Genomic DNA, 53,618 nt, shown 5'->3' on the forward strand with positions numbered 1-53,618 from the left:
ATGATACCCATACCCAGGCCCCGGATGATGCCGGCTGCGCTAGGAGATGCAGACTTCACGATAGCGAAAATGCCGATTGCGATCAGCGCTACCGCTGCGATTACCTCCATGTACTTCAGGTATGCAAGCCCTGCTGGGAGCTCCTGAGCAATGTTAGAGATGAACTGCAAGAAACCACGAATAATTGCGATAATACCGCCGGCCAGAACCAGGCCGCTACGCTTTACTTGATTAGTCATACAAAGAAGCATAGCACACAATTTGTGTTTCAAACCAGAAAAACCCTCGAACTTCCGCAGAAATTCAAGGGTTTTCGGTGGGGAGTGTGGGGCTTGAACCCACGACCGGCGGATTATGAGTCCGCTGCTCTAACCGACTGAGCTAACCCCCCCGTGTGAGCCAGTAAAGCCGCAGCTAAACTGTGCACCAAAAAAAGTTTAGCGTATCTAAGTGATCTCGAGGGAGTTTTTACCCACTTGTGGATGGAATTTAGAAATTGTAAGCACCCCAAACAGTGCTACTGCACCGGAAATCACAAACATCACAAACGCCCACCACGGTGCACTGCTGGCCTCTCCGAGCACCAAAATACCAATCAGCACCGCCACCAGCGGATCAATTACTGTTAAACCCGCAATCACTAAATCAGGAGGCCCACACGAATGTGCATTTTGAACATAAATCATGCCAAGCGCCGCACCTAAAATCAGGCAAGCTACCGCAATCCAGGTGAGAACTTCAACATCTCCTTGTTGGAAACGAGAAATCACAGTTTTAGCGAGAGTTGCGACAAAAGCGTATAGGATGCCTGCACCAATAACATAGACAAGTGGATTTGGTTTTTTACGAAGCAAAGAAATTGCCGCGATCAAAAGCAAAACACTGCCCGCGAAAATAGCCAGAATCGTGATTAACTGCTGATCTTTTACTCGCACGTCACGCGCGGTGAACGCCGCAACCGTCACAAACACCACAACCCCGATAACGCACAACAGAATCGCGCTACGCACCCGCTTTGGCAGTCTTATACCAGACATTTTCGCGTTCAAAACCGCGGTTACAACCAGCGCCACCACGCCCAACGGCTGCACCACAACCAGCGGTGCTAAACTCAACGCTACAATCTGCAGACACACCGCCAGAGCGAGCATCAGTGATCCGCTGAGCCACGAGGGGCGTGACATAAGCCTTTTTACGTGTGCACCAGACAGCCCGGTTGCGGCACTCTCCTGCGTCAGCTGCTCAACCTTATTCAACCCACGCGACTGATACTGGGTGCCTACGCTCATTAACACTGCGCCGCAGATGGCCACAGCAATCCCCAGGAGTTGCTTACCCGTTAAATGCAGCGGATCGACATCCTGCGCAAAGACCACCGCTGCAAAAACGCCAGGAAACAGCAAATACCACAACAGCGCAGCACGCATCAGCTGTGCCCTCGCATCACCTGCACCAGCTGTTCAGCAGCATCGGCAACCACGTCATTCACGATAACCACATCAAACTCGGAGGCAGCAGCCATCTCCACCTTGGCAGTGCTGAGACGACGTTCCTGCTCATCAGGAGATTCGGTGCCGCGCCCGGTCAGGCGTGAAACTAACTCCTCCCAGCTCGGAGGCGCTAAGAACACCAGTTGGGCGGCCGGATCCGCAGCCCGCACTTGCCTGGCGCCCTGCAGATCAATCTCTAACAGCACCAAATAGCCCGCTGCTGCCGCGTCAAACAGCGGCTGCTTCGGTGTGCCGTAACGATGCACCCCGTGCACAGTGGCCCACTCCAGCAGTTCGTTCTGCGCTAGCATCCGGTCAAATTCGGCATCCGACACGAAGTAATAGTGTTCGCCGTCAATTTCACCAGGCCGCGGCGCGCGAGTTGTTGCAGACACCGACAACCGCACCTGCGGGTAATGCTGCTTCAGATAGCTCACGACTGTGCCCTTACCAACAGCGGTTGGGCCAGCCAGCACCGTAATCTGCGGCTTGTCGGCGACACCGTTGCGGGCGTTCAGCCAGGTAACCAAGCGGGCACGCTGCTTACCGCCCAACCCCCCGAGCCGTTTTTTCTCGGAAATTTTGAGGTCTTCCAGCACGCGGCGCATTTTCACCTCGCCAATGCCTGGCAACATCAGCAGCATCTCTTTCACCCGCAGCCGGGCTGCGGGATGTTCCTCATCGCGGCCAAGCTCCACCAGTTTCAGGGCGCTCAGCTCCCCGCGGCGCAGTTTTTCTTTCAGCTCCGCGCGCTCCTGTCGCGCCTGCACTGCGGCACGACTCGCGGCGACGCGATCCACCTCTGGCATTTGCATTACATTACCTCAGCTATCTCTTCAGACTTCGCTTTGATACGAGCGGTAAGCTGCGCTGGATCACCCGCCAGCACGCCGCGCGACTCGTTCGGAATCACGCCCTGGCTGAGCTCTCCGAATAGCCGCTTGAGATCTTGCAACCGCGCGCCCTGCGCGCCAAAACCGGGAGCCAGAATCGGCAGCACACTGTTGCTCGGCAACGGTCGCCCGGTGTCGATGCCATAATCAGGAAGCTGCACAGTGGCTCCGAGAACCACCCCGATGCGCCCCACCGGTGCGTAGTGGGCGGCGTTTTCCGCATCTACCGCGGCAATCACCGCGGCCGCCACGGTCTGCTCATCTGCCCGCACAGCCTGCTGAGTTGCAGCAGCTTCGGGGTTGCTGGTGGCGGCGAGCACAAAAATTCCCTTATCGTGCTGGTGCGCCAATTCCAGCCCGCCAGCGAGCGAACCAAACCCCTGATACGCTGCGGCGGTCATGGCATCGGCCTCCAGCGGGCTGCCGGGAGTGAGCCAGGCTGCCGCATATGCGGTGAAGGTGGATCCGATGTCGCCGCGTTTCACATCCGCGATGATCGGAATGCCGGCGGCGCGCGCATCCGCAAAAATGCGCTCCAAGGCTACGAAGCCGGCGCTGCCGAAACGCTCGAAGAACGCGATCTGCGGCTTTAGTGCCAGTACCTGCGCAGCAGCCGCGGCGGCGACCACTTTACGCCCAAAAGTTTCTGCCCCCTGGGCAGAATCTGGCAGGTTCCAGTCGGCGAGCAGGAACTGGTGTGGGTCGATACCCACACACAGTCGCTGCCCAGCCGCAAACCCAGCTGCAAGAGCTTTGCTGAAACCCATGTTAGTGAGCGCTCTCTGCAACACGAGCTGCGCGCTCTGCCGCATATTCCTGCAGGCTCTTCACCGCGAACGGTTCATCCTTCGCGCTGAGCGCGGCAACAACCGCGGTGAGCTCTGAAATAGTGGTGAAAATCGGCTTGTCTGCGGTTACCGCCGCGGCACGAATCTCGTAGCCGTCAGCGCGCTCCGCCTGCCCTGATGGGGTGTTGACCACCAGGTCAACCTCGCCACGCTCCAGCAGCGACACGATAGATGGGTGCTCAAAATCACTCTCGGAGTGCTTGCTAACCAGCTCTGACGGCACGCCGTTGCGGGCCAGCACCACCTGGGTGCCGCGGGTTGTGAGCAGCTTGTAGCCCATTTCCACCAGACGTCGCGCCGGCATTACTACGCCGCGCTTATCACGGTCTGCAACCGAGATGAAGATGGTACCGCCCGCAGGCAGAGTGCTGCCCGCACCCGCCTGGCTCTTCGCGAACGCGCGTGGGAAATCAACATCCATGCCCATAACCTCACCGGTTGAGCGCATTTCCGGCCCGAGCAGAGCGTCAACTGACTTACCCTCTGCGGTGCGGAAACGTTTAAACGGCAGCACAGCTTCTTTCACAGCAACCGGGGCGTCAAGCGGCACCTGGGTGCCGTCAGCAGCCGGCAGGAAGCCACTTTCCAGCAGCTCTGCGATGCTCTCCCCAACCATAATGCGGCTGGCAGCTTTGGCGAGCGGAATGCCGAGCGCCTTAGACACGAATGGCACGGTGCGGCTGGCGCGTGGGTTTGCCTCGATCACAAACAGCTGCCCCTGCGCGAACGCAAACTGCACGTTCAACAGGCCTTTCACTCCGATGCCGCGCGCAATCGCTTCGGTTGCGGCAATCACCTGCTGAATCTGGGCATCGCCGAGTGACACCGGTGGCAGGGTGCAGCTAGAGTCACCGGAGTGCACGCCGGCCTCTTCAATATGCTCCATAATGCCGCCCATGTACATTTGCTCACCGTCAAACAGTGCATCAACGTCAATCTCGGTGGCGTCATCAAGGAAGTAGTCAACCAAAAGCGGCTGGCCGGGGCCAATCAGCGCGTGTTCCGCGATCCGCTCAAAGTAGTCGCGCAGCCCCGCCTCAGAGTAAATAATCTCCATGCCACGGCCGCCGAGTACGAATGATGGGCGCACCAGCACCGGGTATCCGATCTCGGTGGCAATCTTCAGCGCCCCGGCCTCAGTTGTTGCGGTGCCGTGCTTTGGCGCGAGCAAACCAGCCTGCGCCAGGATTTCACCGAAAGCGCCACGCTCTTCCGCCAAATCAATAGCGTCTGGGGTGGTGCCGAGAATCGGAATCCCGGCTTCCTGCAGTGGCTTTGCGAGACCCAGCGCGGTCTGCCCACCGAGCTGCACCACAACGCCCAACACTTTGCCGGACTGCTGCTCGGCGTGAATCACCTCCAGCACATCCTCCAGCGTCAGTGGCTCAAAGTAAAGCCGGTCCGAGGTATCGTAGTCGGTGGACACGGTCTCAGGGTTGCAGTTGATCATTACGGTCTCGTAGCCCGCATCGCTCAGCGCGAAGGAAGCGTGCACACAAGAGTAGTCAAACTCCACACCCTGACCGATACGGTTCGGGCCAGAGCCGAGGATAATAATCTTCTCGCGCTGTGACGGCGCAACCTCGGTCTCCAAATCATAAGAGCTGTAGTGGTAAGGGGTTAGCGCGGGGAACTCACCCGCGCAGGTGTCTACGGTCTTGTAAACCGGACGCAGCCCTATACCGTGCCGCAGGCCCCGCACCTCAGCTTCGCTCATACCGCGCAGCTGCCCGATCTGAATATCGCTGAAACCATGGTTCTTCGCGGTGCGCAACAGCTGCTCATCAAGCCGCTCAGCTGCCTGAATTTCAGCTGCAACCTCGTTAATCAACTGAATTTGATCGAGGAACCACGGATCAATATCACAAGCCGCGTAGACCTCTTCGATGCTCGCGCCTAAGCGCAGCGCCTGCTGCACAGCGACAATGCGACCATCTGTCGGGCGCTTGATACTTTCTAGCAGCTCAGCAACGCTGCGAGACTCCTCGCCCCAGTGGAAACTGGTGCCGCGCTTTTCAAGCGAACGCAGCGACTTTTGCAGTGCGGTCGTAAAGTTACGGCCAATCGCCATCGCCTCACCAACAGACTTCATGGTGGTTGTCAGAGTATCGTCAGCCGCAGGGAACTTCTCAAACGCAAAGCGCGGGGTCTTTACCACAACATAGTCGATGGTCGGCTCGAAGCTGGCTGGAGTCTTCTCGGTGATGTCGTTAGGAATCTCGTCGAGGCGGTAGCCGATAGCCAGTTTTGCAGCAATCTTCGCGATCGGGAACCCGGTAGCTTTAGAAGCCAGCGCGCTGGAGCGAGACACGCGCGGGTTCATCTCAATCACGATGATACGCCCGGTTTGTGGATCCACAGCAAACTGAATGTTGCAGCCACCGGTGTCTACGCCCACGCGCCGAATAATGTCGATGCCGATGTCGCGCAGCTTCTGGAACTCGCGGTCGGTGAGAGTAAGAGCTGGAGCCACGGTGATGGAGTCGCCGGTGTGCACGCCAACCGCATCAACGTTTTCGATTGAACACACCACAACGGTGTTGTCGGCGGTATCGCGCATCAGTTCTAGCTCGTACTCTTTCCAGCCGAGAATGGACTCTTCGAGCAACACTTCGGTGGTTGGGCTGTAGTGCAGGCCGTCGCCTGCGATGCGAATCAGATCTTCCTCGTTGTAGGCAAAGCCTGAGCCCAGACCACCCATGGTGAAAGATGGCCGCACCACAACCGGGTAGCCGAGGTCAAGCGCCGCAGCTTTCGCCTCTTCGAGGCTGTGCACAATTGCGGAGCGTGCCACATCAGCACCCGCTGCCAGCACCAGGTCTTTAAAGATTTGGCGGTCTTCGCCGCGCTCAATCGCATCAACCTTAGCGCCGATGAGCTCTACCCCGTGCTTGTCGAGAATGCCGCGCTTGTGCAGCTCGATAGCGGCGTTCAGCGCAGTCTGCCCGCCGAGAGTTGGCAGAATTGCGTCAGGGCGCTCCTTAATGATGATTGACTCAATAACCTCCGGGGTGATTGGTTCCACGTAGGTGGCGTCCGCAAAATCCGGGTCGGTCATAATCGTCGCCGGGTTGGAATTGATAAGAATCACGCGGACGCCCTCGCTGCGCAGCACACGGCAAGCCTGGGTACCAGAGTAATCAAACTCGCAAGCCTGGCCGATCACAATCGGGCCAGAGCCGATAACGAGAACGGAATTAATATCGTCGCGTTTTGGCATTAGTTGTTCTCGCTTTCCTGTGAGGTAGTCGGGGTTACTGCTTGTGAGTTTGCTGCTGCGCTTGCCGCTGTATTTGCGTGCGCAGCGCGTTGCATTACCAGCTGGCGGAACCGCTCAAAAAGATAGAAGGCATCGTGCGGGCCGGCTGCTGCCTCTGGGTGGTACTGCACGCTGAAAGCAGGAATGTCGAGGCACTCTAGGCCTTCCACAACCTGATCGTTGAGGCTGATGTGGCTGACACGCACGCGCCCGAAGCCGTGCGGTGACTCGTGCTCGCGATCGGCTGCGAGGTCCACCGCAAAACCGTGATTTTGTGCAGTGATTTCGACCTTTCCGGTGCGGGTGTCAAGCACTGGCTGGTTGATGCCGCGGTGCCCGAACGGCAGCTTGTAGGTGTCAAAGCCGAGTGCGCGACCAAGCAACTGATTGCCGAAGCAGATACCAAAGTATGGCACCCCGGTGCGCAGCATGGCGGCAAGCAAATCTACCTGCTGCTGGCTGGCTGCTGGATCACCCGGACCGTTGGAGTAAAACAGCGCGTCTGGCGCGATTTCCTGCAGCTGCTCGAAGGTGGTGTCTGCCGGCAGTACGATAACGTCAAAGCCGTGATCTGCGAGGTAGCGCAGGGTTGCGGCTTTAACGCCGAGATCGAGCACTGCAATGGAACCGACGCGGGATACCTCTGGGTTTGCCGGAATATCGTAGCGCTCTTTGGTGGACACTACGGTTGATAAGTTTTGACCGGCCATCGCGGCCTGTGACAGCACCAGCTCCAGCTGCGCGGCAGCATCCAGCTCATAATCTGTACCCGAGAAGATACCAGCTTTCATGGAGCCCGCGGCACGAATGTGGCGGGTCACAGCACGGGTGTCGATGTCAGAGATGCCGACAACCTCGTTTGCGATGAGATCTTCGTCGAGCGATTTTTCAGCACGGAAATTAGAAACGCGGCGTGCGCGGTCGCGCACCACAAAACCACTCACCCAGATACGGCTGCTTTCCATATCGGTTTTGTTAACCCCGGTGTTGCCGATGTGAGGGGCAGTCATCAGCACAATCTGGCCCGCGTAAGACGGATCAGTGAGGGTCTCCTGATACCCAGTCATACCGGTTGAAAACACCAGCTCGCCAAGTGTGCGGCCGGTTGCGCCGTATGCGCGCCCCTCAAAGCGGCGGCCGTCCTCCAACACCAGCACAGCTTTGCCGGTGGTTGCCGCTGCTGCAGGCGGCGTAAACGTGGTTAGCATTGCCCTGTCCCCTCAATATTGCTTGTAACTAAGTTAATAAATTCTTTTTGCTGCGCGGCGCTCGGTAACCGAAACACACTCACTAATGCTTGCTCTCCAGCACGCCAGTGCACCTCAACCAGACCGTCTTTTTCAACGGTTTTCGCGAGTGAAGATTGGCAGGTGGTGATGCGGTGGATCGCGCCAATCGCGGTCTCGTTTTCACCCGGTATCGCAACTTTCAGCCCGTCTGAGTGCACCGTGACAGTTGCGTAGCCGCGGTAGATTAGCCCCGGCAGGCTGACCCGCACAAGCGGCTGTGCAGCCGGATGCGTAACCACATAGAGAACCCGCTCAAACTTTTGCTGCGCAGCTCCGGTTACCGGTGTCAGAGCTGCTACCAGGGCGTCACCCTGGCGCTGCCGCCGGTTCCAGCTACGCCACATTCCCCAAAATGCTAGCACCGCAAGCACAGCGCAGACGCTGCCGCCGATGAGATAGTTTTGAGTCACAGGTCTACCACTTCACCGTTGTCGCAGGTGATGACGCCGTGGCGCACCGTGGTGTGTACTCGGCCCGGCAGCTCCATGTCGAAGTATGGTGAGTTGGTGCTGCGGCCGCGCAAATCAGCTTCGCTGAAAACCCGGGTGCGGTGCGGATCAACCAGCACCAAATCGGCGGTAGCGCCAACCGTCAGCGTCGCCGGATGCTCAAAATAGCTGCCAATCTGCGCTGGTTTCTGGCTGAGCAGCTGTTCCAGCTGTGCCCAGCTGATGTGCCCTGGCTCAACCAGGCTAAGCTGTGAGATTGAGAAAGCTGATTCCAGGCCGACCATCCCGAAAGCGGCGGCATCCCACTCGCAATCTTTGGCTTCTGCCGGGTGCGGTGCGTGGTCAGTCGCGATAATGTCGATGATTCCCGCTGCAACCGCTTCGCGCAGCGCAGCCACATCGGTGTCGCGCCGTAGCGGCGGGTTTACTTTGTAGCGCGCGTCATATGACCGCACTAAATCTTCGGTGAGAATAAGATGGTGCGGAGTTACCTCTGCAGTGATTTTAACGCCGCGCTCTTTTGCCTGCCGCACCACTTCCACTGAGCCGGCGGTTGAAAGATGGCAGACATGCAAACGGGCATCAAGGTGCTCCGCGAGCAGCGCGTCGCGCGCGATAATTGATTCCTCAGCGACAGCTGGCCACCCGGCAAGTCCCAGCTCGCTTGACAGCTGCCCCTCGTTCATCTGCGCGCCCTCAGTGAGACGCGGATCTTGCGCGTGCTGTGCGATTACCCCGTCAAAAGTTTTGACGTATTCCAGAGCACGGCGCATCAAAAGTGAGTCGTGTACGCACTTACCATCGTCACTGAAAACTCGCACCTGGGCGCGGGAGTTGGCCATAGCGCCGATTTCGCTGAGCTTTACCCCTGCCAGGTCTTCGGTTACCGCTCCGATTGGCCGCACCGTGGCGTAGCCCGCGTTATCGCCGAGTGCCGCAACCTGTTCCACAACACCCGCGTTATCCTGCACCGGAGCGGTGTTTGCCATAGCGAAAACCGTAGTGAAACCGCCCGCGGCTGCGGCGCGGGTGCCGGTGTAGACAGTTTCAGACTGTTCAAAACCTGGCTCCCGCAAATGGGTGTGCAGATCCACAAAACCGGTAAATGCGAGCAAACCGGAGCCGTCAATCACGCGTTCTGCGGCGGTTGCAGTGAGGTCTGTGCCGCGCTCTACAATCTTGTCGCCTGAGATGCGCAAATCTACCGGCTCGCTGTGAAGCGCAGTGCCCGGCGCGGTTTCAGCTGCTGCCAGGCGCACATTCTTGATTAGAATATCGGCCATTGTTATGCGTCCTTTCCGGCGAGCAGCAGGTAGAGCGCCGCCATTCGCACGCTCACACCGTTGGCAACCTGCTGCAAAACGGTTGATTTGTCAGAGTCTGCTGGGGCACTGGCGATTTCTAGACCGCGATTCATCGGCCCCGGATGCATCACCATCGCTTTGTCGCCAAGCAGTTTGAAGCGCTGCTCGGTGAGCCCCCACTGGCGGCTGTATTCGCGGGCTGATGGGAAATAAGCGTGCTGCATCCGCTCGGCTTGAATGCGCAGCATCATCACCACGTCAGGTTTGGTTGCCAGCGCCCGGTCAAAATCAGTTTCGAGAGTTACAGGCCAGTTTTCTGCGCCGTAAGGGAGCAGAGTTTGCGGCGCGACAAAAGTAACCTCGGCACCGAGGGTTGTTAGCAGCCACATGTCTGAGCGCGCCACACGGGAGTGCTTAATGTCACCGACGATAGTCACGCGGACCCCGTCGAGCCCTTTACCAGCGCTGGCTTTGCCGTGAATCCGCTGCCGAATGGTGAAGGCGTCAAGCAGCGCCTGAGTCGGGTGTTCGTGAGTGCCGTCACCGGCGTTGAGCACGCCCGCGGTAATCCAGCCGCTGGCCGCGAGTTTCGCCGGCGCCCCTGACGCCCAGTGCCGAATTACGACGCCGTCGGCGCCGATTGCTTGCAGGGTCTGAGCGGTGTCTTTGAGTGACTCCCCTTTAGATACGGAGGAGCCTTTAGCGCTGAAGTTAATGACGTCAGCCGAAAGTCGTTTCGCAGCGGCCTCAAAAGATATTCGGGTGCGGGTAGAATCTTCAAAAAACAGGTTAACCACGGTTTTGCCACGCAGCGTTGGCAGTTTTTTTACCTCGCGCTGTTGGGTTGCTTGCATTTGCTCGGCTACGTCAAGCAGTGTGATTGCCTCGTCGCGAGTCAGCTCGGCTGTGTGTAACAAGTGACGCATTATTTCTCACTCTCCGCAGCAGCTCCGATAAATACCGCATCCACTCCGTCAGTTTCCACCAGCTGCACCTGAATCCGCTCGCTTTTCGCACTCGGCAGGTTTTTACCGATGAAATCAGCGCGGATCGGCAACTCCCGATGCCCGCGGTCTACCAGGGCAGCAAGCCGCACAACCGCTGGCCGACCGTGAGCGCCCAAGGCGTCGAGCGCGGCGCGCACGGTGCGCCCAGAAAACAAAACGTCATCGACCAGTACGACGGTTTTACCGTCGAGCGATTCTGTTGGCATGTCGGTTGGTTTAGGTGCAAGCATCGGGTGCGCCCCGAGATCGTCACGGTACATTGTGACATCAAGAGTAAACGCTGGAACCGCTGCGGCTTCAATCCGATTAATGTTTGCGGCAATACGCTCAGCCAAGAGCGCACCACGAGTAGGAATGCCGATGATGATTAGATTGTCGGCTCCCTTATTTGATTCAATAATTTCGTGCGCGATACGGGTTAACGCACGAGCCATTTCACTGGCTTCAAGCACCTGACGCATTTTGCCCCCTTCTGCGCCTCACGGGACGCTCTTAAAGAAGTGCTTTCTTTATTCTAGCAAACTCCAAGCCGCTATTTTCGGGTGTCACCAGCATTTTTATGTTTGTACTAGGTCTAGAAAATACTCCCGAAGCCCACGTAAAAGCGGCGGGCCCCACTGAGGGACCCGCCGCGAAATACCCACCTGCCTCACAGGCTATTGCTGTGGCTACTATTTCACCGGGAAGTGGCTGTGCAGCGCGATGCGGTTCCAGGCGTTCATAGTGATTACAATCCAGCTGATAACAGAAATCTGCTCGTCGTTCAACGGTGCGTAGTCGTGCGCAGCCGCATCGCCGTTGTTGACATTTTCAGCAAGAGCAAGAGCAGCAATCTCCATAGGGGTAAAGCACTGAGCTTCACGCCACGCCGGCAACACCGCGAGCCGATCAAAGCTGTCTCCAGCTTCCAGCGCCAGCTGGTTGTGGCTACGCAGGCAGTAGGCGCAGCCGTTCAGTTGCGACACCCGGATCTTAACGAGCTCCACGAGCTTTGCGTCAAGCCCGGCTTCCTCATATGCTTCCTGCGTGAGCTCTTCAAGCTCCCCCACCTTAGCCAGCAGCTGCGGGTGCAGTTTCGCAAGATTCGCCATTGTGTTACCTCAATTCTTCTCAGTGAAACAGTTTCCAAGCATTACAACGCCTGCAGGTCGGCAATTCTTCCCAACACGCCGTTTACGAAACCACAAGAGTCCTCAGTTGAGAGCTGTTTCACCAGAGATACAGCTTCATCGATGGCGACCGCTGCCGGAACCTCGTCATTAAAGCAGATTTCCCAGGTTGCGACTCGCAGGGCAGCGCGATCCACATTAGGCATCCGCTCCAACGGCCACCCCTCAGAAGCAGAAGCAATGTACTCATCAATTTGCTCCTGATGCTCGGCAACGCCCTGCACAATTTCAGAGGCATATAGCCAGCTGGCGCGACGGTCAGGCTCCCCCAGCGCACGCTCAGCCTCTGCCCGCAACACCTCATGCAATGACCGCGACATAACATCACTGAGATAAATCATGTCGATTGCGCGCTTGCGTGCTTTAGTGCGAGCACTCATTAAGAAACACGACCCAGGTACTCACCGGTGCGGGTGTCTACCTTCACCTTGGTGCCGGTCTCAAGGAACAGCGGCACCTGAATCTCAGCACCGGTCTCTACGGTTGCAGGCTTTGTGCCGCCGTTTGCGCGGTCGCCCTGCAGGCCTGGTTCGGTGTAGGTAACCTCCAGCTCTACAGATGCTGGAAGTTCAATGTAAAGCGGTGAACCGTCATGCATTGCAATGGTAACGTTCATGTTCTCCAGCATGAATTTCTCAGCGTCGCCAACGATGGTTTCGCTAACGTTTACCTGATCATAGTCGCTGAGGTTCATGAACACGAAGTCGCTGCCGTCGCGGTAGAGGTACTGGTAGTCAGAGCGATCCACCTGCGCGGTTTCAATCTTGGCACCAGCGTTGTAGGTCTTGTCAACAATCTTGCCGCTGACCACGTTCTTCTGCTTGGTGCGCACGAAAGCGCCGCCCTTACCAGGTTTTACATGCTGGAACTCTACAACGCTCCATAGCTGGCCGTTCTCGAGAATCACTGTACCGTTTTTAATATCGTTACTGGTTGCCATTATCTTCCTAACAGTAGTGTTTAACTAGCTAATTCTAACGTAATTTCTGCAAATCGCGCCGTTAAGACTTGCGCGCTAAGCTTATCTGTATGCATATGCTTCCGCGCACCCTGTGGCACTCTCTGGTGGTTGCCAAAACTAAACCCGCAGTCAATCTCAGCGCCGTCACCCGCACCACGTTTCGGGTATGGCCAACAGACGTTGATATTTTGCTGCACATGAACAACGGTAAATATCTCTCGGTGCTTGACGTTGCCCGACTCGAGTACACGGTGCGCTCGGGACTGTGGCAAAAATTTAAGCAGCACGGCATTTACACGGTTGTGGGTGCGCAAACCATCAGCTACCGCAAATCCCTGAATCCGTGGCGCAAGTTCACCGTTGAAACCCGTTTAATTGGGATGGATCAGCGTGCCGCATACATTGAGCAGCGGTTTGTGCGCCGCGGCGAAATTTACGCCCGCGCGTTCATCCAGGGGCGTTTTGTAAAACGCTCGGGCGGCACCGCAACAATGGCAGAATTATGTGAGATTTTAGGGGTGGATCAGGCAGCCTTCCCGCTCCCAGCAGAACTTGCGGCATGGGCCCAAGCGGTGAAGCTCCCCGCAACGCGCCAGGCTGCGCCGAGCATCTGGGAGTAAGCTTACTGCATGCCGCGCCGCGCACCACAGTCACATGCGCGGCACATGGCACCGCGACACCACAGCAATGCGCTACGGCCAGCACCGGGGCGCAGCGCCTCGTATGCGCGGTTAGCCGGCGATTTCGTCGTAGGCGAAACGCAAAAGCGAGTGATCCGCACCCGCTAAAACCCGCGGTTTGGCAACGTCATCGAGCACGATGAAGCGCAGCATCCCGGCCCGCGCTTTTTTATCGCGTTGCATAGTTGCCAAGAGCCCCTCCCAGCGGCCAGCAGGGTAGGTCACTGGCAGTTGTAGCAGCTCGAAAATACGGCGATGGCGATCCACCACCGCATCACTGAGGTGCCCTGCGAGCCGGCCCAACTCAGCCGCGTACACCATGCCGATCGCAATCGCGACACCGTGGCGCCACTGGTAGCGTTCCGCGTGTTCGATCGCATGGCCCAGAGTGTGCCCGTAGTTTAGAATCTCACGCTGGCCGCTCTCTTTGAAATCCTGTGAAACCACGTCAGCTTTAACTTTGATTGCGAGCTCGATTGCGCGGCGGAATTCGGCGCTTGTAGGGTCGGTGGCGCGATCCACATCTGCCTCAAGCAGATCAAGAATTTCCGGCTCCGCGATAAAGCCACACTTGGCGACCTCGGCAAAACCAGCGCGAATCTCGTTCGGCGACAGGGTTTGTAACAGCTCGAGGTCGCACAACACCCGTTCGGCAGCATAGAAGCAGCCCACGAGGTTCTTGCCCTCGGCGGTGTTGATGCCGGTTTTACCTCCGATCGCGGCATCGACCATGGCGAGAACCGTAGTCGGAATCTGCAGCAGCTTCACGCCGCGTAACCAGGTGGCCGCAACAAAACCTGCGAGGTCTGTGACAGCTCCGCCGCCAATGCCAATAATCGCGTCGGAGCGGGTAAAGTCAGCCTGCCCCATAATTTGCCAGCAGAAAGCAGCCACTTCGACGCGCTTGGCAGCCTCTGCATCGGGAACCTCTGCGAGCAAGGCGGTGTAACCTGCTGCCGCGAGCGACTCTCGCACTGAGCTGGCGATTTTCCCTACGGTGGCTGTGTGCACAATCAGAACCTGCTGCACCCCGCTGCCGAGCGCCGCGGGTAGCTGCTGCAACAATCCGTGACCCACCAGGATTTCGCTGGCTGCGGCGCCGCTGACGGTGATGGTGGTGTGTGACATTAATTCTCTCCTGCTGTGGCCTACTGTTTAAAGCTTTAGTATTTCCCGCTTTGCTGGTAAATCCAGTCAATAATCATGCGGGTGATGCCCTCTTTACTGTTTTTATCTGTGCGGAAGGTAACCTTTGCCGCAGCCTCATATTGGGGGCGGCGCTGCTCCAAAATTCTGCTCCAGGCTCCCGGATCGTCTCTAAGCAGCGGGCGCTTCGCGAGATTCACGGTTTTCATCACCGCCCGCTCGGTTGTCATCAGCAAAATTACGGGATAATCACGTAGTATTTCGCGCGTCTGCGCGGTGGTGAGGGCACCGCCGCCAAGCGACACGATACGGGCACCAGGTTCAGCAATTTCTCGTGCTACAACATCGGCTTCGATGCGGCGAAATTCCGCCTCGCCGCGCTGCGCAAAAATTTCGGTGATGGCGCCGTGACGCTGCACGATTTGCGAATCCGTGTCGATGAACGGCACGCCCAGCTCTTTCGCAACGCGTTTGCCGATGCTGGTTTTGCCCGCCGCCATCGGCCCCACAAAGACAATCGCTTTCCGCGGCAACCGGGAAGCACCGCTGCCGTCACGCGGCGGTGCTGGTAACGGTCGCGACTGCGGTGGGCCAGCTGCTCTGACTACCCTGCGAGATGGCCTGTGAGACATGCTAACGCTCAATTTCGGTGCGCAAATTCTCAGGGATAGCAGCCAAGTACGCCTCCATGTTACGGCGCGTCTCAGCAACGCTGTCGCCGCCAAATTTTTCGACCACGGCATCGGCGAGGATCAAGGCCACCATCGCTTCGGCAACCACACCCGCCGCTGGAACCGCACACACGTCACTGCGCTGATGATGCGCACTGGCATCCGTGCCGGTTGCAACATCAATGGTTGGCAGTGCCTTCGGCACGGTTGCAATCGGTTTCATCGCCGCTCGCACCCGAATTACCTGACCGGTAGACATTCCGCCCTCAATACCGCCGGCACGCTGTGTTTCGCGTTCGATCCGGTGCGTCGCAGCGTCGGTGATGGTGAGTGGGTCATGCGCCACAGAGCCGCGGCGCCGCGCAGTTTCAAAACCGTCGCCGACTTCCACACCTTTAATCGCTTGAATACCCATAAGGGCACCGGCGAGACGTGAATCAAGGCGGCGATCCCAGTGCACGTAGCTGCCAAGGCCGTGCGGCACCCCGTAGGCAAGCACCTCGACAACCCCGCCAACGGTGTCGCCAGATTTCTTGGTGTCGTCAATCTCAGCAACCATCTGCTGGCTGGTTTCCGCATCAAAGCAGCGCACCGGATCAGCATCCAGCGCCGCCACATCTTTAAGCCGGGGCAGCGCAACAGCAGCCGGCACCACAACCGGGCCGATCGCCACGGTGTGGCTGACAAGCTCGATGCCCAGCTCAGCAAGGAAGGCTTTAGCAATTGCACCCAGCGCGACGCGTGCCGCGGTTTCCCTGGCGCTTGCCCGCTCTAACACTGGCCGCGCCTGCTCAAAGCCGTATTTCTGCATGCCCGTGAGGTCAGCGTGCCCCGGCCGTGGTCGGGTCAGCGCCGCACCGCGGCCACGAGACTTGTCGCTAAGCTCGGTGGGAGCCGCGTTCATCACTTCTTGCCATTTTGGCCACTCAGTGTTGCCGATCCGCACCGCAATCGGACTGCCGATGGTGTAACCCTGCACCACCCCGCCCGCAAAATTCAATTCATCCTGCTCAAACTTCATGCGCGATCCGCGGCCGTAACCGAGCTTGCGGCGCTCCAAATCAGCGCGTAGCTGCTCAAGCGAAACGGGGGTGCCAGCGGGCAACCCCTCCAACACCGCGACTAGTTCAGGACCGTGTGACTCACCTGCAGTTATCCAACGAAGCATAACCTCTATTTTACGGTGACTGCAGCATTTATTTCCTGCCACACCGCTGCTTCGTTAGGTAACTGTGCCCTAATGTCTTGATTCAAGAAAAGCCGCAACTGGAAAATCGCCTGCTGCTGCAACATCACTAGACCATTAGTGACTGTGTGCTTAGTGCTTTGCGCTAACCATTTAGTGGCGGTTGCAGTCGGCCACGGACTGTAGGAAACATCAAATAGATCGCTCTCTATCAGCTGCTGCGGCAGACTCACAACGGCATCACCGGGCAGCGCATTCACGGTGAGGTCGGTGTCGCCCAGCTGTGCCCTGGCATCACCCTGGTGTGCCGCATCACCCGGGTGCGCCCCATCAGGCGCTATCGCGGCGAAACTCAATGCGTGCAGCTGCGGGTTTGCGGCGGTGCGGTGTGCCAGACGCTGCAGGGTTGTTGCCAGGGTGGCAGCAGCTTGCTGCGCCGCCTCTTGTCGCCGGGCAACGAAATAAATTTCTTGTGCTCCCACCAGCGTTGCTGCTACAGCAGCAGAAACCGCAGTTGCACCAGCCCCCAAAATCACCACCTTTTGCGGCTCGTAACGCTCCTTGAAAATTTTAGCCAGTGCCGGCACATCAGTGTTATAAGCCGCATAACCACCGTTTGGCTGCTGCACCAGGGTGTTTGCGATACCGGTTGCTGCGGTGATAACACACTGGCTGCTCGCTAGGTTCGCGGCGGCTTGTTTCAGTGGCATGGTAACTGAAAAACCGGCATACTCTGAGTGCGCTGCAAGAAATTCGGGAAGCTGATCCACCCCGACCTCAAATTTGCCGTATTGCCAGTGGAGTTTTAATGCTCGATATGCGGCTTGGTGGATCGCGGGTGACAGTGAATGCGCCACAGGCTGTCCCAGCACCGCGAATTGCTTAGTCATCTGGCGCTCCTTCGCTAGTCGCACAGCGTGCCACCGGCCGCCTCGTGCGCGGCGCACCACTGTTGTAATGCGGTAACAGCTGCCTCGTGCTCTTCCAGGGTCTCTGAGAAGGCTGTCTCGCCGGTTTCGAGATCAACCACCACAAAGAACAGCCATGGCCCGTCAGCCGGCGCTAATACCGCCGCTATTGCAGCATCACCGGGAAGCCCGATGGGGCCAATCGGGAGTCCCGGGTTGGCGTAAGTGTTGTACTTGTTTGAGGCATCCGCACGCTCCGCGTCAGTGGTCCAGACGGTGTGCAGCTGGCCAGTACCGTAAGCCACGGTTGCGTCTGATTCCAGATTTTTGCCGGCAGCAAGACGGTTTTCGAAAACCCGCGCGATTTTCGCCAGGTCATCTGGGTTCTGCCCGGCTTCACGCTGCACCAGCGCCGCTTTGGTGAGCACCAGGTGCGCATCCGCTGCGCTGACGCCGTGCTCGGCAAGCGCCTGCCACATGCGATCAACCATTATCTGCAGCATGTCTAGCGCAGTATCTTCAGGCGCAAATACATAGGTTGCAGGGAATAAGAAACCCTCGATGCTCGGGAAACTTTCGGGCACACCGAGCGCCACATAATCTGCCGCAGCAGCTGCAAACTCCGCTACCGGAATACCGGTCTGTGCTGCCAGCCGCTCGAATGCTTGCTGAGTGACGAATCCCTCAGGGATTGTGACCCGCAGTTCAATCTTGTTAGCGGGGTCTTGCAGCGCCGCAAAAGCCGCACTGGCGCTCATCTTCTGGCGTAGCTGGTAGGTTCCGATGCCGAATGTCGCATCTGGGTGTTCCCGCAGCAGGTAGTTGGTGAACGCTTCGCTGCTGGCAATTACGCCGGCGTCAAACAGCTGCGCGGCAACATCGCTGCCGATATCACCCTCGCGAATCGTGATCTGCGCTTCCCCCTCGCCTTCACCACGGTAATCAGCTGGGCCGAAGCCCAGCCCAAACTGCTGTAACACCTGCGGTGCGAAAACCGCGAGACCACCGTAAACACCACCGCCTAGCACCAGCGCCAGAATCAGAATTAAAGCCAATGCTTTCGGTGTTTTACGGCGCTGCTGTGGCTGCCCCGGAGACGGAAACTGAGACATTACGGCTCCTTCGTTTCGAAAATTTCCGCGACGGTGCCAACACGCACCGCTCCCAAGCTGTCAGCGTCTAGTGTCTGCTGCAGAATAATCACCGCCGCAGCTTGATCAATCACTGCCCGGCTCTGCTTGGTTTTCTTACCTGCTGCGTGCAGCTGCTGCTGCGCAGTTTTGGTCGAGAGCCGCTCATCAATCAGGCGGACCGTGGCGGTGCTGCCGGCAGCCGCAAGCGCCGTTGCCAGCACCCGCGCAAAAAACTCCGCGTCAGCGGTGGAAGGGGTGTACTCCCCCTGCAGGTTTAGCGGCAGCCCGACAATCACCTCTGTTGCGCTGTGTTCAGCAACAAGCTCTAGCAGTCGCACAATATCGGCGGTAACAGGCTCGGCCGCAACCTCCTGCCACAGGGTCGCAAAGGCCGCTTTATGCGGCGCAGCACAAAGCTCGCGGGGTACAGTTTCGAGTGGAAAGGCCAGTGCGCCAAGCGCATCAGAGCGTGCTACTCCGATGCGGGCTTTACCGACATCGACGCCCAGCCTAATTCCAATCATCTTTACCCAGCTTTCTAAGGCTTTCGAGTCAGCAGCTTAACCCTGCAGGGCCTCTCGCACCTGCTCCAGTGCGGCACCGATAGCGGTCGGATCTTGGCCACCGCCCTGGGCAATATCCGGCTTGCCGCCGCCGCCGCCGCCGAGAGCCCCGGCAGCTACCCGGACCAGCGCACCGGCGTTAGCGCCAGCATCACGAGCCGCCGCGGTAGTAGCAGCCACTACCATTGGTTTGCCGTCTTTTACACCGCACAGCACCGCAACACCCGGCGTGGCACCGAAGGCCTCCCGCAACTGCAGCGCCAAAGCGCGCAGCTCATCGGCGCCGGTATCCTGAAACTCCGCAGCCACCAGCTGCACCCGGCCAACAGTCTCCGCGGCCGCCACCAGCGCCGGAATGCGCTGTGCCAGCTGCGCTGACTCCAGCTGCGAAATTTTCTTCTCGGCGGCTTTCAGCGAGTGCACCAGGTCATTAATTTTCCCGGCGAGCTCTCCGCGTGGCACTTTAAGGCCGCTGGTCAGCTCCTGCACTAGCGCGCGCTCCGCGGCGAACTGCTTAAACGCATCCATACCGACCAGCGCCTCGACACGGCGGTTCGCTGAGCCGATTGAAGACTCGTTGGTGAGGTTAATGATTCCCACCTGTGCCGAGTTATCAACGTGTGTGCCGCCGCACAGCTCGCGTGAAAAGTCTGCGCCAATCTCAACCACTCGCACGACATCGCCGTATTTTTCGCTAAAGAGCATGGTTGCGCCGAGCTCTTTAGCCCGATCCAACGACATCTCATCTACGCCAACCTGATACGACTTGCGGATGGCGAGGTTTGAAATCTCTTCTATCTCTTGCTTTGCGCCCGCAGACAATGCCTCCGGGTGGGTGAAGTCAAAACGCATATAGCCGGCTTTGTTGTAAGAGCCCGCCTGTTGCGCCTGCGGCCCCAGCACCTCGCGCAGCGCGGCATGCACGATATGGGTTGCAGAGTGCGCCTGCTCGGCCGCAAAGCGATACTCGGCATCAACCACCGTGCGCGCCGCATCACCCTCGGCGATAGCACCCTGGCGCACTTTCACCTTGTGCACAATCAGACCCGGCACCGCCTTTTGCACGTCAAGCACATCGGCCACAAAATTCGCACCAACGAGCTGCCCCTGGTCAGCGTCCTGCCCGCCGGATTCTGCCCACAGCGTAGTTTCCGCCAGCACTACCTCGGCGATTTCGCCCTCCTGTGCAGCAGCAGCCGGCTGCCCCGCAACCAGAATCCCGAGCACCTTACTCTCAGTCTCCAGCTGGTCATACCCAAGGAACTTAGTTTCGCCAAGTGCCCGCAGCTGCTGGTAGACGCTGAGGTCAGCTGCTTGCCCCTTCTTAGCTTTAGCGTCAGCCTTAGCGCGATTACGCTGCTCTTCCAGCAACTCCTTAAACACCGCGCGATCGACTTTCAACCCTGCTTCTGCTGCAATTTCCTCGGTCAGCTCAATTGGAAAGCCGTGCGTATCGTGCAGCATGAAGACAGCATCGCCCGCGAGTGGGGTGTGCTTTGTAGTTGCGGTGTGGATCGCCTCATCTAGGATTTGCATGCCGCTAGAGAGCGTGCGCAAGAAGGTCTGCTCCTCCGCGTTAGAGGTGCGTGAGATAAAATCAAACTTTTCTGCCACCTCTGGATAGGCATCCTGCATGGCGTCGCGGGAAGCTGCAAACAGCTCTGGGAACACTGGCTTTGTGACTCCGAGCAGCCGCATCGCCAGAATCACGCGCCGCAGCAAGCGCCGCAGGATGTAGCCACGGCCGTCTTTACCCGGCACCACACCGTCGCTGATGAGCATCAGCCCGCTACGCACGTGGTCAGCGATGACGCGCAACCGCACATCGGTGGTTTCATCAGCGCCGTAAGTTACCTGAGCCAGGCGTGCGGCGGTGTCAAGCACCGGGCGCACCTGGTCGATTTCGTACATGTTGTTCACGCCCTGCTTAATGAAGGCGATGCGCTCCAGCCCGGCACCGGTGTCGATATTCTGCTGCGGCAGATCGCCCACAATGTCGAATTCCAGCTTCGAAACCACGTTTGCGATTTCGTACTGCATGAAAACCAGGTTCCAGATTTCGACGTAGCGATCATCATCGGTTGCTGGGCCGCCGTCAACGCCGTACTCTGGGCCCCGATCGAAGAAGATTTCCGAGCATGGGCCGGCTGGGCCGGGCTGTCCGGTTGACCAATAGTTGGTGTCTTTATCGAGACGCTGAATTTTCTCCAGCGGTAACCCGCTTACTTCTTGCCAGATAGCGTAAGCTTCGTCGTCTTCTTTGTAAACAGTAACCCATAAATCTTCCGGGCTAAAGCCGAGCCCACCGGCAGCTTCAGAGGTGGTCAAAAACTGCCACGCCAGCTCAATAGCTCCGCGCTTAAAGTAGTCGCCGAAAGAAAAGTTGCCACACATCTGAAAGAAGGTGCCGTGCCGCGGAGTTTTACCAACCTCTTCAATGTCGAGGGTGCGAATACACTTCTGCACGCTTGTCGCACGCTTAAACGGGGCCGGAACAACACCAGAGAAATAAGGGATGAAAGGCACCATTCCGGCGATTGTAAACATCACGCCGGGATCGTTGTTGACCAGCGGCGCAGACGGAACAACCGTGTGTCCGTTTTTTTCAAAAAAATCTAACCACCGCTTTTTAATTTCTGCTGTTTGCATCTGCTGTTCTATTCTGCCTCGTTGTAGCCTGCAATTACGGCGTCGCGAATCTCTTCGGCGCCCTGATTTAACTGCTCGAAAAATTTGCGACCGGCTGGGGTGGCGTTAACAAAATGTGCCAGCACAAAACCGAGCGCAACACCGCTTAACAGAATCGCAATTTTTTTCATCGCAGTCCTTTCTCAAAATACTTATACAAGAGTACCCTGTTTAGCTGACAACAGCAGAATTTTCAGTTATATAAGCACGCGCCAACAGAGTTTCAAAACGACTCTGGTAATATGCCAGCTATGCAGTATATTTCAACCCGCGGCGGCATGGATCCAGCATCTTTCTCGGAAATCCTCATCACTGGTTTAGCGCCAGATGGTGGCCTCACCGTGCCGGTTGAAATGCCTCGTCTGAGTCACAGCACCATAGAAAGCTGGCGTGAGCTCAGCTATCCTGAACTTGCAGCCCGGGTTATCGCACTGTATTGGCCCGAAATTCCGGAGGCGGATCTGCTGCAGCTGACTCGCAAAGCCTACGGCGAGCAATTCGACGATGCGCGAGTAGTGCCGGTCACTGAACTGTGGCCAGGCTTCGGGCTGGTCGGACTCTCCGAAGGGCCAACGCTCGCCTTTAAAGATATGGCAATGCAGTTTCTCGGTGAGGCTATTCCCTATGTGCTCGCACAGACTGGCGGCAAGCTAAACATCATTGGTGCCACCAGTGGCGACACCGGTTCCGCCGCAGAGTATGCTTTCCGCGGCAAAGACCGCACCAGCGTTATCATGCTTTCCCCGCGCGGCAGGATGAGTGATTTTCAGCGCGCACAGATGTATTCGTTAACCGACGCTAACGTGCACAACGTGGTTATTGACGGGGTTTTCGACGATTGCCAAAACCTCATGAAAGAGCTTAACGCTGATTTGCCATTTAAGGCGCAGCACTCCCTGGGTGCGGTGAACTCTGTGAATTTGGGGCGCGTAGCCGCGCAGAGTGTTTACTATTTCTGGGCATGGTTGCGAATCACTGATGCGCTCCCCGATACCGAGCGGCAACAACAGCACGTCAGCTTCACAGTGCCAAGCGGTAACTTCGGCAACGTTTTGAGTGGCTACTATGCTAAGAGGCTTGGGGTGCCAATCGCGAAACTGGTCATCGCCACGAATGAAAACAACGTGTTGCACGAGCTGGTAACCACTGGCTACTACCGCCCACGGTCAGCTGCTGACACTTTCATCACTTCCAGCCCTTCAATGGACATCTCGAAAGCATCTAATTTGGAGCGCCTGATTTATGAAATGTTGGGCAGTGACCCCGAAGCTCTGAAAGCCGCTTTCCAAGAGTTGGATGACACCGGACAGATTGATCTTACTGCGCAGCTTGCGCAGCTGTCCACCCAGTTCAAAATTTTCTCCGCAACCTCCACCCACGCTGATCGCGTGGCAACCATCAAAGAGGTGTATGACCGTACAGGTGTGGTGATTGATCCGCACACTGCAGACGGTGTCAAATGCGCACTGCCGCACCTCACCGCGGACACCCCCATGTATGTCATGGAAACGGCAAAACCGCAGAAGTTCTCAGAAACCGTAACCGAAGCACTCGGATTCGCGGCCCCTCTCAGTCAGCAGATGCAGCACATGCTACAGCTTCCGCAGTACACCACCGAGCTGCCTGTTGACAGTGAAAAGCTGCGAGAGTTTGTTGCTGCCAACGCGCTTTAAAGCCGTGCGCTTAGCGCTGTTGCGGCTGCGAATACGGCGCTAGCTTCGCGCGCATTTCGGCGTTCACGTAGGCGGTGATTTTCGTGCCGTCAGCCACATATTCGACGCTTAAAACCCGCTGCTTCTCATGCAACTGATTCACCAGGTGCCCACTGTCAAAAGGGATTACCGCGGTTATGAGCTCCTGGGGTTGCGGTAGCGTCGCGTCGATCAGTGCTTGCAGCTCGGTGATACCCTCGCCGGTGTAGGCGGACACGAAAACCGCACCCGGCGCTACCCCTGTCAGCACCAATCTGGTTTCTTCAGAGATGAGGTCGCACTTGTTAAACACCACCAGCTCCGGAATGTGCGAGGCATCCACTTCCGCAATAACCTGCCGGACCACATCAAGCTGAGAAGCAGGATCAGGGTGCGAGGCATCCACCACGTGCAAAATCACATCTGCTCCGGCAACCTCTTCAAAGGTGGAGCGGAACGCTTCCACGAGCTGGTGCGGGAGGTTGCGCACAAATCCCACGGTGTCTACATAGGTAAAGTGCCTGCCGTCGCTGCTTTGTGCCTGCCGCACCGTGGTGTCGAGGGTCGCAAAGAGTTGGTTTTGCACGAGCGCGCCTGCCTGCGTGAGACGGTTGAGCAGGCTTGATTTACCGGCGTTGGTGTAGCCGGCAATCGCCACCGCAGGAATCTGAGAGCGCTTACGGTTAGCGCGTTTTGCCTCGCGCGCCGGTGCCATTTGTGCGATTTCTTTGCGCAGTTTCGCCATCCGCGTGTTAATGCGGCGGCGATCGAGTTCGATTTTGGTTTCACCCGGGCCACGCGAACCCATACCCGCACCACCGGCACCAACCTGGCCACCGGCCTGCCGTGACATCGACTCACCCCAACCACGCAACCGCGGCAGCAGGTATTCGATCTGCGCGAGCTCCACCTGAGCTTTACCCTCGCGGCTTTTCGCGTGCTGCGAGAAAATATCGAGAATCACTGCGGTGCGGTCGATAACTTTAACCTTCACCACGTCTTCCAGTGCGCGACGCTGGCTCGGCGCCAATTCTGAATCGGCGATCACCGTGTCGGCACGCAACTGCGCCACCAACTCTGCCAGCTCTTTTGCTTTACCACTGCCCAGATAGGTCGCAGGATCAGGGTGAGCGCGGCGTTGCAGCAGCCCCTCTAGCACGTTTGCGCCCGCAGTCTCGGCTAACGCCGCCAGCTCCCGCAGTGAATTTTCGGCGTCGGCGAGGCTGCCCTGTGAGTAAACCCCGATGAGCACCACGTTTTCAAGCTGAACATCACGGTACTCAACCTCGGTGATGTCTTCCAGCTGCGTCGATAGCCCCGCAACGCGCCGCATTCCGGCGCGCTCTTCTCGCTCCAGCTCGATGCTGATGTCCTGCGCGTGCAGTTTATCGTACGCAGCATCACCGAGAGCCTGTGCCTGGCCGTCCCGAATAATATGGGCTCCGGGTTTGGCGCTTGCGAGAATCCGGTGCAGCATTTTTTCAGCTGCGTCATCTGTCGGCTGCGCTGCGGCGACAGTTTCTAAATCTTCTTTATGTTCAGTCATCTACCGCTTATTCTAACCGCAAAGACTGAATTTTTCTGCCATACTCAATATGTGCCTGAACATTATTTCTCCGCGTCCCCGCAAACTGCCGCCAAGCTCCGCGAAATTAAGGTGCAGCTGGGCGGACAGGAGCGCACGGTTACAACCGGTGCTGGGGTTTTCAGCGGTGATGATGTGGATCGCGGCACCCGGGTGCTTTTAAACACCACGGCGCCGGTTCCAAGCGGCAATGTTCTAGATCTGGGCTGCGGTTGGGGGGCTATCAGTCTGGACAGCGCTTTGCAGGCTCCGGATGCTACTGTGTGGGCGCTCGATGTAAACACTCGCGCGTTGGAACTTACCGCGAGTAATGCCGTCGCTCTCGGGCTGCGCAATGTGCGGACGGTGACAGCTGCGGAAATTCCGGCTGAGCTGTGCTTTGAACAGATTCGCTCTAATCCCCCGATTCGCGTTGGTAAAGCAGTGCTGCACGATTTGATGCACACCTGGCTGCCGCGGCTTGTGCGCGGCGGCAGCTGCGAAATGGTTGTGGCGAAGAATCTCGGGGCAGTGTCTTTTGAGAAGTGGCTAGTCGAGAATTTTGAGGCGACTCATGAGGTGACGCGCATTGCTCGCGATAAGGGTTTCCACGTAATCGCGGTCACGAAACGCTAATCGTGGCTGCGGGAGCGAGCCGCGACTGCAGCGCAACTGGGGCTACGGCGTACTGTGGCTGTAAACGCTACCGAGACTATAAACGCTGTTGCCGATTAAAGACTAACTGTACCGTGATACACGGTCTCAACCGGCCCGGATGCAGAGACGTGCTCCCCCTCTTCGGTCGGGAACATCCGCACCCCTAACACTCCGCCGGGCATCACTATTTTCCAGTGGTGTGGCAGGCCCGGCACTGCGGCACGTGTGGCAAGTGCGGCGGCTACCGCCGCTTCCGCATCTGCCGGCAGTTCTGCGCCTTCTCTGAAATACCGTGCACAGAGGGTTGCGACACCGTCTTTAACCTGCGCTGCTGCGAAATCGCACAGCAAGATGCGTGCGGGGCGATCCACCGCTTGAAGCAAAGCTGTCACCGCCGCAGTGTCTGCGCTACCGGAGTGTGTTACTGCGAGCCCACCGTAGACTGTGTATTCGTTGTCGATAGTAAGCTGCTTGATGGCGCGAGATGGATCGGTGCCGGCGGAGCGCCATTTGCCGAGATCGACGCTGTATCCGGCGAAGCCTGCAAGCACATCTTTGACGCCGTTGGTGGTGGCGATGGCAAAGGTTTCGCGGCGGTCTGCGAGCACCAGCAGCTGTGTGCTCAAAAGGAAGTGTACGTATGCTTGAATCGCGCTGGCAGAAACCACACTCGGCGCACCGTCGCTGTCGTAACAGTCAAGAAACCACTCTGCTTCGGGGTATTCCCGCAGGAGTCTTTGCCCGCGCGGATGGTGGGCTGTTTTCACGGCTCGAATCAGGTGGGTTGCGCCGACTCCCGTTGTGCGATTGCAGAGTTTAGCGATATCCGCTGCATCCAAAGGCATTTCGCTGTGTGGATCAGCGTAAACGATGAAGTCTTGCCCGCTGGCGTGAAGTTTGGTGAAGTTTAGCTCGGCCATGTGACCTCGCTGCTTTGGGCGGTGTTCACGGTTGTCTCGTGGTTTTGAGAAGTGTCTGCGGTTACCCCGCTGATTACGCTGCTGCCCGCGCTTAATTCCTGGTTTGCCGCTGTCACAGCGCTGTGGGCTGCAATTAGCTCAGCAACTGTTGCGGGTGTTTGACTCTGCGCGGTGGTGATCCAGTTTAACTGCGGCAGTCGCTTAAACCAGCTGACTTGGCGTCTCGCATAGCGCCTGGTGAGTTGCTGGGTTGTAGCGATTGCGGTGGCTTCACTGCATTCGCCGTCGAGTTGCTGCAGTGCTTGGGCGTATCCGATGGCTTGACTTGCGGTTTTGCCCTGCCGTAAGCCTCGCGGAATTAACGCGGTGACTTCTTCGAGCATTCCTGATTCCCACATTTCTTCGACCCGCCTATCAAGCCTTGCGGTGAGGGTTGCTCGTTCTTCAGCGACTCCGACTACGAGGGTTGGTCGCAGCAGTTGGGGTGTTTCGGGCAGGTGTGCGGCGAGTGGTTTACCGCTAATAAGAAACACTTCGAGGGCGCGAATCACCCGTCGAGGGTTGTTAAGGTCGATGGCTTTCGCGGTGGTAGGGTCGAGCGCGGTGAGGCGGTCCACCAGTGCAGTAATACCGTGCTCGCTGTGGCTTGCTTCTAGCTCTGCACGCAGCTGCGGGTCATGCGGCGCGAAGTGCATTTCATAGAGCACCGAATTTACGTATAACCCGCTGCCCCCGACAAGAATCGGCACGGTCTCGGTGTTTGCCATGTGCTGCAGCAGCGCGGTGACCTGTTGTTGGTAAGCGCTGACACTGGCTTCTTCGTAGGGCTCTAGCACGTCGAGCATATGGTGCGGCACTCGGGCGCGTTCGGCGGGGCTGACTTTGGCGGTGCCGATATCCATACCGCGGTACAGTTGCATCGCATCAGCGTTGATGATTGCGGCTTGTCTGCCGGCAGCCGCGAGCTGTTCTGCCAGTCGCAGGGAGAGTGCGCTTTTGCCAGTGCCAGTTGCTCCTACTATCGCGAACATTATGCTTTGGGACGCAGACCGATTGTGGGCAACCCGAGATTGACCGCGCCTGCTTGGCCCGGGGTTGGTGCGCCGCAGCTTTCTGCTTGGCTGCGATCCCAGGCGTCGCCCGCGCTGGTGCGGCGCATTTGGTAAGCAGCGTGACTGTCTGCAATGAGGAAGTATGGCGCGGCGGCGGTGACGGTGGTGGTGACGATGTCTCCGGGCCGCGGCACAGCAGCGCCCTGCGGCACGCTAAAGTGGACGAGGCGCCCGTCGCGTGCGCGGCCACTCAAGCGTGCGGTGTCGCTTTTAACTGAACTGCCCTTTGCAGCCTGCGGCGCACTAACGAGCAGTTCTACCCGGTTACCGATTTGCTGCTGATTTTCTTCCAGGCAGATTTGATCTTGCAGCGCGACTAGCCGCTCGTAACGCTCCTGCACGATCTCTTTCGGTACTTGATTGGGCATGCTGGCTGCCGGCGTGCCCGGACGGATGGAGTATTGGAAGGTGAATGCGTTTTGGAAGCGTGCTTGCCGCACGACTTCCATGGTTGCCTCAAAGTCTGCTTCTGTTTCTCCTGGGAAACCCACGATAATATCGGTGGTGATTGCGGCATCGGGAATTGCCTGCCGCACCTTATCCAGGATTTGCAGATATTTCTTGCTGCGGTAGCTGCGGCGCATCCCTCGCAGAATCGTGTCTGAGCCTGATTGCAGCGGCATATGCAGCTGCGGCATCACGTTCTGAGTTTCAGCCATTGCAGCAATCACATCGTCGGTAAACGCTGCCGGATGTGGGCTGGTAAAGCGGACACGCTCCAGGCCCGGGATAGTGCCCATGGTACGCAGCAGTTTGCTGAATGCTTGCCGGTCTCCGAAGGAAACACCGTAGCTATTAACGTTTTGGCCGAGCAGCGTGATTTCTACTGCGCCGGCGTCTACAAGTGCCTGTACCTCTGCGAGCACGTCACCTGGCCGGCGGTCGTTTTCTTTGCCGCGTAGGCTGGGTACGATGCAGAAGGTGCAGGTGTTGTTGCAGCCAACTGAGATTGAAACCCAGCCGCTAGCAGCACTGTCACGCTTGGTGGGCAGCGTTGAAGGGAAAATTTCAAGTGACTCTAGAATTTCTATTTCGGCGCTCTGATTGTGCCGGGCGCGCTCCAACAGCACCGGCAGCGAACCCATGTTATGGGTGCCGAAAACGACATCAACCCAGGGTGCTTTTTCAAGAATCACACCCTGGTCTTTCTGCGCTAAACAGCCGCCAACCGCGATCTGCATCCCGGGTTGTTTGCGTTTCACACTAGCCAGGTAGCCGAGGTTACCGTAGAGCTTATTGTCTGCATTTTCACGAACAGCGCAGGTGTTAATAACAACAACGTCTGCCTTCTCACTGGCAGCTTTTTTGACGTACCCGGCTGCTTCTAGCGCCCCTGAAAGGCGCTCAGAATCATGCACGTTCATCTGGCAGCCGAAGGTGATTACCTCGTAGCTTCGGGCGCTGCCGTCAGCATTACGTGCGGCTGGCGATGTTTTGATCTCCAATTTGTCGAGCAGTGTGTCACGCATAGTATTTATTCTACTGCTCAGCTGAAATAAACACTTTTACCGCCGATGCCGGCTGCTGCTAAAGCCGCCTCGGCCGCAGCTGCGGCTTCATATCCGCCCCAGCCGCGACGCGCGAGATAGCTCAGCAGTCGACGTTTGGCAACACTGTAGTCAAGCCCTTGCAATTGCAGCGCGCGCGATTCGGCAGCCGCAATCAGCAAAGCTGCCTGCTCCTGCTCGTCAAGCGCAGCTAGTGCGCTATCTATAACTGCGCTGCCAAGTTTACGCTGCATTAGTTTACGGCGCACCGCGTGCCGACTATTGCCTTTAGCCGCCCCGAGTTTTTCAACCAGGCTTTCTGCCAGCGCCGCATCATCAAGATAGCTAGCTGCGGTGAACTCAGCAATTACCGTCTCTACTATCTCTGCTGCAACCTCGTTGCGACGCAACAGCGCGGCAAGCTCAGCTGATGACAGCTGTTTGCGGGCAAGCTGTCTAGTTGCCATATCACGAGCCGCTTGCAGCGCCTTGTCAGTCGCCAGTAGATCAGCTGCATTATCTGCGGTGACTGCCTGCAGCGCGCGCTGAGCGTGTTTGCGGCTAGCAGGTGCAGCTACCGCACTGTTAGCGGGCGCCACATCCGACACCGCTGCCGATGTTTTGTGCTGCATCCGCTCGGAAGCAGGCTGCGCAGACGCCCGATTCGAAGCCGGCGCAGCAGAAATCATGCGGCGTAACACAGCGAGGCGCTGTTGTTTCTCACTTTCAGCAGCGACTGATTCGACAACATGGGCAGCCTCGGTTGATGAGGCAGATTTTTGCGGGGCAGCAGCAGGGGCAGCCTCGCTATTTTGCCGCGCAGTGCTTGCAACCTCAGCAGTTGTGCCGGTATCTGAAACAGCAGCGCCATGTGATAAAGCAGCTCTGCGACGCAGCCAACCATTCAGGCTGATTGCGCCGCTGTCGCTGTCTGAGCCAGCAGTCTCTTCAGTAAAGCGCACCACCATTACGCAGCTACTTTATTAGCTTCTGTGCAAGGTTCTGCAACAGCAGCGTTAGGGTCAGTTTTAACACCTAACGCAATCATAATTTTGTCTTCTATTTCTTTCGCGATGTCTTTGTTTTCGCTTAGGAAACGTCGTGCCTTTTCAAGGCCCTGCCCCAGCTGATCACCCTCATAGGTGTACCAAGCTCCGCTCTTTTTAATCACCTTGTTTTCAACACCAAGCTCAATCAAAGAACCCTCATGCGAAATGCCCTGGCCGAATAAAATATCGAATTCTACCTGCTTGAAAGGAGGCGCCATCTTGTTTTTTACAACCTTAACCTTGGTGCGGTTACCAACTGTGTTTTCACCATCTTTAAGAGCCCCGATACGACGAATATCAAGACGCACAGAAGCGTAGAATTTCAGTGCTTTACCGCCCGCGGTGGTTTCTGGACTGCCAAAGAAAACACCCACTTTTTCGCGCAGCTGGTTAATAAAAATTGCGGTGGTTTTGGTGTTGTTTAGACCACCAGTAATTTTACGCAGCGCCTGCGACATCAAACGTGCTTGCAGGCCTACGTGAGAATCACCCATCTCACCTTTAATTTCCGCCTCGGGCACCAGCGCAGCAACAGAGTCAATTACAATCAAATCAACTGACTGCGAGCGAATGAGCAGGTCAGCAATTTCCAGCGCTTGCTCACCAGTGTCAGGTTGCGACACCAGCAGCTCGTCAATGTTTACGCCCAGTTTCTTAGCGTATACCGGATCTAGCGCGTGCTCCGCGTCAATAAAAGCTGCAATGCCACCGGCTGCCTGCACATTAGCGATTGCGTGCAGCGTCAGAGTGGTTTTACCTGAAGACTCCGGGCCATAAATCTCTACAATACGCCCGCGCGGCAGCCCACCAATACCAAGCGCTGCATCAAGTGCGATTGAGCCAGTAGGAATAGCATCAACATCCTGATGCTGAATCTGGCCCATTTTCATAATGGCGCCCTTGCCGTACTCTTTGTCAATTGCCGCTAATGCGGTTTCCAAAGAGTTGATTTTTGACTTGTCAATAGCCATTTTGCTCTCCTACAAATGATCGGTGCGCACTGCGCAAAGGTTGCCGCCTGCAGTCTGTCGTTACGTTTCCGCCGACAAGGCATGAACGGATATAAACACCTTAAAACGCAGCTATGACAACTTTGCTTTGAGGCTACAGGCTGTGCATAAGTATGCTATATCTCGCTCTGTGACAACAATATCGATAATCGAACAGAGATACGATATTAATTCGCGTGTCGCAATAATTTCCGAATAGCAACACCTAGCGTTTCGGATCTAACAAACCCCGGCCGTGGCGGCGAGCCTCGGGAACCTGAAACTCCTCACAGATAGCCTCCCACACAACCCGCGGCTCAGTGCCAGCAGCAAGTGCATCACTGCCAGTTTTCTGCAACTGCGGGAGCCAATGATCTCGCAGCAGCACTCCGGCATATGCCACGCCAAACTCTTCTGCTAGAGCGCGGCGCAACTCACTTTGTTTCACAACTCAACCAGTTCGCTACCGTAGCGATCAACCAGGTCCGCAGGAACACTGTCAGGAATAATGCCCTCTGTTGCTGCCATCTTAAAACCTACATCTAGAATGATTTGCGACAGTGGCACGTCAAGGGCCGCCGCAACAGCAGCCAAGACTTCACTCGAAGCCTCTTTTTTACCGCGCTCAACCTCAGAGAGATATCCCTTTGAAACACGAGCCGGTTTTGCAACCTCGTGCAGGGTGAGGTTACGCTCTGCGCGATACTCACGCAAAACCCCGCCGATGTAGCGACGCAAAAGCACCATAACCTCCCCTTTCAGAAAAGCGCCAATGTAAACGAGACTAGAAACTTTAGTTAACTCGACTCAGGTTTAAATTTATTGTAGTACGAAAGTCTGAAAAACTGCTGCTATCACACCGTGATTTCGCAATCGTGTTGCAGCTGCTGCAAAAGTAACTCTAGCGCCGCACCAACCGCGCTGAGCCGCACAGCCTCCCGGTCACCACGCACCTGATGCTCAGTAACCGCGATCGCGTCACTCGCAGTTACTGCATCTGCGGCATTAAGCGCACCCGCAGCGACATAAAACAAACCCACAGGTTTACCAGTCTGCGGGTCAGGATCCGGCCCGGCAACCCCGGTTGTAGCCACCCCATGAGTCACTTTAACGCCTAGAGCGGCACCCAAACCACACACCATCTGCGCCGCAACAAGCTGATCGACCGGCCCCGTCGCTGCTAAACGCCGCGCATCAACTTCCAGCACACGCTGCTTCACCGCCGTATCATAGGCTACAACTGCGCCAACAAACACCGCGGATGCACCTGGCACCTGCACCAGGGTTGCAGCCAGCAGCCCGCCGGTCAGTGACTCCGCAACCGCGATTTTTGCATTACGAGCAATAGCCGCGGCAATCACCCGCTGCGCCAACTCAAAATTTTTTGCGGCCAGCTTTTCCATACTTTAACATTACTCGGTTGCGGCAGCCTAACCACAAAGCACGATAACAGAACCGCCACAAGCAGGCTCAAAATAAATCGCAAAACCGCTAAAAGCAACTGCTGTTAACGCGGCAAGCGACGCAGCGACAGCAGATAGTCAATGCCACTGACAATCGTTAAGATTACCGCAGCAGACATCGTAATCACGTTGATCCACCAACCAAAAGCACCTGTAAACACCTGATGCGGCAAAACCGCGAGCGGAATCGCAATCGACTGCATCACGGTTTTCAGCTTGCCAAGCCACGCCGCGGCAAGCACCACATTGGAGCTCGCAGCAATCAGGCGATGCACCGTGATACCAATCTCTCGCACCAGAACAACAGCGCACACCCACCACGGCAGTTCACCGAGCACCGCCAAAACTATCAGAGCACCGCCCGTTAAGAACTTGTCTGCGATTGGATCCAGCAGCTTACCAAGATCAGTCACCAACCCGCGCGAACGCGCCCAATAACCGTCGAGCGAGTCGCTCGCCATAAACAGCACAAAAAGCACCGCACCCCAGATCCTGAGCGGCCCCTGTTGCCCCTGATCAGCCAAAATCAGCCACAAAACCAGCGGCGTCGCCACAATCCGCGATGCGGTAATAATGTTCGGCCCGTTAAGGTTAGACACACGCTGCACCATTTTAGAACCTTTCATCACGCCCGGTCAGCTCCCAGGCGTCCTCGCTCGGAGCTTCTACCTCCGGCAAGTGTGAAGCATCGTTTTGCAGTGGATCCGGGTACGCCTCAGCTGCCGGTGCGGCCGGTGCCGGGGTGGGCGGATCCTCCCCCCGCAGCATCGCCAGAATCTCCGGCAGCTGCTCCGGGGTCACCAACACGTCACGCGCCTTCGAGCCTTCAGAAGGGCCGACAATCTCGCGGCTCTCCATAAGGTCCATGAGGCGTCCTGCCTTCGCGAAGCCAACCCGCAGTTTGCGCTGCAGCATAGAGGTCGAACCAAACTGACTGTTTACCACCAGCTCCACCGCCGCGAGCAGCACCTCAAGATCGTCGCCGATATCAGCGTCAACCTCGCGTTTTTGCTGCACCTGCTCGACATCTTTACGGTACTCCGGTTTCGCCTGTGCCTTCACATGCTCCACCACTTTACGGATTTCACTCTCAGTCACCCACGCACCCTGCACCCGCAGCGGGTGCCCAGCACCCATCGGCAAGAACAGCCCGTCGCCCTGACCAATCAGCTTTTCGGCGCCGGTCTGATCCAAAATCACACGCGAATCAGTTGCAGAAGCCACCGCGAACGCTAAACGGCTCGGCACGTTTGCTTTAATCAGACCCGTCACCACGTCAACCGATGGTCGCTGTGTTGCGAGTACCAGGTGAATGCCGGCGGCACGCGCTAACTGGGTGATACGCACGATTGAGTCTTCGACGTCACGTGGCGCCACCAGCATCAGGTCAGCCAACTCATCAACCACGCACAACAGGTAAGGGTACGGCCGGAGTTTGCGCTCACTGCCAGGTGGTAGCTGCAGAGTGCCGTCTTTGACCGCCTGGTTAAAGTCGTCAATGTGCCGGAAGCCGAAGCTTTGCAGATCGTCATAGCGCATGTCCATCTCTTTCACGACCCACTGCAACGCCTCGGCAGCTTTCTTCGGGTTGGTGATGATTGGCGTGATCAAATGCGGCACACCCTGGTAGTTGGTGAGCTCCACGCGCTTCGGATCAACCAACACCATCCGCACTTCTTGCGGAGTGGATCGCATCAACAGGCTGACAATCATGGAGTTGATGAAGCTAGACTTACCGCTGCCGGTCGAACCAGCCACCAGCAGGTGCGGCATTTTTGCGAGGTTGGCAACCACAAATCCGCCCTCAACGTCTTTACCAACACCGATGGTCAAAGGATGCTTCGAGTTTTGGGCTTTGCTGGAGCGCAGCACATCACCCAGCACCACGTTCTCGCGGTCTTTATTTGGAATTTCAATACCAATTGCTTTTTTGCCGGGGATCGGCGATAGAATGTTCACCGCATTAGAGGCCACAGCGTAGGCGATGTTTTTGCTCAACGCAGTAACCCGCTCTACCTTCACGCCGGGGCCAACCTCAACCTCGTACTGGGTTACCGTAGGGCCGCGGCTGAAGCCAACCACTCGCGCAGACACTTTAAACTGTTGGAACACCTCGTTAATCGCGGCAATAATCTCGTCGTTGGCGCTGGTGTGCGCTTTCGCCGCCACACCGCGTTCAAGAGTTTCCTGCGCTGGTAGCTGATATTGAATGGCTGGCGTCTCTGGCCGTGGTGGGTTGACCTGGAAAGGTTTTTCGGAGCCGGCAGCTGCCATACCGACAGCGGTGCCTACGCCTGCCACCGCGGGATGAGAACTGGTCTGCTGCAGGGCGCGCTCCGCCGCTTCAAGTTCAGCCAAAACCTCTGCGGTGTGTGCTTGCACCGCGGGAGCTTGTGCAGCACCAGAGAAATCTGTTACTGTATGCCCCATGCTCGCTGCGGAATCGGGGCGCTCCGCCGGGGTAGCGTAACCGGCAGCATCGGGCCCCGCATGATACTGCTCGCTGGTGTGATCCACCGTAGCAAAATCGGCGGTCGCAAGCGGCGTGTCAAACGGCACCTCACCTGCGTGACCAGACTCAGGATGCCCTCCGTCTAGCAGGTCGGCAATCGCGCCGTTTACGGCAGACGGATGCGACTCTGATGTCTGCTGCTTCGCGCCTTGGCGCCACCACGGCAGCTGATCGGTTGGAATTTTGCCACTGTCTGCCTGCAACTGCGCCGCATCAAACAACACTGTGCCGCGCTTTTTCTTCTTACGGCGACCAAAGAGTTTAGTGGTTTCTGTCGCAATTTGCGGCGTTGGATCTTCATAAAACTGACTGGTGTGCGACGGCATAAAACCACCGGTGTCTGCTGCGTCGTCGGCTGCGGTAGCCGCGGCTGCGGTTTCAGGTTTTTCGGCACGCGGTGACTCTCCGAAGAGCCAAGCGAAAAAGCCCGTGATGCGCGCACCAATGCGATGCGGCGGAGTTTTGGTGATAATCAAAAGTGCGAGCAGCGCCAGGAACGCCAAAACAGGAACTGCAAACCAAACGTGCAGCAGCGCCAACGGTTCGCCTAGCGCCCAACCGAACAGACCACCGGCGGTTGCCAAAGCAGGCATCCCCTGCTGCGGCGCGGGGCGACCAGACAGAGCATGAAAAATTCCGCTGCTGCTGCCGACCAACAGCGTTAAACCAATCGCGATCCGACGGTTATCGTGCACCCCGGTCGGGTTATTAAAAAGCCACAGCGCAAAAAGCAGCAAAATAGCCGGTAGCGCGAAAGCAAGCTGGCCAAAAAGACCACCGAAAGTCCAGGCGCTGATGTTATTAGCCCACTCAGCGGTAACCGCAAACCACTCGATTAGCACCCCACACAGGCCGAGCATGAATAGCGTGAAAGGCAGCGCATCACGGCGCTGCTCCGGCGCGATAGGCTCCACTCGAAAGACCCGCGCGGCAGCCCCAACCCCGTGTGCCATCGCGAGGTAGCTCTTGGCTAGGACACCCACGGTGTTTTCCTGCGCCGGTATGGTTTCAGGCAACACCTTAGTGTTGGTGCGCTTAACAGCGCCGGCAGTGCCGGTGCTGCGCCCGGAGCGCGCATTTTTACGAGTAGACGGAGACATAATATATAAGCCTAAAATATCAAGGGCACAACACCCTGATATGGGCTCGGCGTGCCCGTAAAGTTACACCTTAGTTTACTAACTGTCGCTTTCAGCGGACGGTATGTGCTGCTGTTTATCTGCCGAGCCGGCGGCGCACCAGCGCAGCGACGCTCTGCATCTCTGGAGTCTTCAGCGCAAACAGTAACGCCGCATAGAGCCCAAGCATCACAATGCCGAGCACCGCAGCCGAGAGCAGTGCCAGCCACAGCGGCAGCTCACTGTTGTATTGCCACAGTAAAGCGGTGCTGAAATAACCAACCGCCGCTGTGATCACACCCGCTACCGCAAACTTCAGCAGGCTTGGCAGCAGCGAGCCGCCACGCAAGACCCCGCTGCGCTTTTGCAGCACCACCACTGCAAGCAGCAGTTGCACTGCCGTGCCCAGCCCCTGAATCAGCACCACTGCAAAACTGCGAGTGCCGTCTGGCATCACAATAGTCGCGATTGACAGTGGCACCACAATAAAGAACTGGATCAGAGTCAGGAAAAACACCGTGCGGGTATCGTTTTGAGCATAGAAACCACGCTGCACCACAAACAGCAGACTGTGCGAAATCATCGCAAAAATGTAGAACTGCAGCAACAGCGCAAAAAGCTGCACACGGTCAGCATCAGCGCTGATCTGAATAATGCGGCTCAGCTGCGGCGCCAGTGCAAAGAATGCGGCTGCAAAAAAAACCAGAATCAGCGCAGACTGCTTCAGTGAGGCCACAAAATCGCGCGCGAAAGAGCCCTGATCAGAGTTCGCAATTGCCTCCGAGAACCTCGTAAAATAGGCGGTTGCGATGGAGTACACGAAAACCGAGTGGGGCAACACCATAATCAGCCAGCCGTTGTTAACCGCACTAATTGAAAGACTGTCACCACTGTCCACCGCAATCACGTTGCCGGTAATAAAGGTGATGATGTTCAGCACGAAGAACATCGCCAGTGTCCAGGCAGAGAGCCGTGCTGCTGCACCCAAACCGACACCACGCCATTTAAAATCAGGGCGATAGTGAATCCCTGCTTTACGCCAGTAATAAAACAGAATCAGCGCCTGGGTGGCGATTCCGAGCGTCGCGCTGCCGCCGAGCACCGCGATAGCAACCGCGTTCCAGTCATGCACCCCGCGTTCACCGTTGGGATCAGCTCCGTACAGCATAATAAAAATCATGATGCCGGCGATTGCAATCACGTTGTTAATAACCGGTGCCCAAGTGTAGGGGCCAAATACGCTCCGGGCGTTGAGTACCTCACCCATCACCGTATAGATACCGTAAAACAAAAGCTGCGGCAAACACCAGTAGGCAAAAGCAGTTGCGAGCTGCAACTGCGGCTCATCCCACTCCAGCGCGTGTAATTTGACGAGCAGCGGTGCAGCAAGCAGAGTGCATGCTGTAAGCGCGGCGGCAGCAGTGATCACGAGTGTCAGCAGCTTATTAATATATGCGGATCCGCCATCCTGACTCTTGGTAGCCTGCACAATTTGCGGCACCAAAACAGAGTTCAGCATGCCGCCCATCAGCATCACAAACAGCGTGTTTGGCAGGATTGCACCAACCGCAAAGGCATCCGCTGAAACAGAAGCAGTTTGTCCAATAGCGTACGCCAGCACAATCACTTTCACAAACCCGAGAATCCGGCTTGTTAAAGTGCCAACAGCCATAACCGTGGTGGCCCGCCCCAGCGATGCCATCCGGATTACAGCTCCACCACAATCGGCACAATCATCGCACGCCGACGCAGCTTAGTGCCGACCCAACGACCAATGGTGCGGCGGACAATCTGCTGCAGCGCGTGCTGATCTCGTTCTCCCTCCAGCAGCGCACTTTGCAACGCCGCTGCAATTTTTGGTTTCACCGCGTCAAACACGTGATCGTCTTCAGCAACACCGCGGGCATGAATTTCCGGGCCGTTAATAATGCGTCCGGTGTCTTTAGCGTAAACCGTAATCACCGAGATAAAGCCCTCGCGCCCCAGCACCAACCGTTCACGCAAGTCATCGTCGGTGATTTTCCCTACGCTTGCGCCGTCTACGTAAAGTGACTCGACCTCGTACTGGCCCACAATCTCGGCAACGCCATCAGCCAAATCAACCACAGTACCGTTTTCGCAGATCAGAGTGCGTTCTGGATCTACCCCTGTCTCAATTGCCAAAGCAGCATTAGCCGCTAAATGACGATATTCTCCGTGGATCGGCATCACGTTCTTCGGCCGCACAATGTTGTAGCAGTACAGCAGCTCCCCTGCTGCCGCGTGTCCCGACACGTGCACCCGCGCATTACCCTTGTGTACAACCTTGCAGCCCAGTCGCATAAGCGCATCGATGACCCGGAAAACCGCGTTCTCGTTACCCGGAATCAAACTAGACGCGAGAATCACTGTGTCATCCGCGCCGAGCTCCACTTGATGGCTGCGCTTGGCCATCCGGCTAAGCACAGCCATCGGCTCACCCTGTGAACCGGTTGACATGTAGACAAGATACTCGTCTGGCACTTGTTCAGCCTCTTTCTGGCTAATCAAGATCCCCTCAGGAACGTCCAGATACCCAAGTTCCGCCGCAATCTTCATGTTGCGTAGCATTGACCGTCCCAGTAACACAACCTGGCGTCCGTTATGGGCGGCGGCTTCCAAAACCTGCTGCACGCGGTGCACATGGCTGGAGAAGCTAGCCACAATTACTTTGCCTTTAGTGGCCGCTATAACACTCTCCAAAACCGGGCCAATCTCTTTTTCCAGCGGAGTGAAACCCGGCACATCCGCGTTGGTGCTGTCGGTCATGAACAAATCAACACCGGCTTCCCCAAGGCGCGCAAAAGCTCGCAAATCAGTTATTCGACCATCAAGCGGCAGTTGATCCATCTTGAAATCACCGGTTGCTAAAACCGTTCCGGCAACAGTCTTAATAGCCACCGCCAAGGCATCGGGAATGGAGTGGTTAACGGCAACAAACTCAAGTTCAAACTCCCCCACCTGCGCGGTTTCACCCTCGGCATAAACATGCAACTGCGGGGTAATGCGGTGCTCTTTACACTTCGCCGCCACCAACGCCAGCGTCAGCTGCGAGCCATACAATGGAATATCTTCGCGGCGCTTGAGTAGATAAGGCACACCGCCGATATGATCCTCGTGCCCATGGGTCAACACCAACCCAATAATGTCATCAAGTCGTTCGTCAAGCAGGGTCATATCAGGCAAAATCAAATCAACACCCGGCTGCTCAACCTCCGGAAACAGCACACCGCAGTCCACAACCAACAATTTGCCGTTGAGTTCGTAAACCGTCATGTTACGCCCCACTTCGCCGAGGCCACCTAGAGGATAAACCCGCAGCGTGTCAGGGTTGAGTGCTGGCGGTAGGGTGCGGGCTGAAGTCAAAACCACTCCAATCTATATTAAAAACTCGCTGCGGCGCAGCGTCTTCCCGCGCCGCAATAATAAACTCGCGCTAGCTCACTACTTTTCTACGCTAACAGCAGCCTGCGACGTAACGGTTAAACCATTTTGAATCTAATTCTACCGCTTCAAGCTGGTGATTAAATGTTTTTAGTGATGAAACCCTGCGAGTGCGGTGATACTCCCAGCACTACCTGCGATTTGCATCGCAAGCAGTGAGTTGCACCGCATCTCATTTGCCCTGCCGCGGTTGCCACACCGTGAATTTGTATTCTGGCCCTGTCTCACGCACACAGTCCGCGCTCGCTGCCACCAGTTGCCACCTGGCTGGGTCAAGCTCAGGAGCAAAAGTGTCAGCATCAGAAACCGTCAGCTTCAGTTGCGTCACCACTGCGACCGCAGCATCAGCCAGCGCCGCACGGTAGAGCTGTCCACCGCCTATTACCCACGCGGCAGAAGCAGCAGCTGCAAAACTAAACGCCTGCGGCAAATCAGCGGCAAGCACCGCGCCACGATAATTAGCGGTGGTTTCTGGGCATCCCGTCGGGCCACCGCGCAGCTGCGCTGCGGTTGCGGTGACCACAATGTTATGACGTCCAGGCAAGGGGCGAAAAGCCTTCGGCAGCGACTCCCAGGTGCGACGCCCCATAATCACTGCGGCTCCGGCAGTCACTTTTTTAAACCACTGCAAATCTGCCGGGAGGTGCCACGGCATGGTGCCATCGCGGCCAATAGCACCACCGCCTGGCAACGTATCCCACCCTGTTGTTTCCCCGCTCGCCTGCGCCCAAATTACACCATAAGCTGGTGCTGCCGACTGGGATGCAGCCGCCACTAAGGCAGACGCCTTCGCGGCAAGCTGATCCACCTCGCAAGCGCGCATATTACACCGCCACCGGCGCCTTGATTCCGGGATGATGCTGGTACCCGATCAGCTCAAAGTCTTCGTATTCGTAATCGAAAATCGAGTCGCGTGGCTGTAACCGCAGTTGCGGGTATGCAAATGGCTCCCGCGCCAACTGAGTTTTGACCTGCTCAACATGATTATCGTAGATGTGGCAGTCTCCGCCTGTCCACACAAACTCTCCTGGCTGTAATCCCGCTTGCTGTGCCAACATTAAGGTTAAAAGTGCGTAGCTGGCGATGTTAAAGGGGACACCGAGGAACATGTCTGCTGAACGTTGATACAGCTGACATGACAGCTTGCCGTCGGAGACATAGAACTGGAAGAAGGCGTGGCAGGGTGCGAGTGCCATGTCAGGCAACGCCGCGACATTCCAGGCAGACACAATGTGGCGGCGACTGTCAGGATCGTTGCGCAGATTCTTTACTAGCTCACTAATTTGATCAATTGTGGATCCGTCAGGCGTCGGCCAGTTACGCCACTGCACCCCGTAAACCGGTCCTAAATCACCGTTGACATCTGCCCACTCATCCCAAATCGTGACGCCATTATCAGTGAGAAACTTAGTGTTGCTCTCGCCGCGCAGGAACCACAACAGCTCAATCGCCACCGACTTAAAATGCACCCGCTTAGTGGTAATCAACGGGAAAAATTCCGCTAAATCGAAACGAAGTTGGCGTCCAAAAACACTCCTGGTGCCGGTACCAGTGCGGTCGCCTTTTGGAGTGCCGTTTTCTAGCACGTCACGCAGTAAGTCTTCGTATGGGGTTGGGATACTCGCCGTCATTCCTGCTCCAATAGATTTAGAAAATGAGCTACCCCGAAAATTGTAGGGGTAGCTCATTTCATTGCTGATAAATATTCTACGCTAAATCTTAGCCCTCGAACACTGTTACAGTCTGAGTGTCGTCCCCCTTGCGCAGTGTTTCACCGCGGAAGAACGCCGGGTTGATGCGGCTGTAAACAATCATCGCAACAACACCAATAAGCATCACGGTCATGCCTAGAATGAACACCAGACCCACGCCGCCAATCTCACTGCCCGAGCCGAAGCTTGGGTCGAAGGAGTCAAACATGGTTTGGAAGAACACCACGAGCAACACTACGCCGCCAAGACCCGGCAAGATAACCTTGCTGAAGGCTGCTCCAGCACCCTGTTTGAAAGCGGTTGTACGGAAGTACCAGGCACTAGATAGCGCAGTAATCCCGTAGTAGAAGCACACCATGATACCCAGTGAGGTGATGGTGTCCCACAGCACATCTTCGCTGATGAAGCGCATCACAGCATAGAACACGCTCGCCACGATTGAGCTCGCCAGTAGCGCCACGTGAGGAGATTTGAAACGTGGGTGAATCGCTTTCAGGCCGGCTGGCACGGCACCGTAGTGCGCCATCGCCAAGAGGGTCCGGGCTGGCGAAATCGCGGTTGAGTTGATGGATGCCATCGCGCTTACCAAGATAGCAATGAACAGCACGATTGCGAATGGCCCCATTACCGGGTGCGCCAACGCCGCAAATACGTTTTCTTGAATGTCAGGATTTGACAGACCGGTAGGACCGTCACCCAGACCAGCGAAAGCTACGGTTGCGGTTGCGGTTGCAACGTAAAGCATCACAATGATGACCACAAGAATCAGAGAAGCCTTTGATGCAGTTGACATCCGCCCCTTTGATTCTTTGGTCTCCTCACCCATGGTGAGCACGGTGTCCCAGCCCCAATAAACGAAGATGGTAACCGCGATACCCGCCGCGAAAGCGCTGAAGCTGTCAATCTCAAGCGGATTAAACCAGCTGAGCTCTGGGCGCAGCGCTTCAGTATTGGCAGGATTAGCAGCGCCCACAAACATCGCGATAATGAACCACACGAGAGCCGCAAACTGGAAGATTACGGTGGCGTACTGGAAAATTTTGGTTGAAGTCATACCGCGGTAAGAAATCACGGTTGCCACAAACATGAATCCGAGACACACCGCAATGTTGATCCACACATTCTCAGCCAGCGCAGCGTGCTCTGGGTTACCTGTGACCTCAGCAATTACCTGGAAGAGGAACTCCACTGCGATACCCGCGAGGTTTGAGAGCACCAGCACGGTTGCAGCGATCAAGCCCCAGCCCGCCATCCAGCCAACCCACGGCCCGAAAGCCCGAGTGCCCCAGGTAAAGCTGGTGCCAGAATCAGGCATTGCGTCGTTCAGGGCGCGGTAGCCGAGGGCAACCAGTAGCATCGGGATGAAACCGATAAGGAAGATTGCCGGGGTCTGGTGCCCGACCTCGCTAGCTGCCGGACCAACCGCTGCAGTCAGGGTGTAAGCCGGGGCGCACACCGAAAAACCAACAACAATCGCACCAAAAATACCGATTGTGCCTTGACCGAGCCCTTTGCGGCTCATCCCTGTAACAGAATCCAACATGCGTGTTGGTGGGTTGCTCTGTGACATTTCACTCCGTATCTAGAACAGCGTTATTGCTGCAGATTGCATCGCTTCAGCGACATTACCTAAGGCTGCCTTTTGCAGCCACATCTGCCCATTCTACGCTACTTCTAGGTGTTCAGGACCGCTACGACACAAATATTTAGCGGCGGCTATAACCAGATAGACATTATATATCCTATACATGCTGAGCAAATAAAATTTTTATTCCTTATAAACGGCGGAAACCCGCGTAAATCCAATGATACTACCTGTTTCTAAATCGCTGAGCGGAGTGCGCCAGTAAACATTTAGTAAACATTGCCACGCTGATAGGTGTCTCGCCACTCATTTATTTGTATCACTATTTTCTGCACGGAGCGTTTCTACCCGATCCATCACTTCGTCTAGCTTGTCAGGAAATAAATGGCTGTAAGTGTTTAATGTCTGCGAAGCGTTTGCATGTCCGAGCATCCGCTGTACGATAAGCACGTCTGCACCGGCCTTAATCGCTAGCGAAGCTGCAGTGTGTCTTAAATCATGAACCGTTATATGGTCAAGGCCTAAAGGTTTTCTTGCAGCTCGCCAAATTTGAAGCGAAAAAGATTGACCGTCTATTGCTTCACCGTGTCGATTTTGAAACACAAAATCTGTCAACGCCTTACCTGCTGTCAACGCTTCTAGCTCTGCTGTCAGAAAGCCCGGCACCGGTATCTCGCGTGCTCGCCCCGTTTTCGGAGTGCCTAGCCGTTTCTGCCCGTCTTTGTCTAAGGTCCAAGTTCGCCGCACCGTGGCCCGCCGCGCAGACAGGTCTAAATCTCGCACCTGCAACGCCGTCGCTTCACCAATTCGCAATCCACAATAACCTAAGAACTGAACTAGCACTCGATACTGTGGAGCTTCTGCTCGCTCTGCGCAAAACCCTGCAACCTGCTCTAATTGTTCAACAGTCAGCACAGGCAGCTCCGCAATCTCACTCTTCTGCTCCCGCGGCAGTCTCACCCCCGCCAAAGGCGAGACCTGTAAATACTTATGCGAAACCGCATAATTCACCACTCCCGCAAATACTACCGAAACCAGATAATGCACAGTCCTTACGCTTAACGGCCGCGATGCTCGCCGCACCGTAAACACATGCGGAGCCCGCCCCTCGGACAGCTCCTGCACCCACTCCTCGACCTGCGCTCGCGTAATCGACCCAATCGGCCGCTGCCCCCACTTCGGCAAAACATACCGCTCAAGCTCCGTCCTGTACGAAAACAAAGACGATTCTTTAACATCAGTCTTAGTCCGCAACCACGCCGCCGCGACCTCACCAAACAATGTTTGCGCTCGCTGCGGATCCACGTAACGGCTTGAACGAATATCATCTTCAAGCTCAGCGGCAAACTCTTCCGCCGCCGCCTTAGTGTCAAACGCTTTTGTCCGCTGCCGTACCTCCCCCGCAGTATCGGGTGCGTACCAGCCTACCCGCCACCGCTTACCTTTACCAAAGCGGCTTGTCCTAAAATGCTCCGGCAACTTGTTAATATGTCTAAGCTGCGCCGCTGTCGGCTGCAACCGCGTACTAGTACCGTCCGGCAACGTCGCCACCGCGTCTTTAACCCACAAATCGTCCACCCAGGCCTTAGCCATGATTCACACACCCCAATCAAAAACAGTGCGGCGCTCGCCGTACGCGCTAGCACCCTCACGATGCAGTTTTTCTCGCCACAACTCAACACATCGGACAGTTACATCTAGTTCTTCTGCTATCTGGAACTTGTCGAAGCCTAGCTGTTCTAGCTCAGCGTATGCTGCGCCGTCGCCAAACAACAGCGACAGCGCGTGCTGCCACGCGCGGTGCTCGTTTCGGGGGTTGCTGCAGCCGTGTCCATAGCGTGCGTGCCCGAGCTCGTGTGCCAGAGTTTCCCGCTGCCGCGCTAAATCCATACCGGCAGCGATAACAATCTGCTGCCGTGCAGGCAGGAAACACCCCTGCAGGCCGCCGCCTAGCTCAGTGAAGGTCACCCGCAGCTCAAGTTCACGAGCTGTCAACAATAGTTTCTGCATACGCCTTCCCCTTTGACCAGACATAACTACACAAAAATAGAACAGATTTACGTAATAACCGATTCTAAACAGAAATGCATTTCAACGCAATCGAATACCTGCCATTGCAATCTTCTACAGTGCCGATTTTGCCCCAACTTCCGTTTTTCTGACCACAAAAGAGGGCGCAAAACCAGACCAAAACACAAAAATGTAACACTTATTATCTGTTACAGTTTAGATATGGTTTATGAACAAACCCCGACTGGTGTATTAAAAGAGCGGCGGCTGGCGATTCATAGAGAAATCCGTCACCGCGAAAACCAGATGCATGAATGTCTGCGCTGCGGTGAAGAGTTCAAAGGCCGCCGGCATGCTCGTTTTTGCAGTTCTCGCTGCCGCACTGCAGCTAGCCGCACACGTCAGAAACACACAATTGCGTCTATCGGATATGAGGGTAAAACCCCTACAGAGGTCATTAGTGAGCTGAAACGCCAAAACGTTAATACTCTTATCGACGTGCGCCTGAACGCTTTATCGCGTAAAAAAGGTTTCAGCAAAACGGCCCTAACCATAGCCTTGCAAGCAGAAGGTATAGAATACCTGCACTTTCGAGCGCTCGGGAATCAAAAAACCAACCGTGCTGGATACGCTGAGCTCAAGACCCCGGTGGCGCTTGCTGCTAGAGATAGGTTCCGCCAGTATCTTGATAGTGAGCCTGCGCAGGAGCAGCTGCAAACTTTGCGGGTTTTGCGTGCGGACAAAACACGCCGCATTGCACTGTTCTGCTTTGAACATGACACTTGCCATTGTCACCGAGAACAGATTATTGAAGCTCTTCTACAGTAGTTCGTCAAACAGCCTGTTCTGGTCTGGAAGATACTGCTGAATGTCTTTCTTTGGAGGATAAAAAACTCCAAGCACGCAGAAACTTCTTCTCATCGCAGGGTTATGGATGTTTCCCACAAATAAGCGTGTCTCGCGAGTTGAGTTATGCATTTGATCTAAAAACTTTTCGCGAATATTTTGCTTCAGCTGTTCGTCTGAAAGGTGCTTGCTTCTTCGTTGAAGTTCGGACAATTCCCAATCTAAAATTTGCATTTTGTGGCCACGGCATTCCTTTTCAACGCATTTAAACGTATAGAAAACTTTAAATCTTGGGGCTTCTAGAATCCTTGCCATAGTGGGGCGGTCAATTACCATACCTGGCAAGGTGACCCTGTCGGTGTTGAGTTCCATCTTTTTGAGCTCTTTCTGTGTCCACCCCTCGTTGACCGCGAAACGCATACCAACCTCGCGAGGTTTAACCCACCCCAAAGATTGCGCATTAGCATCTCGCGTCGCTCCAGCAATCAGCCCACATACACTATCCTCTTGCAAATTTTGTAACAGCTGCCACCTTGACTTCCACTTTTTCAGGTGCTCAATCTTTATCATTTTTTGCAAATCAGGGGTTCGCGTCTCTGGCCTTAAATCATTACTAGGCTCCCCCAGTTCCACCTCTACAATGTCATATTTACTAAATTGTAAAGCTTTAGGTAAATAATTAAAAGGAACAGGGTATAAGCGAATCCACTCTGGCGATGCTGTATCCAACCTGACACCTGCAACACAAACAGTATCACCGTAGGAACCACTTGGCTGCGGTGAAGTTTTAACTGTAATCAAAATTCTGGCCATAATTACACGCCTGCGAAGTCACTGTCGTCGGCCGTGTGCTGTTCTCGCAGGTATTCGCTATCGATGTATTCTTTGGCTTCTACATCTACCGCGAACTCCACGATTTCCACATTGATATCTTTAAGCGCTTGCAGAACCTCTTCCGGAGTTACCCGGAAGAACTCTCTCCTGATATTTATCAGGTTGATACGCTGTCGTTCAAAGTGCTTGTGTAATTTAGCTTCAATTTCTACAGCATCGTCCGCGAAGAACAATGCATGAACGTTGAAATTGAAAGGCACAGAGGCGTCTCCGAGTTCCCGCACACGATCCATAGGGTCTAAGCGCCTTGTTAGACCAATTTTTACGACACCTTTTCCGAACGAACCCTCGTTTGATATCACATACACGTAGCCTGCTCGAATGTTTGCTGAACGATAGTTGACGTCTTCTAGAGCTTTTTGAACGTCAGCTAGCTTTGCTTCCATCCGAGCCGCGCCCTCACTGTCGCCTTTGGCTTGCAGCGCCGCTAAAGTCGTCTGATAGTGCGCTTGCTCTTTCTTAAGCTTTTCTTGCGCTCGACGCAGCTCAGCTTCTACCTTGGCCTGCTCTCGCAACTCAGCGCGCCGTTCACGCTCTAACGCTTTCTCTTCCGCAAGCGCAACATTATGCTGATGTGCTAAAACTATTTCTCTGACTCGTAACCGATGATATTCTTCAGTGATTTCTAAATCAATCATAGATCCAGCCTGCGCAACTTGTTCCTTAAACCGATTAACGCGGCCAATCACAGTATTCAAATTCCGGTGCGTAACCGATTTAACAGCGTTTTCAACCTCATTGTTATAGGCACGAAGCATAACCTTAGACAACTGACTAATAAACTTCTTGCCTTGCGCAGCAGAACCATTAAAAGTGAAACTCGAAGCCGCCCGTATAGCTTTCTTGCTGCGAATCATCTCTTTATAGTCAGACCGCAAAACTTCTAATTCTGCTGCTAAAGAAGCGGAATCCTGAGCAGGATGCGCAAAATCGTTCACGCCAACCTCGGCGAAAAACAGCACCCCGCGCTCAAAGTCAACGGCTTTCTTAATCGCATCAAGCTCGGCAGTTTTATCAGCCACCTCTTTCTGCAACTCCTCAAGCCGCACCGCAGAGTTCCCAAGCTCAGCAGCATTTCCCTTCGCCAACAAATCCTGCATCTGCGCAACAGATAGCTCCAGTTCACGCACACGATTTTTCAACCCGGACGGAACCCACCAGCCCAAAGGAGCAGAAACCGGGACCTCCCTCTGCTCGCCAGTCCACCGCTGACCGTCCCAATACTCCAACATCGGCTTACCCGAGTAAACAGGTGCAGGATACCAACCTGCAGCAGCATTAGACACAACAACCTCCTATATGAAGAAACCGCTCCGGCAAAAGGCCGGAAACTAATCAAAAAAATCTTCACTCTCCGCTAATCGCGGATCACTCTCCAACGCAGCCAAGCCGACACCCGACCGACGCGCTTCCTCAACCAACGCCAGAACATCATCAACATCATCGCTATTGTCAGCGATACGACCGTCACCCTCACCGAACACCACAGCGCCACTGTCACCAGCGCCAGAATCAGGAACACCCGCGGCGCTCGCGACTGCACCCTCTGATACTCGCCCTTCTGCAAGCGTCATGAATTCTAGAAAAGTCATGCCTAGAGCATCAGCTATTTTCCTTACCTCAGAGAGCTGAAACGACCTCTCAAGACGCAGTGAGCGCGACAACCTAGATACAGGAATGTCCGAAATCTTCTCAAATTGCCTTAGCGACAAATCTTTTTCTTCAAGCTTTTCTTTGATTAAGTCTGCGACTGCAGCGTCGAGGTCAGTCGCGGCTAACGGTTTGATACCCATAAATCAAAGTGTAGCAAAAATGCGACACGCCGAAAAAGACAAAGTGTTGCAATTTAGCGACAGCAACGATACCTTAAAAGTGTCGCTAAATTGAGACAGGCAAAAATGACTTTCCAAAAAGAAATCAGAGAACAAATGCAAGCGAAAAAAATCAGCACCGCAGCACTCGCCGCAGAGCTGAAAATCAGCCGCAGCAGTCTCTCACGAAAACTCAATAACCGCAGCGAATTCACAGTAGCAGAAGCCAAAGCATTAGCCAAAGCGCTGAGAATACCTTTCCTGAAACTCATGGAAAGCGCAGAAGCGGCGCTCGCGGATTCACACGAAAGGTCAGAACAATGGCAGAACAAGACCTCCTTTTCCCACAAGAAGTAGCAGACTGGCTCCGCGTTGACATTTCAACGCTCTACCGGTGGCGGCGCACCTGGCCGTCCGGCGTGTGCAAAGGCCCGGTATTTATCGAGCTAGAACCAGGCGAGGTGCGATACTACCGCTCGGATGTGGAAACCTACCTCGAAACTCGCAAATCAACCAATATCACCACCGCTAGCCGTAAGCCCTCCGCAGTCGCTTTGACCGCGGTACGAGCAGCCTAGGTTTTACCCCCCCCCCCTATATCCCCCACTTATCTCGCCGAAAGAAAACTACGATGCAGAAACTTGACAACCGCCGCGCAGCGTATGCTATGCTGCCTGTAGGTGCTGAAAACACCATTACGAGACGGCTTTCCGCTCCCGACAGAGCGGCTTGTCATTTCTGCAACAAAGCAAGTGACAATGCGGCTTTTAATGCCGGGAGTGCCTTTGAATACAAGACCGCGCAAGCGGAAATAAGGGCGGGCCGATTCTCGTACGGTTTTTTCAACTCCCGGCTTTTTTCGTATCCGCGGAAACGGATCCGCGAAAAGTCACACTTTAATCACCGGCTCGGAAAAGCCGATTACGAGAGAGGGCGTAAGCCTATGTTTTCGCACCCCAAAACCAGCGTACCCGCTGCCACTACTGCACCTATGGGAGGTGCACGGTGAGCGAACCACAAGCGGAAAAACTAGACACTCTAGAAGCCGCACGAAACCAACTTGGCTTTGCGTACAAAACATTCCACAGCCATCTTGACATCTGTGAAACGTTTATTGGCAAAGCCTTAGCTGATACTCCGCCCGAAAACTACGAAGCTCTGATTCTTGCGATGAATAAATTAGCTGCGGAATTGGTATCAGCAGTGGCTGAGTTCTACCGCACTACAGCAGCGGCAAACTTAACGGCAACCCATGCTCGGATGATGCGCCTAATGCAAAAAACAAAGCGACAGGAGTCGAACAATGACTGACTACAACAACCTCTACTATCAGCGGGCTACAGCTGGCCCCGCGGTGCTAATTGAGGAAGCGCGCACTCGGATTGGAGTTCGTATGCAAAACCACATGGCTTTTAAAGCAACCCAGCTTCATACGCTAGATCCTGAACGGCTAGCGCGTATCGCGTCAGATGTTTACGACCTTGCGCAAGAGATTTCTTCTCATGCTCTCGCACTGAAAACCGCTGCCGAAGCAGAAATGCAGCGCGCCGAAACCCCAACTCAGGAGGAAAACGACTAATGACTATCGACCTTACAGACCAGCGAATCTTAGCTTTCGACATTAGCAACCGTAAAGCGGAAGCAGCGCACACTGATAGCGACCAGTTGCAGCTTTTAGACGTCACTGTGCAAGGCTACGTAGACCTGCTACAAAAGCACGCTTTGACTGTGGAAGAGAAAAAACTAGTACAAGAGTTTATTGATTTTCTCGTGCTCGCAGGTAGCCGTGCCGAAGCCACATACCGCCGGCGCCGGCGTGAATCAATCCACCTTGCGGCTGCTTATTACGGTGTGGCGCTAGAAAAAACCAAGCATGACTATCGCGAGGAACTTAGCCGCCGGCTCAAGCTGGAGATGAAAATCGCGGAGAGTTGTGAAGATCTAGACCGTTTTGACGAAGATATTCGTGTGGCAGGCATCGACTTCACCTGCCTCGCTGATCCACAGCGGGCATCCGGTGCAGAGCAAGTTTAAACATATTAGGAGCAACTGTGAAACATTGTGACCGTGCCTCAGCCCGTTATCGCCGGCTGCTCATAGCACAGCATATAGTTATCTGGTTTTTGCTGGCTAGCAACATCGCCACTTGGGTTTTATTTGCCGCCGCGGTCAACAGTTTCTCTGTTCCTTACACCTCGGGTTTTGATTCTCCTGTCGTCGCAACTGTTGCGCCTATCGAAGGGAGCGAATAGTGAATATGAAAGCTAATACTGTTTCTGAAGTTTCTTCACCAGCTGCTGCGGGTTTCTCCACCGCAGCCACGACTGGTGGAGGAAACGGCCGGGGCGTTTTGCCTGCTACCCGGCCACTGGTGGAGCCGGGCAGGAATACTGCCGCCCTACCCGGCACCACCCACATCTCTACCGTGGCTAAAACAGCTGTCAGCAAATCTGGCTTCTGGTTTCTCGCCGCTATGTTGTTTCTGCTGTTTGACGCTTTCGATAGCGTGCTGCGGCCGAACGGCGCGACTGTTGTCACGGTCTTGTTCATGATTGTCGGGTTTGGGTTGCTGCCTCGGGAGACCGGGCGGCGGCCAGCCCCGGAGCGCGCCGGTGAATCCGGGTGACAGCCGAACGGTGGAGCCGGTGCCGCGCGCGGTGTTGGACCCACAGCGGCCGCACCGGTGCGGCAGGTGCGCTAACCCGTTCACGGCTAACGGTGGCAACAATCAGTGTGTGAACGCGCCCGCCGCGATCGAGCGGCGAATCATTATTGCAGGTTTTAAAGAAAGTCCCTATCAGGAGTTGGACAATGGAAAAGCTTAACGAATTTCTTCAAGAATACGATAACGAAGCGCTATCTGCTGAACTGCAGGAGCTGCAGGAACGCTATACGGATCTACGCCGCATTGAGCGTGACACGGTGAAGTATTCTGCTTCTAAGCGTATGCTGTCGCAGATTCGCGCAGAGCTAGACACCGTTGCTGCTAGCTTGCAGCGTATCGAGCGCGAGCTGGCGTTGCGTGAACGGCAGGCGGTGCTGGTATGAGCACTTTCACTTCGCCTGTGTTTGATGTTTTCGCTGCGCCCGTGGATCCGCAGCCGCAGCCGCTGCAGCCGGCACCAGTAGGAGCTGAGCTGCTGCCATACGCGTATGATGACGTGCATCATGTTTTGCCTGTGTTTTTCGGCGCCGCCGCGCGCCGTGTACGTGTGGGCTACAGCCGCACCGTTGTCTCCTACAGCGTCGAAGACCTCACCGCCGCGCTGAGCTTACCTGCTGCGGCTCTCGAAGATTATCCTGCCGACTATTACAGGCACCGCGCTGATGGCACGATAGAGACCTTTTGGAGTTACGCGACTGCGGCTGGCGTTATTGGCGTTTACGCCGGCGCGGATGTGAAAAGCGCAGCTGAAGCGTTTCTGCATGTGTGCCGCACTACTGCTGATAATTGGGCGCGGTTCATGCTTAGTTCAAAAATACCTGCGCTGATTCGCGCGTCAGTGGGTCTTACTGAGCTGCAGCGCGAGCTCGAACAACATGAGAACGCGTTACGTAGCCGTTTTGTCCGGTCCGATAACCACGTACTGTTAGGTCTTTAGCCATGCAGGTTATGCAGGTCGACATGAGCAATCCTGAGCAGCGGCGCGCGGTTCGAGATTTAGAGCTGCTAGCGGCGGCTGTCGAAGCATACGACGCTGCGGCGGTGCAGCGCGTTGTGGACGCTTGTGACATTGCTGCGGTCGCGGTGATCGCTGCAAATGAGATAAACCGTTATCGCGGCTTGCAGTCGTTCCTTGACACGCCCGTGCAGCAGGTAAACGGCTGCCGGTGCGCATTTTTACGGTGTGCTTGGCAAGCTGCAGCAAAAGCAGACGAGTCAAAGCTAGGAGGTAGCCGTGCAAAACAGTGAGATTCCTCTCATGGGCTGGGAATCCGCCCACCTTTACAAGAACATGAACAACGAGCCGCCGCTGCTGTTTGACTATCCAGGTCTACCGGAATGGAAGATAGGCACGTATGACGCCTGGGAGATTGAGATTTGTCAGAAAGAGCTAACTGCCCGCTGGCTTTTTGCACGTGACCATGGTGTGGAAACCAAGCGGGGTGTGTGGCCACGCCCCGTACCAGAACACGCGCGCCAGGCTTACTATGACTTGGTGGAAATGCCGGCGTGGAAGGTTTGTGCACCTATTTTGGCGGCGCGTAAGCCGGAGCCGGCGCGGCGGCGTCACCCGATTCTTGATTCGCCATTCGCCAGTGCAGATTATAAGGCGGGGCTTAAGGCGCAGCTGCTTGCCGCGGGCGAGATTGACGACGACGGCTACTACATCGAGCCGACAGAGACCGGACCAGTCGTGCCGGCAGAATGGGGTGCACCAGCTGCACCAGTAGTGCCGGCTGTCTCGCCATGGCAGCAGCCTGCGCAACCGTCGGAGCAGATGCGGTCGCGCCTGGTGGTAGATCCACAGCCGCCCGCCGCCACTCCACCCGCTATGGCTGCAACGGTGCCGTTGCAAAACCTGGCACCAGTGGCGCCGGTGGCCACGCCTGCGCGTGAAAAAGTAGGCGGCACCATGCCAGCGGTCGCAATGACCTACATGGTGTATTTCGAGGAGCACGGCATTATTAAGGTTGGCCGCGCCTACAAAAATTCACGGTGGCGGTCGTTGGTGGCGCGCGGCGCGGAACTGATTTTCTTGGACCGCAACACTATTGCGAAACAGGAACAGGCAGCGCTTGCCCTGTTGCGGCAAGTGTTTCCGCCCGCGTTCAATAGTGAGAATGACGAGCTGGCGCAGCAGCTGTTACCGCTTGGCCGCGGCTTCACTGAGTGCTTCAAGGTTTCCTCGGTGGAGGAGTTTAATTTAGCTTTTAATCTTTACATGCAAGGAGTTGACAGCCATGCAGCAGAGGCGGCAGAGGTCGCTGCCGAGTATCGACTTCACAGAAAAGCGGCTCGCAGCGCTGCCGCCAGCGGTGAGGTTCACAGCGGCAGGAATGAGGATGCATGTCGACGACGAGGGTCGGTGCAAACTCGACCTGCGGCTGATACTGTCGACGATCTACAGGCACGATCCGCAGATGAACG

56 protein-coding genes, 1 tRNA gene and 1 pseudogene (1 of these 58 only partly in view) are annotated in these 53,618 nt (G+C 56.0%); 15 read left to right on the forward strand and 43 right to left on the reverse strand.

The window, feature by feature from the left end:
- The 14 genes from F5897_RS04260 to efp form a co-directional block, all read right to left on the reverse strand.
- Positions 1–239 carry the 5' portion of a hypothetical protein gene (locus tag F5897_RS04260; protein WP_124824144.1) on the reverse strand. It extends 163 nt beyond the left edge of the window, so the window shows 239 of its 402 coding nt (coding positions 1–239); its start codon is at positions 237–239; its stop codon lies off the left edge, out of view.
- A 78-nt stretch (positions 240–317) separates the two neighbouring features.
- Positions 318–391: transfer RNA gene (locus F5897_RS04265), tRNA-Ile, on the reverse strand.
- A 55-nt stretch (positions 392–446) separates the two neighbouring features.
- The gene (locus F5897_RS04270; RefSeq protein ID WP_183304596.1) at positions 447–1,427 is read right to left on the reverse strand and encodes a DMT family transporter; all 981 of its coding nucleotides are present in this window, start codon (positions 1,425–1,427) and stop codon (positions 447–449) included.
- Complete coding sequence (gene gmk / locus F5897_RS04275) at positions 1,427–2,305, reverse strand: guanylate kinase (RefSeq protein ID WP_183304597.1); 879 nt, start codon at positions 2,303–2,305, stop codon at positions 1,427–1,429. The genes F5897_RS04270 and gmk overlap by 1 nt, the downstream gene beginning before the upstream one ends.
- On the reverse strand, positions 2,305–3,150 hold the full coding sequence (pyrF, locus tag F5897_RS04280; RefSeq protein ID WP_183304598.1) for an orotidine-5'-phosphate decarboxylase: 846 nt from the start codon (positions 3,148–3,150) through the stop codon (positions 2,305–2,307). Before pyrF ends, gmk begins: the two co-directional genes overlap by 1 nt.
- A 1-nt stretch (position 3,151) precedes the next feature.
- Positions 3,152–6,451: a carbamoyl-phosphate synthase large subunit gene (gene carB, locus F5897_RS04285; RefSeq protein WP_183304599.1), complete on the reverse strand. Its 3,300-nt coding sequence runs from the start codon at positions 6,449–6,451 to the stop codon at positions 3,152–3,154.
- A complete protein-coding gene (gene carA / locus F5897_RS04290; RefSeq protein ID WP_183304600.1) occupies positions 6,451–7,698 on the reverse strand; it encodes a glutamine-hydrolyzing carbamoyl-phosphate synthase small subunit in 1,248 nt (415 codons plus the stop codon). Before carA ends, carB begins: the two co-directional genes overlap by 1 nt.
- Positions 7,692–8,189 (reverse strand): PH-like domain-containing protein, encoded by a 498-nt coding sequence (locus F5897_RS04295; RefSeq protein ID WP_183304601.1) that lies wholly within the window; start codon positions 8,187–8,189, stop codon positions 7,692–7,694. The genes carA and F5897_RS04295 overlap by 7 nt, the downstream gene beginning before the upstream one ends.
- Positions 8,186–9,511 carry a dihydroorotase gene (locus F5897_RS04300; protein ID WP_124824150.1) on the reverse strand — a complete coding sequence of 442 codons (1,326 nt, stop codon included), beginning with the start codon at positions 9,509–9,511 and terminating at the stop codon, positions 8,186–8,188. Before F5897_RS04300 ends, F5897_RS04295 begins: the two co-directional genes overlap by 4 nt.
- A gap of 2 nt (positions 9,512–9,513) precedes the next feature.
- Entirely contained in the window at positions 9,514–10,458 is a 945-nt protein-coding gene (locus F5897_RS04305; RefSeq protein WP_183304602.1) for an aspartate carbamoyltransferase catalytic subunit, read from the reverse strand.
- Entirely contained in the window at positions 10,458–11,000 is a 543-nt protein-coding gene (gene pyrR / locus F5897_RS04310) for a bifunctional pyr operon transcriptional regulator/uracil phosphoribosyltransferase PyrR (protein WP_124824152.1), read from the reverse strand. The genes F5897_RS04305 and pyrR overlap by 1 nt, the downstream gene beginning before the upstream one ends.
- Positions 11,001–11,210: 210 nt before the next feature.
- Positions 11,211–11,630, reverse strand: a complete 420-nt coding sequence (locus tag F5897_RS04315; RefSeq protein ID WP_124824153.1) for a carboxymuconolactone decarboxylase family protein — start codon at positions 11,628–11,630, stop codon at positions 11,211–11,213.
- Between the two features lie 41 nt (positions 11,631–11,671).
- On the reverse strand, positions 11,672–12,088 hold the full coding sequence (gene nusB / locus F5897_RS04320) for a transcription antitermination factor NusB (RefSeq protein WP_124824154.1): 417 nt from the start codon (positions 12,086–12,088) through the stop codon (positions 11,672–11,674).
- Positions 12,088–12,648 carry an elongation factor P gene (efp, locus tag F5897_RS04325; RefSeq protein WP_124824155.1) on the reverse strand — a complete coding sequence of 187 codons (561 nt, stop codon included), beginning with the start codon at positions 12,646–12,648 and terminating at the stop codon, positions 12,088–12,090. The genes nusB and efp overlap by 1 nt, the downstream gene beginning before the upstream one ends.
- Before the next feature lie 89 nt (positions 12,649–12,737).
- On the opposite strand from efp, the gene F5897_RS04330 reads away from it, so the two are divergent.
- Positions 12,738–13,289, forward strand: a complete 552-nt coding sequence (locus tag F5897_RS04330; RefSeq protein WP_124824156.1) for a thioesterase family protein — start codon at positions 12,738–12,740, stop codon at positions 13,287–13,289.
- A gap of 111 nt (positions 13,290–13,400) precedes the next feature.
- Here the strand turns inward: F5897_RS04330 and aroB are convergent, their stop codons facing one another.
- The 8 genes from aroB to F5897_RS04370 are packed head-to-tail and all read right to left on the reverse strand — an operon-like array spanning position 13,401 to position 21,775.
- On the reverse strand, positions 13,401–14,477 hold the full coding sequence (gene aroB, locus F5897_RS04335; RefSeq protein WP_183304603.1) for a 3-dehydroquinate synthase: 1,077 nt from the start codon (positions 14,475–14,477) through the stop codon (positions 13,401–13,403).
- 35 nt (positions 14,478–14,512) lie between these two features.
- Entirely contained in the window at positions 14,513–15,127 is a 615-nt protein-coding gene (locus F5897_RS04340) for a shikimate kinase (protein ID WP_183304604.1), read from the reverse strand.
- A 1-nt stretch (position 15,128) separates the two neighbouring features.
- Positions 15,129–16,334 (reverse strand): chorismate synthase, encoded by a 1,206-nt coding sequence (aroC, locus tag F5897_RS04345; RefSeq protein WP_183304605.1) that lies wholly within the window; start codon positions 16,332–16,334, stop codon positions 15,129–15,131.
- 5 nt (positions 16,335–16,339) lie between these two features.
- A complete protein-coding gene (locus F5897_RS04350) occupies positions 16,340–17,242 on the reverse strand; it encodes a shikimate dehydrogenase (protein WP_183304606.1) in 903 nt (300 codons plus the stop codon).
- A gap of 14 nt (positions 17,243–17,256) precedes the next feature.
- Entirely contained in the window at positions 17,257–18,372 is a 1,116-nt protein-coding gene (gene mltG / locus F5897_RS04355) for an endolytic transglycosylase MltG (protein WP_183304607.1), read from the reverse strand.
- Entirely contained in the window at positions 18,372–18,917 is a 546-nt protein-coding gene (gene ruvX / locus F5897_RS04360) for a Holliday junction resolvase RuvX (RefSeq protein ID WP_183304608.1), read from the reverse strand. Before ruvX ends, mltG begins: the two co-directional genes overlap by 1 nt.
- Positions 18,918–18,953: 36 nt before the next feature.
- Positions 18,954–21,605, reverse strand: a complete 2,652-nt coding sequence (gene alaS, locus F5897_RS04365) for an alanine--tRNA ligase (RefSeq protein WP_183304609.1) — start codon at positions 21,603–21,605, stop codon at positions 18,954–18,956.
- A gap of 8 nt (positions 21,606–21,613) precedes the next feature.
- Positions 21,614–21,775, reverse strand: a complete 162-nt coding sequence (locus F5897_RS04370) for a helix-turn-helix domain-containing protein (RefSeq protein WP_124824164.1) — start codon at positions 21,773–21,775, stop codon at positions 21,614–21,616.
- A 120-nt stretch (positions 21,776–21,895) separates the two neighbouring features.
- Between F5897_RS04370 and thrC the strand changes: the two genes are divergently transcribed.
- Positions 21,896–23,317, forward strand: a complete 1,422-nt coding sequence (gene thrC / locus F5897_RS04375; protein WP_183304610.1) for a threonine synthase — start codon at positions 21,896–21,898, stop codon at positions 23,315–23,317.
- Positions 23,318–23,327: 10 nt separating this feature from the next.
- Here thrC and hflX read toward each other — a convergent pair whose 3' ends face one another.
- Positions 23,328–24,881, reverse strand: coding sequence for a GTPase HflX (hflX, locus tag F5897_RS04380; RefSeq protein ID WP_183304611.1), 1,554 nt, complete (start codon positions 24,879–24,881; stop codon positions 23,328–23,330).
- A gap of 51 nt (positions 24,882–24,932) precedes the next feature.
- Here hflX and F5897_RS04385 point away from each other — a divergent pair, with 51 nt between their 5' ends.
- Entirely contained in the window at positions 24,933–25,535 is a 603-nt protein-coding gene (locus tag F5897_RS04385) for a class I SAM-dependent methyltransferase (protein ID WP_343048797.1), read from the forward strand.
- Positions 25,536–25,630: 95 nt separating this feature from the next.
- Here the strand turns inward: F5897_RS04385 and F5897_RS04390 are convergent, their stop codons facing one another.
- The 15 genes from F5897_RS04390 to F5897_RS04460 all read right to left on the reverse strand — a co-directional run bounded on the left by F5897_RS04390 (position 25,631) and on the right by F5897_RS04460 (position 42,950).
- Positions 25,631–26,476 (reverse strand): diaminopimelate epimerase, encoded by an 846-nt coding sequence (locus tag F5897_RS04390; protein ID WP_183304613.1) that lies wholly within the window; start codon positions 26,474–26,476, stop codon positions 25,631–25,633.
- Positions 26,464–27,507 carry a tRNA (adenosine(37)-N6)-dimethylallyltransferase MiaA gene (gene miaA / locus F5897_RS04395; RefSeq protein WP_183304614.1) on the reverse strand — a complete coding sequence of 348 codons (1,044 nt, stop codon included), beginning with the start codon at positions 27,505–27,507 and terminating at the stop codon, positions 26,464–26,466. Before miaA ends, F5897_RS04390 begins: the two co-directional genes overlap by 13 nt.
- Complete coding sequence (gene miaB / locus F5897_RS04400; RefSeq protein ID WP_183304615.1) at positions 27,507–29,057, reverse strand: tRNA (N6-isopentenyl adenosine(37)-C2)-methylthiotransferase MiaB; 1,551 nt, start codon at positions 29,055–29,057, stop codon at positions 27,507–27,509. The genes miaA and miaB overlap by 1 nt, the downstream gene beginning before the upstream one ends.
- 17 nt (positions 29,058–29,074) lie before the next feature.
- Complete coding sequence (locus F5897_RS04405) at positions 29,075–30,043, reverse strand: RecX family transcriptional regulator (protein WP_183304616.1); 969 nt, start codon at positions 30,041–30,043, stop codon at positions 29,075–29,077.
- Entirely contained in the window at positions 30,043–31,095 is a 1,053-nt protein-coding gene (recA, locus tag F5897_RS04410; protein ID WP_183304617.1) for a recombinase RecA, read from the reverse strand. The genes F5897_RS04405 and recA overlap by 1 nt, the downstream gene beginning before the upstream one ends.
- A gap of 244 nt (positions 31,096–31,339) precedes the next feature.
- Entirely contained in the window at positions 31,340–31,561 is a 222-nt protein-coding gene (locus F5897_RS04415; RefSeq protein WP_124824173.1) for a DUF3046 domain-containing protein, read from the reverse strand.
- A complete protein-coding gene (locus tag F5897_RS04420; RefSeq protein WP_124824174.1) occupies positions 31,558–31,860 on the reverse strand; it encodes a helix-turn-helix domain-containing protein in 303 nt (100 codons plus the stop codon). Before F5897_RS04420 ends, F5897_RS04415 begins: the two co-directional genes overlap by 4 nt.
- 107 nt (positions 31,861–31,967) lie before the next feature.
- Positions 31,968–32,516 carry a CinA family protein gene (locus F5897_RS04425; protein WP_124824175.1) on the reverse strand — a complete coding sequence of 183 codons (549 nt, stop codon included), beginning with the start codon at positions 32,514–32,516 and terminating at the stop codon, positions 31,968–31,970.
- Between the two features lie 104 nt (positions 32,517–32,620).
- Positions 32,621–33,187: a CDP-diacylglycerol--glycerol-3-phosphate 3-phosphatidyltransferase gene (gene pgsA, locus F5897_RS04430; protein WP_183304618.1), complete on the reverse strand. Its 567-nt coding sequence runs from the start codon at positions 33,185–33,187 to the stop codon at positions 32,621–32,623.
- A 1-nt stretch (position 33,188) separates the two neighbouring features.
- Complete coding sequence (locus F5897_RS04435) at positions 33,189–36,188, reverse strand: FtsK/SpoIIIE family DNA translocase (RefSeq protein ID WP_183304619.1); 3,000 nt, start codon at positions 36,186–36,188, stop codon at positions 33,189–33,191.
- 115 nt (positions 36,189–36,303) lie between these two features.
- The gene (gene murJ / locus F5897_RS04440; RefSeq protein WP_246332238.1) at positions 36,304–37,878 is read right to left on the reverse strand and encodes a murein biosynthesis integral membrane protein MurJ; all 1,575 of its coding nucleotides are present in this window, start codon (positions 37,876–37,878) and stop codon (positions 36,304–36,306) included.
- A 35-nt stretch (positions 37,879–37,913) separates the two neighbouring features.
- Positions 37,914–39,590 (reverse strand): ribonuclease J, encoded by a 1,677-nt coding sequence (locus F5897_RS04445; RefSeq protein WP_124824178.1) that lies wholly within the window; start codon positions 39,588–39,590, stop codon positions 37,914–37,916.
- A gap of 250 nt (positions 39,591–39,840) precedes the next feature.
- On the reverse strand, positions 39,841–40,491 hold the full coding sequence (locus F5897_RS04450; RefSeq protein ID WP_183304620.1) for a dihydrofolate reductase: 651 nt from the start codon (positions 40,489–40,491) through the stop codon (positions 39,841–39,843).
- Position 40,492: 1 nt separating this feature from the next.
- On the reverse strand, positions 40,493–41,299 hold the full coding sequence (locus tag F5897_RS04455; RefSeq protein ID WP_124824180.1) for a thymidylate synthase: 807 nt from the start codon (positions 41,297–41,299) through the stop codon (positions 40,493–40,495).
- Between the two features lie 88 nt (positions 41,300–41,387).
- On the reverse strand, positions 41,388–42,950 hold the full coding sequence (locus F5897_RS04460) for an APC family permease (RefSeq protein WP_233574305.1): 1,563 nt from the start codon (positions 42,948–42,950) through the stop codon (positions 41,388–41,390).
- A gap of 40 nt (positions 42,951–42,990) precedes the next feature.
- Between F5897_RS04460 and F5897_RS08010 the strand changes: the two genes are divergently transcribed.
- The gene (locus F5897_RS08010; RefSeq protein ID WP_425485652.1) at positions 42,991–43,110 is read left to right on the forward strand and encodes a 4Fe-4S binding protein; all 120 of its coding nucleotides are present in this window, start codon (positions 42,991–42,993) and stop codon (positions 43,108–43,110) included.
- A 161-nt stretch (positions 43,111–43,271) separates the two neighbouring features.
- Here the strand turns inward: F5897_RS08010 and F5897_RS04465 are convergent, their stop codons facing one another.
- Positions 43,272–44,558, reverse strand: coding sequence for a tyrosine-type recombinase/integrase (locus F5897_RS04465; RefSeq protein ID WP_183304621.1), 1,287 nt, complete (start codon positions 44,556–44,558; stop codon positions 43,272–43,274).
- Between the two features lie 3 nt (positions 44,559–44,561).
- Positions 44,562–44,975 carry an ImmA/IrrE family metallo-endopeptidase gene (locus F5897_RS04470; protein WP_183304622.1) on the reverse strand — a complete coding sequence of 138 codons (414 nt, stop codon included), beginning with the start codon at positions 44,973–44,975 and terminating at the stop codon, positions 44,562–44,564.
- Positions 44,976–45,197: 222 nt separating this feature from the next.
- On the opposite strand from F5897_RS04470, the gene F5897_RS04475 reads away from it, so the two are divergent.
- The gene (locus F5897_RS04475) at positions 45,198–45,803 is read left to right on the forward strand and encodes a DUF488 domain-containing protein (RefSeq protein WP_183304623.1); all 606 of its coding nucleotides are present in this window, start codon (positions 45,198–45,200) and stop codon (positions 45,801–45,803) included.
- Here the strand turns inward: F5897_RS04475 and F5897_RS04480 are convergent.
- The 3 genes from F5897_RS04480 to F5897_RS04490 are packed head-to-tail and all read right to left on the reverse strand — an operon-like array spanning position 45,795 to position 48,508.
- Positions 45,795–46,634 (reverse strand): hypothetical protein, encoded by an 840-nt coding sequence (locus F5897_RS04480; protein ID WP_183304624.1) that lies wholly within the window; start codon positions 46,632–46,634, stop codon positions 45,795–45,797. The two genes, F5897_RS04475 and F5897_RS04480, sit on opposite strands and share 9 nt — an antisense overlap.
- A gap of 2 nt (positions 46,635–46,636) precedes the next feature.
- Positions 46,637–48,001: an SNIPE associated domain-containing protein gene (locus tag F5897_RS07880; protein ID WP_425485650.1), complete on the reverse strand. Its 1,365-nt coding sequence runs from the start codon at positions 47,999–48,001 to the stop codon at positions 46,637–46,639.
- 45 nt (positions 48,002–48,046) lie between these two features.
- Positions 48,047–48,508 (reverse strand): helix-turn-helix domain-containing protein, encoded by a 462-nt coding sequence (locus F5897_RS04490; RefSeq protein WP_183304625.1) that lies wholly within the window; start codon positions 48,506–48,508, stop codon positions 48,047–48,049.
- A gap of 105 nt (positions 48,509–48,613) precedes the next feature.
- On the opposite strand from F5897_RS04490, the gene F5897_RS04495 reads away from it, so the two are divergent.
- The 10 genes and pseudogenes from F5897_RS04495 to F5897_RS04540 all read left to right on the forward strand — a co-directional run.
- A complete protein-coding gene (locus tag F5897_RS04495; protein ID WP_183304626.1) occupies positions 48,614–48,883 on the forward strand; it encodes a helix-turn-helix domain-containing protein in 270 nt (89 codons plus the stop codon).
- Positions 48,847–49,104: a helix-turn-helix transcriptional regulator gene (locus tag F5897_RS04500; RefSeq protein ID WP_183304627.1), complete on the forward strand. Its 258-nt coding sequence runs from the start codon at positions 48,847–48,849 to the stop codon at positions 49,102–49,104. The genes F5897_RS04495 and F5897_RS04500 overlap by 37 nt, the downstream gene beginning before the upstream one ends.
- A 427-nt stretch (positions 49,105–49,531) precedes the next feature.
- Positions 49,532–49,837, forward strand: coding sequence for a hypothetical protein (locus F5897_RS04505; RefSeq protein ID WP_183304628.1), 306 nt, complete (start codon positions 49,532–49,534; stop codon positions 49,835–49,837).
- Positions 49,830–50,105: a hypothetical protein gene (locus tag F5897_RS04510; RefSeq protein WP_183304629.1), complete on the forward strand. Its 276-nt coding sequence runs from the start codon at positions 49,830–49,832 to the stop codon at positions 50,103–50,105. Before F5897_RS04505 ends, F5897_RS04510 begins: the two co-directional genes overlap by 8 nt.
- Positions 50,105–50,560, forward strand: a complete 456-nt coding sequence (locus tag F5897_RS04515; protein WP_183304630.1) for a hypothetical protein — start codon at positions 50,105–50,107, stop codon at positions 50,558–50,560. The genes F5897_RS04510 and F5897_RS04515 overlap by 1 nt, the downstream gene beginning before the upstream one ends.
- Before the next feature lie 223 nt (positions 50,561–50,783).
- Entirely contained in the window at positions 50,784–51,152 is a 369-nt protein-coding gene (locus tag F5897_RS04520; protein ID WP_183304631.1) for a hypothetical protein, read from the forward strand.
- A gap of 185 nt (positions 51,153–51,337) precedes the next feature.
- The gene (locus tag F5897_RS04525) at positions 51,338–51,574 is read left to right on the forward strand and encodes a hypothetical protein (protein ID WP_183304632.1); all 237 of its coding nucleotides are present in this window, start codon (positions 51,338–51,340) and stop codon (positions 51,572–51,574) included.
- Positions 51,571–52,128 carry a hypothetical protein gene (locus F5897_RS04530; protein ID WP_183304633.1) on the forward strand — a complete coding sequence of 186 codons (558 nt, stop codon included), beginning with the start codon at positions 51,571–51,573 and terminating at the stop codon, positions 52,126–52,128. The genes F5897_RS04525 and F5897_RS04530 overlap by 4 nt, the downstream gene beginning before the upstream one ends.
- Before the next feature lie 2 nt (positions 52,129–52,130).
- Positions 52,131–52,439 (forward strand): hypothetical protein, encoded by a 309-nt coding sequence (locus F5897_RS04535; RefSeq protein WP_183304634.1) that lies wholly within the window; start codon positions 52,131–52,133, stop codon positions 52,437–52,439.
- A pseudogene (locus F5897_RS04540) lies at positions 52,426–53,618 on the forward strand (hypothetical protein); the annotation flags it as partial. The gene F5897_RS04535 and the pseudogene F5897_RS04540, both read left to right, overlap by 14 nt.

Origin of the sequence: Canibacter oris (assembly GCF_014197205.1) — a bacterium.
Taxonomy (GTDB): Bacteria; Actinomycetota; Actinomycetes; order Actinomycetales; family Microbacteriaceae; genus Canibacter; species Canibacter oris.

Coding starts and splice junctions, on each gene's coding strand:
- F5897_RS04270 (WP_183304596.1), bottom strand. CDS start 1,427: ATGCGTGCTGCGCTGTTGTGGTATTTGCTGTTTCCTGGCGTTTTTGCA.
- gmk (WP_183304597.1), bottom strand. CDS start 2,305: ATGCAAATGCCAGAGGTGGATCGCGTCGCCGCGAGTCGTGCCGCAGTG.
- pyrF (WP_183304598.1), bottom strand. CDS start 3,150: ATGGGTTTCAGCAAAGCTCTTGCAGCTGGGTTTGCGGCTGGGCAGCGA.
- carB (WP_183304599.1), bottom strand. CDS start 6,451: ATGCCAAAACGCGACGATATTAATTCCGTTCTCGTTATCGGCTCTGGC.
- carA (WP_183304600.1), bottom strand. CDS start 7,698: ATGCTAACCACGTTTACGCCGCCTGCAGCAGCGGCAACCACCGGCAAA.
- F5897_RS04300 (WP_124824150.1), bottom strand. CDS start 9,511: ATGGCCGATATTCTAATCAAGAATGTGCGCCTGGCAGCAGCTGAAACC.
- F5897_RS04305 (WP_183304602.1), bottom strand. CDS start 10,458: ATGCGTCACTTGTTACACACAGCCGAGCTGACTCGCGACGAGGCAATC.
- pyrR (WP_124824152.1), bottom strand. CDS start 11,000: ATGCGTCAGGTGCTTGAAGCCAGTGAAATGGCTCGTGCGTTAACCCGT.
- F5897_RS04315 (WP_124824153.1), bottom strand. CDS start 11,630: ATGGCGAATCTTGCGAAACTGCACCCGCAGCTGCTGGCTAAGGTGGGG.
- nusB (WP_124824154.1), bottom strand. CDS start 12,088: ATGAGTGCTCGCACTAAAGCACGCAAGCGCGCAATCGACATGATTTAT.
- efp (WP_124824155.1), bottom strand. CDS start 12,648: ATGGCAACCAGTAACGATATTAAAAACGGTACAGTGATTCTCGAGAAC.
- F5897_RS04330 (WP_124824156.1), top strand. CDS start 12,738: ATGCATATGCTTCCGCGCACCCTGTGGCACTCTCTGGTGGTTGCCAAA.
- aroB (WP_183304603.1), bottom strand. CDS start 14,477: ATGTCACACACCACCATCACCGTCAGCGGCGCCGCAGCCAGCGAAATC.
- F5897_RS04340 (WP_183304604.1), bottom strand. CDS start 15,127: ATGTCTCACAGGCCATCTCGCAGGGTAGTCAGAGCAGCTGGCCCACCG.
- aroC (WP_183304605.1), bottom strand. CDS start 16,334: ATGCTTCGTTGGATAACTGCAGGTGAGTCACACGGTCCTGAACTAGTC.
- F5897_RS04350 (WP_183304606.1), bottom strand. CDS start 17,242: ATGACTAAGCAATTCGCGGTGCTGGGACAGCCTGTGGCGCATTCACTG.
- mltG (WP_183304607.1), bottom strand. CDS start 18,372: ATGTCTCAGTTTCCGTCTCCGGGGCAGCCACAGCAGCGCCGTAAAACA.
- ruvX (WP_183304608.1), bottom strand. CDS start 18,917: ATGATTGGAATTAGGCTGGGCGTCGATGTCGGTAAAGCCCGCATCGGA.
- alaS (WP_183304609.1), bottom strand. CDS start 21,605: ATGCAAACAGCAGAAATTAAAAAGCGGTGGTTAGATTTTTTTGAAAAA.
- F5897_RS04370 (WP_124824164.1), bottom strand. CDS start 21,775: ATGAAAAAAATTGCGATTCTGTTAAGCGGTGTTGCGCTCGGTTTTGTG.
- thrC (WP_183304610.1), top strand. CDS start 21,896: ATGCAGTATATTTCAACCCGCGGCGGCATGGATCCAGCATCTTTCTCG.
- hflX (WP_183304611.1), bottom strand. CDS start 24,881: ATGACTGAACATAAAGAAGATTTAGAAACTGTCGCCGCAGCGCAGCCG.
- F5897_RS04390 (WP_183304613.1), bottom strand. CDS start 26,476: ATGGCCGAGCTAAACTTCACCAAACTTCACGCCAGCGGGCAAGACTTC.
- miaA (WP_183304614.1), bottom strand. CDS start 27,507: ATGTTCGCGATAGTAGGAGCAACTGGCACTGGCAAAAGCGCACTCTCC.
- miaB (WP_183304615.1), bottom strand. CDS start 29,057: ATGCGTGACACACTGCTCGACAAATTGGAGATCAAAACATCGCCAGCC.
- F5897_RS04405 (WP_183304616.1), bottom strand. CDS start 30,043: ATGGTGGTGCGCTTTACTGAAGAGACTGCTGGCTCAGACAGCGACAGC.
- recA (WP_183304617.1), bottom strand. CDS start 31,095: ATGGCTATTGACAAGTCAAAAATCAACTCTTTGGAAACCGCATTAGCG.
- F5897_RS04420 (WP_124824174.1), bottom strand. CDS start 31,860: ATGGTGCTTTTGCGTCGCTACATCGGCGGGGTTTTGCGTGAGTATCGC.
- F5897_RS04425 (WP_124824175.1), bottom strand. CDS start 32,516: ATGGAAAAGCTGGCCGCAAAAAATTTTGAGTTGGCGCAGCGGGTGATT.
- pgsA (WP_183304618.1), bottom strand. CDS start 33,187: ATGGTGCAGCGTGTGTCTAACCTTAACGGGCCGAACATTATTACCGCA.
- F5897_RS04435 (WP_183304619.1), bottom strand. CDS start 36,188: ATGTCTCCGTCTACTCGTAAAAATGCGCGCTCCGGGCGCAGCACCGGC.
- murJ (WP_246332238.1), bottom strand. CDS start 37,878: ATGGCTGTTGGCACTTTAACAAGCCGGATTCTCGGGTTTGTGAAAGTG.
- F5897_RS04450 (WP_183304620.1), bottom strand. CDS start 40,491: ATGCGCGCTTGCGAGGTGGATCAGCTTGCCGCGAAGGCGTCTGCCTTA.
- F5897_RS04455 (WP_124824180.1), bottom strand. CDS start 41,299: ATGACGGCGAGTATCCCAACCCCATACGAAGACTTACTGCGTGACGTG.
- F5897_RS04460 (WP_233574305.1), bottom strand. CDS start 42,950: ATGTCACAGAGCAACCCACCAACACGCATGTTGGATTCTGTTACAGGG.
- F5897_RS04465 (WP_183304621.1), bottom strand. CDS start 44,558: ATGGCTAAGGCCTGGGTGGACGATTTGTGGGTTAAAGACGCGGTGGCG.
- F5897_RS04470 (WP_183304622.1), bottom strand. CDS start 44,975: ATGCAGAAACTATTGTTGACAGCTCGTGAACTTGAGCTGCGGGTGACC.
- F5897_RS04475 (WP_183304623.1), top strand. CDS start 45,198: ATGGTTTATGAACAAACCCCGACTGGTGTATTAAAAGAGCGGCGGCTG.
- F5897_RS04480 (WP_183304624.1), bottom strand. CDS start 46,634: ATGGCCAGAATTTTGATTACAGTTAAAACTTCACCGCAGCCAAGTGGT.
- F5897_RS04490 (WP_183304625.1), bottom strand. CDS start 48,508: ATGGGTATCAAACCGTTAGCCGCGACTGACCTCGACGCTGCAGTCGCA.
- F5897_RS04495 (WP_183304626.1), top strand. CDS start 48,614: ATGACTTTCCAAAAAGAAATCAGAGAACAAATGCAAGCGAAAAAAATC.
- F5897_RS04500 (WP_183304627.1), top strand. CDS start 48,847: ATGGCAGAACAAGACCTCCTTTTCCCACAAGAAGTAGCAGACTGGCTC.
- F5897_RS04510 (WP_183304629.1), top strand. CDS start 49,830: ATGACTGACTACAACAACCTCTACTATCAGCGGGCTACAGCTGGCCCC.
- F5897_RS04515 (WP_183304630.1), top strand. CDS start 50,105: ATGACTATCGACCTTACAGACCAGCGAATCTTAGCTTTCGACATTAGC.
- F5897_RS04520 (WP_183304631.1), top strand. CDS start 50,784: ATGAAAGCTAATACTGTTTCTGAAGTTTCTTCACCAGCTGCTGCGGGT.
- F5897_RS04525 (WP_183304632.1), top strand. CDS start 51,338: ATGGAAAAGCTTAACGAATTTCTTCAAGAATACGATAACGAAGCGCTA.
- F5897_RS04530 (WP_183304633.1), top strand. CDS start 51,571: ATGAGCACTTTCACTTCGCCTGTGTTTGATGTTTTCGCTGCGCCCGTG.
- F5897_RS04535 (WP_183304634.1), top strand. CDS start 52,131: ATGCAGGTTATGCAGGTCGACATGAGCAATCCTGAGCAGCGGCGCGCG.